The 57,671-nt window shown below is 51.6% G+C and carries 51 protein-coding genes and 1 other RNA gene (2 of these 52 only partly in view); 26 read left to right on the top strand and 26 right to left on the bottom strand.

The window, feature by feature from the left end; translation table 11 throughout:
- Positions 1–839, bottom strand: the beginning of a protein-coding gene (locus OQV04_RS03895) for a sigma-54 interaction domain-containing protein (RefSeq protein ID WP_028131823.1). The gene continues 940 nt to the left of window position 1, outside the view; the window shows 839 of its 1,779 coding nt (coding positions 1–839); the start codon lies at positions 837–839; the stop codon falls past the left edge of the window.
- 478 nt (positions 840–1,317) lie between these two features.
- On the opposite strand from OQV04_RS03895, the gene ygeW reads away from it, so the two are divergent.
- Genes ygeW through arcC form a run of 5 tightly spaced genes read left to right on the top strand, consistent with a single transcriptional unit; the run spans position 1,318 to position 7,446 of the window.
- Positions 1,318–2,505, top strand: a complete 1,188-nt coding sequence (ygeW, locus tag OQV04_RS03890; protein ID WP_000859787.1) for a knotted carbamoyltransferase YgeW — start codon at positions 1,318–1,320, stop codon at positions 2,503–2,505.
- 57 nt (positions 2,506–2,562) lie between these two features.
- Positions 2,563–3,759, top strand: coding sequence for a diaminopropionate ammonia-lyase (dpaL, locus tag OQV04_RS03885; protein ID WP_000110493.1), 1,197 nt, complete (start codon positions 2,563–2,565; stop codon positions 3,757–3,759).
- 57 nt (positions 3,760–3,816) lie between these two features.
- On the top strand, positions 3,817–5,028 hold the full coding sequence (locus OQV04_RS03880; RefSeq protein ID WP_032281538.1) for a YgeY family selenium metabolism-linked hydrolase: 1,212 nt from the start codon (positions 3,817–3,819) through the stop codon (positions 5,026–5,028).
- A 52-nt stretch (positions 5,029–5,080) separates the two neighbouring features.
- On the top strand, positions 5,081–6,466 hold the full coding sequence (gene hyuA / locus OQV04_RS03875; RefSeq protein WP_001264452.1) for a D-phenylhydantoinase: 1,386 nt from the start codon (positions 5,081–5,083) through the stop codon (positions 6,464–6,466).
- A 47-nt stretch (positions 6,467–6,513) separates the two neighbouring features.
- Entirely contained in the window at positions 6,514–7,446 is a 933-nt protein-coding gene (gene arcC / locus OQV04_RS03870; protein ID WP_000037995.1) for a carbamate kinase, read from the top strand.
- Between the two features lie 40 nt (positions 7,447–7,486).
- Here the strand turns inward: arcC and yqeB are convergent, their stop codons facing one another.
- Positions 7,487–9,112: a selenium-dependent molybdenum cofactor biosynthesis protein YqeB gene (yqeB, locus tag OQV04_RS03865; RefSeq protein ID WP_032281539.1), complete on the bottom strand. Its 1,626-nt coding sequence runs from the start codon at positions 9,110–9,112 to the stop codon at positions 7,487–7,489.
- A gap of 47 nt (positions 9,113–9,159) precedes the next feature.
- Positions 9,160–9,930, bottom strand: a complete 771-nt coding sequence (yqeC, locus tag OQV04_RS03860; RefSeq protein WP_001307989.1) for a selenium cofactor biosynthesis protein YqeC — start codon at positions 9,928–9,930, stop codon at positions 9,160–9,162.
- 102 nt (positions 9,931–10,032) lie between these two features.
- Between yqeC and mocA the strand changes: the two genes are divergently transcribed.
- From mocA to ghxQ, 8 genes are all read left to right on the top strand, one after another.
- The gene (gene mocA / locus OQV04_RS03855) at positions 10,033–10,611 is read left to right on the top strand and encodes a molybdenum cofactor cytidylyltransferase (protein WP_001272850.1); all 579 of its coding nucleotides are present in this window, start codon (positions 10,033–10,035) and stop codon (positions 10,609–10,611) included.
- Between the two features lie 321 nt (positions 10,612–10,932).
- Complete coding sequence (gene ygfK / locus OQV04_RS03850) at positions 10,933–14,031, top strand: putative selenate reductase subunit YgfK (RefSeq protein ID WP_247806622.1); 3,099 nt, start codon at positions 10,933–10,935, stop codon at positions 14,029–14,031.
- A 2-nt stretch (positions 14,032–14,033) separates the two neighbouring features.
- Positions 14,034–15,362: a putative aminohydrolase SsnA gene (gene ssnA / locus OQV04_RS03845; protein ID WP_032281545.1), complete on the top strand. Its 1,329-nt coding sequence runs from the start codon at positions 14,034–14,036 to the stop codon at positions 15,360–15,362.
- Between the two features lie 50 nt (positions 15,363–15,412).
- Entirely contained in the window at positions 15,413–16,192 is a 780-nt protein-coding gene (gene ygfM / locus OQV04_RS03840; RefSeq protein ID WP_032281546.1) for a molybdopterin-dependent oxidoreductase FAD-binding subunit, read from the top strand.
- On the top strand, positions 16,189–19,059 hold the full coding sequence (locus OQV04_RS03835; RefSeq protein WP_032281547.1) for a molybdopterin-dependent oxidoreductase Mo/Fe-S-binding subunit: 2,871 nt from the start codon (positions 16,189–16,191) through the stop codon (positions 19,057–19,059). Before ygfM ends, OQV04_RS03835 begins: the two co-directional genes overlap by 4 nt.
- Before the next feature lie 164 nt (positions 19,060–19,223).
- Positions 19,224–20,624, top strand: coding sequence for a xanthine/proton symporter XanQ (gene xanQ, locus OQV04_RS03830; RefSeq protein WP_001280192.1), 1,401 nt, complete (start codon positions 19,224–19,226; stop codon positions 20,622–20,624).
- 17 nt (positions 20,625–20,641) lie between these two features.
- Positions 20,642–21,958, top strand: coding sequence for a guanine deaminase (guaD, locus tag OQV04_RS03825; RefSeq protein WP_001299798.1), 1,317 nt, complete (start codon positions 20,642–20,644; stop codon positions 21,956–21,958).
- A 35-nt stretch (positions 21,959–21,993) separates the two neighbouring features.
- Positions 21,994–23,361 carry a guanine/hypoxanthine transporter GhxQ gene (ghxQ, locus tag OQV04_RS03820; RefSeq protein WP_000012163.1) on the top strand — a complete coding sequence of 456 codons (1,368 nt, stop codon included), beginning with the start codon at positions 21,994–21,996 and terminating at the stop codon, positions 23,359–23,361.
- A 35-nt stretch (positions 23,362–23,396) separates the two neighbouring features.
- Here ghxQ and OQV04_RS03815 read toward each other — a convergent pair whose 3' ends face one another.
- Both OQV04_RS03815 and ygfT read right to left on the bottom strand, forming a co-directional pair.
- Positions 23,397–23,885 (bottom strand): 4Fe-4S dicluster domain-containing protein, encoded by a 489-nt coding sequence (locus OQV04_RS03815; protein WP_000838411.1) that lies wholly within the window; start codon positions 23,883–23,885, stop codon positions 23,397–23,399.
- Positions 23,885–25,804 (bottom strand): formate-dependent uric acid utilization protein YgfT, encoded by a 1,920-nt coding sequence (ygfT, locus tag OQV04_RS03810; protein WP_032288286.1) that lies wholly within the window; start codon positions 25,802–25,804, stop codon positions 23,885–23,887. Before ygfT ends, OQV04_RS03815 begins: the two co-directional genes overlap by 1 nt.
- Before the next feature lie 435 nt (positions 25,805–26,239).
- Here ygfT and uacT point away from each other — a divergent pair, with 435 nt between their 5' ends.
- Both uacT and yqfG read left to right on the top strand, forming a co-directional pair.
- Positions 26,240–27,688, top strand: a complete 1,449-nt coding sequence (uacT, locus tag OQV04_RS03805; protein ID WP_032281549.1) for a urate/proton symporter UacT — start codon at positions 26,240–26,242, stop codon at positions 27,686–27,688.
- A 1-nt stretch (position 27,689) separates the two neighbouring features.
- The gene (yqfG, locus tag OQV04_RS03800; RefSeq protein WP_001488323.1) at positions 27,690–27,815 is read left to right on the top strand and encodes a protein YqfG; all 126 of its coding nucleotides are present in this window, start codon (positions 27,690–27,692) and stop codon (positions 27,813–27,815) included.
- Here yqfG and OQV04_RS03795 read toward each other — a convergent pair.
- Complete coding sequence (locus tag OQV04_RS03795) at positions 27,812–27,883, bottom strand: protein YqfH (protein ID WP_120795390.1); 72 nt, start codon at positions 27,881–27,883, stop codon at positions 27,812–27,814. The genes yqfG and OQV04_RS03795 overlap by 4 nt on opposite strands.
- A 54-nt stretch (positions 27,884–27,937) precedes the next feature.
- Here OQV04_RS03795 and idi point away from each other — a divergent pair, with 54 nt between their 5' ends.
- On the top strand, positions 27,938–28,486 hold the full coding sequence (gene idi, locus OQV04_RS03790) for an isopentenyl-diphosphate Delta-isomerase (RefSeq protein WP_001192818.1): 549 nt from the start codon (positions 27,938–27,940) through the stop codon (positions 28,484–28,486).
- A gap of 42 nt (positions 28,487–28,528) precedes the next feature.
- On the opposite strand, the gene lysS is transcribed toward idi, so the two are convergent.
- The 5 genes from lysS to xerD form a co-directional block, all read right to left on the bottom strand.
- Positions 28,529–30,046 (bottom strand): lysine--tRNA ligase, encoded by a 1,518-nt coding sequence (gene lysS, locus OQV04_RS03785; protein ID WP_000003071.1) that lies wholly within the window; start codon positions 30,044–30,046, stop codon positions 28,529–28,531.
- Between the two features lie 9 nt (positions 30,047–30,055).
- A protein-coding gene (gene prfB, locus OQV04_RS03780) for a peptide chain release factor 2 (RefSeq protein WP_099145329.1) occupies positions 30,056–31,154 on the bottom strand; the annotation gives its coding sequence in 2 pieces (ribosomal slippage) (positions 30,056–31,078 and positions 31,080–31,154; 1,098 coding nt in all).
- Positions 31,155–31,244: 90 nt separating this feature from the next.
- Positions 31,245–32,978, bottom strand: coding sequence for a single-stranded-DNA-specific exonuclease RecJ (recJ, locus tag OQV04_RS03775; protein WP_032288287.1), 1,734 nt, complete (start codon positions 32,976–32,978; stop codon positions 31,245–31,247).
- 5 nt (positions 32,979–32,983) lie between these two features.
- Positions 32,984–33,694, bottom strand: coding sequence for a bifunctional protein-disulfide isomerase/oxidoreductase DsbC (gene dsbC / locus OQV04_RS03770; protein ID WP_032281552.1), 711 nt, complete (start codon positions 33,692–33,694; stop codon positions 32,984–32,986).
- Positions 33,695–33,718: 24 nt separating this feature from the next.
- Positions 33,719–34,615: a site-specific tyrosine recombinase XerD gene (gene xerD, locus OQV04_RS03765; RefSeq protein WP_000806638.1), complete on the bottom strand. Its 897-nt coding sequence runs from the start codon at positions 34,613–34,615 to the stop codon at positions 33,719–33,721.
- A gap of 111 nt (positions 34,616–34,726) precedes the next feature.
- Here xerD and fldB point away from each other — a divergent pair, with 111 nt between their 5' ends.
- Positions 34,727–35,248 (top strand): flavodoxin FldB, encoded by a 522-nt coding sequence (gene fldB / locus OQV04_RS03760; protein ID WP_001055874.1) that lies wholly within the window; start codon positions 34,727–34,729, stop codon positions 35,246–35,248.
- A 39-nt stretch (positions 35,249–35,287) separates the two neighbouring features.
- Here the strand turns inward: fldB and OQV04_RS03755 are convergent, their stop codons facing one another.
- Entirely contained in the window at positions 35,288–35,695 is a 408-nt protein-coding gene (locus OQV04_RS03755; RefSeq protein WP_000244777.1) for a protein YgfX, read from the bottom strand.
- On the bottom strand, positions 35,676–35,942 hold the full coding sequence (gene sdhE, locus OQV04_RS03750) for an FAD assembly factor SdhE (RefSeq protein ID WP_000354046.1): 267 nt from the start codon (positions 35,940–35,942) through the stop codon (positions 35,676–35,678). Before sdhE ends, OQV04_RS03755 begins: the two co-directional genes overlap by 20 nt.
- Positions 35,943–36,184: 242 nt before the next feature.
- On the opposite strand from sdhE, the gene ygfZ reads away from it, so the two are divergent.
- Positions 36,185–37,165 carry a tRNA-modifying protein YgfZ gene (gene ygfZ, locus OQV04_RS03745; protein ID WP_032281554.1) on the top strand — a complete coding sequence of 327 codons (981 nt, stop codon included), beginning with the start codon at positions 36,185–36,187 and terminating at the stop codon, positions 37,163–37,165.
- 76 nt (positions 37,166–37,241) lie between these two features.
- Here ygfZ and trhA read toward each other — a convergent pair whose 3' ends face one another.
- Positions 37,242–37,901, bottom strand: coding sequence for a PAQR family membrane homeostasis protein TrhA (gene trhA / locus OQV04_RS03740; RefSeq protein ID WP_000250274.1), 660 nt, complete (start codon positions 37,899–37,901; stop codon positions 37,242–37,244).
- Positions 37,902–38,064: 163 nt separating this feature from the next.
- Positions 38,065–38,376: a N(4)-acetylcytidine aminohydrolase gene (yqfB, locus tag OQV04_RS03735; RefSeq protein WP_001182957.1), complete on the bottom strand. Its 312-nt coding sequence runs from the start codon at positions 38,374–38,376 to the stop codon at positions 38,065–38,067.
- A gap of 44 nt (positions 38,377–38,420) precedes the next feature.
- On the opposite strand from yqfB, the gene bglA reads away from it, so the two are divergent.
- Positions 38,421–39,854 carry a 6-phospho-beta-glucosidase BglA gene (gene bglA, locus OQV04_RS03730; protein ID WP_032281563.1) on the top strand — a complete coding sequence of 478 codons (1,434 nt, stop codon included), beginning with the start codon at positions 38,421–38,423 and terminating at the stop codon, positions 39,852–39,854.
- Between the two features lie 163 nt (positions 39,855–40,017).
- Here bglA and gcvP read toward each other — a convergent pair whose 3' ends face one another.
- From gcvP to gcvT, 3 genes are all read right to left on the bottom strand, one after another.
- On the bottom strand, positions 40,018–42,891 hold the full coding sequence (gcvP, locus tag OQV04_RS03725) for an aminomethyl-transferring glycine dehydrogenase (RefSeq protein ID WP_096959668.1): 2,874 nt from the start codon (positions 42,889–42,891) through the stop codon (positions 40,018–40,020).
- Positions 42,892–43,009: 118 nt separating this feature from the next.
- Positions 43,010–43,399: a glycine cleavage system protein GcvH gene (gene gcvH, locus OQV04_RS03720; RefSeq protein ID WP_001295377.1), complete on the bottom strand. Its 390-nt coding sequence runs from the start codon at positions 43,397–43,399 to the stop codon at positions 43,010–43,012.
- A gap of 23 nt (positions 43,400–43,422) precedes the next feature.
- The gene (gcvT, locus tag OQV04_RS03715) at positions 43,423–44,517 is read right to left on the bottom strand and encodes a glycine cleavage system aminomethyltransferase GcvT (protein WP_000068706.1); all 1,095 of its coding nucleotides are present in this window, start codon (positions 44,515–44,517) and stop codon (positions 43,423–43,425) included.
- 290 nt (positions 44,518–44,807) lie between these two features.
- On the opposite strand from gcvT, the gene OQV04_RS03710 reads away from it, so the two are divergent.
- Positions 44,808–44,891, top strand: coding sequence for a hypothetical protein (locus tag OQV04_RS03710; protein ID WP_122985416.1), 84 nt, complete (start codon positions 44,808–44,810; stop codon positions 44,889–44,891).
- Between the two features lie 73 nt (positions 44,892–44,964).
- On the opposite strand, the gene ubiI is transcribed toward OQV04_RS03710, so the two are convergent.
- The 4 genes from ubiI to ygfB are packed head-to-tail and all read right to left on the bottom strand — an operon-like array spanning position 44,965 to position 49,294.
- The gene (gene ubiI / locus OQV04_RS03705) at positions 44,965–46,167 is read right to left on the bottom strand and encodes an FAD-dependent 2-octaprenylphenol hydroxylase (RefSeq protein ID WP_032281556.1); all 1,203 of its coding nucleotides are present in this window, start codon (positions 46,165–46,167) and stop codon (positions 44,965–44,967) included.
- 22 nt (positions 46,168–46,189) lie between these two features.
- Positions 46,190–47,368, bottom strand: a complete 1,179-nt coding sequence (gene ubiH, locus OQV04_RS03700) for a 2-octaprenyl-6-methoxyphenyl hydroxylase (protein WP_032281557.1) — start codon at positions 47,366–47,368, stop codon at positions 46,190–46,192.
- On the bottom strand, positions 47,365–48,690 hold the full coding sequence (gene pepP, locus OQV04_RS03695; protein ID WP_001290104.1) for a Xaa-Pro aminopeptidase: 1,326 nt from the start codon (positions 48,688–48,690) through the stop codon (positions 47,365–47,367). The genes ubiH and pepP overlap by 4 nt, the downstream gene beginning before the upstream one ends.
- Positions 48,691–48,715: 25 nt before the next feature.
- A complete protein-coding gene (ygfB, locus tag OQV04_RS03690) occupies positions 48,716–49,294 on the bottom strand; it encodes a UPF0149 family protein YgfB (protein ID WP_001295378.1) in 579 nt (192 codons plus the stop codon).
- A 167-nt stretch (positions 49,295–49,461) separates the two neighbouring features.
- On the opposite strand from ygfB, the gene zapA reads away from it, so the two are divergent.
- From zapA to OQV04_RS03675, 3 genes are all read left to right on the top strand, one after another.
- Positions 49,462–49,791 (top strand): cell division protein ZapA, encoded by a 330-nt coding sequence (zapA, locus tag OQV04_RS03685; protein WP_001276008.1) that lies wholly within the window; start codon positions 49,462–49,464, stop codon positions 49,789–49,791.
- A gap of 41 nt (positions 49,792–49,832) precedes the next feature.
- A non-coding RNA gene (gene ssrS, locus OQV04_RS03680) (6S RNA) lies at positions 49,833–50,016 on the top strand.
- 20 nt (positions 50,017–50,036) lie between these two features.
- On the top strand, positions 50,037–50,639 hold the full coding sequence (locus OQV04_RS03675; protein ID WP_001547709.1) for a 5-formyltetrahydrofolate cyclo-ligase: 603 nt from the start codon (positions 50,037–50,039) through the stop codon (positions 50,637–50,639).
- A gap of 100 nt (positions 50,640–50,739) precedes the next feature.
- Here the strand turns inward: OQV04_RS03675 and ibsC are convergent, their stop codons facing one another.
- The 4 genes from ibsC to OQV04_RS03655 form a co-directional block, all read right to left on the bottom strand.
- Complete coding sequence (gene ibsC, locus OQV04_RS03670; RefSeq protein WP_071525914.1) at positions 50,740–50,799, bottom strand: type I toxin-antitoxin system toxin IbsC; 60 nt, start codon at positions 50,797–50,799, stop codon at positions 50,740–50,742.
- Positions 50,800–51,027: 228 nt separating this feature from the next.
- On the bottom strand, positions 51,028–52,260 hold the full coding sequence (serA, locus tag OQV04_RS03665; RefSeq protein ID WP_001151604.1) for a phosphoglycerate dehydrogenase: 1,233 nt from the start codon (positions 52,258–52,260) through the stop codon (positions 51,028–51,030).
- A 255-nt stretch (positions 52,261–52,515) separates the two neighbouring features.
- Positions 52,516–53,175 carry a ribose-5-phosphate isomerase RpiA gene (gene rpiA / locus OQV04_RS03660; RefSeq protein ID WP_032281564.1) on the bottom strand — a complete coding sequence of 220 codons (660 nt, stop codon included), beginning with the start codon at positions 53,173–53,175 and terminating at the stop codon, positions 52,516–52,518.
- 55 nt (positions 53,176–53,230) lie between these two features.
- Complete coding sequence (locus OQV04_RS03655) at positions 53,231–53,461, bottom strand: hypothetical protein (protein ID WP_001307386.1); 231 nt, start codon at positions 53,459–53,461, stop codon at positions 53,231–53,233.
- 141 nt (positions 53,462–53,602) lie between these two features.
- Between OQV04_RS03655 and argP the strand changes: the two genes are divergently transcribed.
- The 3 genes from argP to meaB form a co-directional block, all read left to right on the top strand.
- Positions 53,603–54,496 (top strand): DNA-binding transcriptional regulator ArgP, encoded by an 894-nt coding sequence (argP, locus tag OQV04_RS03650; RefSeq protein WP_000828351.1) that lies wholly within the window; start codon positions 53,603–53,605, stop codon positions 54,494–54,496.
- A gap of 203 nt (positions 54,497–54,699) precedes the next feature.
- Positions 54,700–56,844, top strand: coding sequence for a methylmalonyl-CoA mutase (gene scpA, locus OQV04_RS03645; RefSeq protein WP_032281558.1), 2,145 nt, complete (start codon positions 54,700–54,702; stop codon positions 56,842–56,844).
- Positions 56,837–57,671, top strand: the 5' portion of a protein-coding gene (meaB, locus tag OQV04_RS03640) for a methylmalonyl Co-A mutase-associated GTPase MeaB (protein WP_032281559.1). The gene runs 161 nt beyond the window's last position; the window shows 835 of its 996 coding nt (coding positions 1–835); the start codon lies at positions 56,837–56,839; its stop codon lies off the right edge, out of view. The genes scpA and meaB overlap by 8 nt, the downstream gene beginning before the upstream one ends.

Raw genomic sequence — 57,671 nt, 5'->3', positions numbered from 1 at the left:
CGCATAACACGGCACTCGCCAACCAATTGTTCAATATGCGGTTCATCAGGTGCATTTGCTACAGAAAAACTGGTATGCGATTGGTGAAACGCCATTAAAAATAATTGTCGGCCCTGAATGTTATGCAATTGGCCAATGATTAATTCACTTTTATCGTCCCACGAAACAATATGCTGCATATGTCCATGGGTAAAATTACTCTCAAATGTTAATGGTCTGAAACGGATAGGTTTCCCAATAATATTATTTTGTACAATACCAAGTGTTTTTAAGGCAGTCTGATTAACAAACTGAACCCGACTTTCATCATCAACAACTAATACGCCCTGATCCATATTATCGATCATGGTCGCGAATATTTTACTGATGTTATCTCCTGGCCCCTGATCCTCCAGAAGTTTCGAAACAAAAATGGTGGATATATGGCGAACATAATCAGAAAATTCGCGTAAATTATCACTGATATGCTCTTGTTGCTCGTGGGTAACGGCAATCAAACTTATCACCCCAACACAACGATCCTGTAAAATGACAGGCGTACCCAGAAATGCTTTTTCGCGGCAATTTTCTTTACTATCGCAACCTTCGCAAAGGGGATCGAAGCGAGACTGTGTCACAACTTTTTCAGTTTTCGTTTCCAGGACGTGGCGGAGCAGGCGTGAGTTGCCGCTCAACTGGCGACCAAGAAACTTCCCATACGCGCCAGTTCCGGCGACGCGACACAAGTTTTCATCAACGATCTCAACCTCAAGCTGCAAAACGCTGGCAAGCATTCTGGCAAAACGCTGAATTGTCGGTTGAATTTGCATCAATACTGACTGCGTAGTAGCAAGCTCCATAGCTTTACCTTCCAGACTTACTTAAAAGTCGATCATTGAAGACGTTGATGGTTCACAGATCATGATGATATTAACTCAGGCGAAATTGGCTTTGATAAAAACATAAGATTTTTATCACTTTCTAATGAAATTATGGAAGAGATATCACATTTCTATATCAATATGAGAATTACGGCGGTGAGTTTATCAAACTGACGAGGGATAGCCTGCCCCTTTATCTTATTTCTGATACTTAGCAGCAAATAAATAACGCAATAAAAAAAGCCAAACGTTTTCGTATTTTACAAACAACCGGAAGCTAGCATCAATTTGTGATCAACCCCACACATTATCCGTCAAATTAGTCTTTTGCAGCCCCGTGGATAATTCTGGCACACTTATTGTTAGTCCCAGGTATAGCTGTGAAAACACCAATCACTTTGGCAAGTCACAGTGAAATAAACCACTTTGCCTGTCATTCCACTACCGGGACTTTATGATGAAAACTGTTAATGAGCTGATTAAGGATATCAATTCGCTGACCTCTCACCTTCACGAGAAAGATTTTTTGTTAACGTGGGAACAGACGCCAGATGAACTGAAACAAGTACTGGACGTTGCCGCAGCATTAAAAGCACTGCGTGCTGAAAACATCTCAACCAAAGTCTTTAATAGTGGATTAGGTATTTCCGTATTCCGCGACAACTCCACTCGTACCCGCTTCTCTTATGCTTCCGCGCTTAACCTGCTCGGCCTTGCACAGCAAGATCTCGATGAAGGCAAATCACAAATCGCTCACGGCGAAACCGTGCGTGAAACCGCCAATATGATCTCCTTCTGCGCCGACGCTATTGGTATTCGCGACGATATGTATCTGGGCGCAGGCAACGCCTATATGCGTGAAGTTGGCGCTGCACTTGATGACGGTTACAAGCAGGGTGTACTGCCACAGCGTCCGGCTTTAGTGAACCTGCAATGCGATATTGACCACCCGACTCAGTCAATGGCTGACCTCGCGTGGTTACGTGAACACTTTGGTTCACTGGAAAACCTGAAAGGTAAAAAAATCGCCATGACCTGGGCCTACTCTCCAAGCTATGGCAAACCGCTCTCTGTACCACAAGGCATCATCGGTCTGATGACTCGCTTCGGTATGGATGTCACCCTGGCCCATCCGGAAGGCTACGACCTGATCCCGGATGTGGTTGAAGTGGCGAAAAACAATGCTAAAGCCTCCGGTGGTAGCTTCCGTCAGGTCACCAGCATGGAAGAAGCCTTCAAAGACGCAGACATCGTTTATCCGAAGTCATGGGCACCTTACAAAGTGATGGAAGAGCGTACTGAATTGCTGCGTGCGAACGATCACGAAGGCTTAAAAGCACTGGAAAAACAGTGTCTGGCACAGAACGCGCAACACAAAGACTGGCATTGTACTGAAGAGATGATGGAACTGACCCGTGATGGCGAAGCCCTGTACATGCACTGCCTGCCAGCTGATATCAGCGGCGTATCCTGCAAAGAAGGTGAAGTGACTGAAGGCGTATTCGAAAAATACCGTATCGCTACCTACAAAGAAGCCAGCTGGAAGCCTTATATCATCGCCGCGATGATCCTGTCCCGTAAATACGCCAAACCAGGTGCACTGCTCGAGCAACTGCTGAAAGAAGCGCAAGAACGCGTGAAATAACCCCTCGGGCCGATCAGCTGGTCGGCCCTCTATTTCCAGAGGCCAAAAGGATAGGATATGTCCGTTTTCTCATTGAAGATTGATATCGCCGATAACAAATTTTTCAACGGCGAAACATCACCGCTCTTTTCGCAAAGCCAGGCCAAACTGGCGCGCCAGTTCCACCAGAAAATAGCTGGTTATCGCCCAACACCGCTTTGTGCGCTGGACGATCTCGCAAACCTTTTTGGTGTGAAGAAAATTCTTGTCAAAGACGAATCAAAACGATTCGGTCTGAACGCCTTCAAAATGCTCGGCGGTGCGTACGCCATCGCTCAATTATTGTGTGAAAAATATCATCTTGATATCGAAACGCTGTCATTTGAGCACCTGAAAAATGCCATCGGCGAAAAAATGACTTTCGCGACCACCACCGACGGCAACCACGGGCGCGGTGTGGCGTGGGCAGCGCAGCAACTCGGACAGAATGCGGTGATTTACATGCCGAAAGGTTCTGCTCAGGAACGCGTTGACGCCATTCTGAACCTCGGTGCCGAGTGCATCGTCACGGATATGAACTATGACGATACCGTTCGCCTGACCATGCAACACGCGCAGCAGCACGGCTGGGAAGTGGTACAGGACACGGCATGGGAAGGTTACACCAAAATCCCAACCTGGATCATGCAAGGCTACGCAACCCTGGCAGATGAAGCCGTCGAGCAAATGCGTGAAATGGGCGTAACCCCGACGCACGTTCTGCTGCAAGCCGGTGTCGGAGCAATGGCCGGTGGTGTGCTGGGTTATCTGGTCGACGTCTATAGCCCGCAAAATCTGCACAGCATTATTGTTGAACCTGACAAAGCTGACTGTATTTATCGCTCCGGCGTCAAAGGCGACATCGTCAACGTTGGCGGTGATATGGCCACCATCATGGCGGGCCTGGCCTGTGGCGAACCTAACCCGCTGGGCTGGGAAATCCTACGTAACTGCGCCACCCAATTCATCTCCTGCCAGGACAGCGTTGCCGCATTAGGTATGCGCGTGCTGGGTAATCCGTACGGCAACGACCCGCGCATCATCTCCGGTGAATCCGGCGCTGTCGGTTTGGGCGTTCTCGCGGCGGTTCATTATCACCCGCAACGTCAAAGCCTGATGGAAAAACTGGCGCTGAACAAAGATGCCGTAGTGCTGGTTATCAGCACTGAAGGTGACACCGACGTGAAGCACTATCGCGAAGTTGTCTGGGAAGGCAAACACGCTGTAGCACCTTAATCACCCTATTGGAACTGCTCCCTGCAAAACGGGGAGTAAAAAATCTGGAGAAAAATAATGGCTAAGAATATTCCATTCAAACTGATTCTTGAAAAAGCAAAAGATTACCAGACGGATATGACTCGCTTCCTGCGCGACATGGTTGCTATTCCCAGTGAAAGCTGCGACGAGAAACGCGTAGTACATCGTATTAAAGAAGAGATGGAAAAAGTCGGCTTCGATAAAGTTGAAATCGACCCGATGGGTAACGTTCTCGGTTATATCGGCCACGGCCCGCGTCTGGTGGCAATGGACGCTCATATCGATACCGTCGGCATTGGCAACATCAAAAACTGGGACTTCGATCCGTACGAAGGCATGGAAACTGATGAGCTGATCGGTGGTCGCGGGACTTCCGACCAGGAAGGCGGCATGGCATCTATGGTTTATGCCGGTAAAATCATTAAAGACCTCGGTCTGGAAGATGAATATACCCTGCTGGTTACCGGTACTGTGCAGGAAGAAGACTGCGACGGTCTGTGCTGGCAGTACATTATTGAACAATCCGGCATTCGCCCGGAATTTGTGGTCAGTACCGAACCAACCGACTGCCAGGTATACCGTGGTCAGCGCGGTCGTATGGAAATTCGTATTGATGTTCAGGGTGTTAGCTGCCACGGTTCTGCGCCAGAACGCGGTGACAACGCCATTTTCAAAATGGGTCCGATTCTTGGCGAATTACAAGAACTCTCCCAACGTCTGGGTTATGACGAATTCCTCGGCAAAGGCACCCTCACCGTTTCTGAAATCTTCTTCACATCCCCAAGCCGTTGCGCTGTAGCAGATAGCTGCGCCGTCTCTATTGACCGCCGTCTGACCTGGGGCGAAACCTGGGAAGGCGCGCTGGACGAAATCCGCGCCCTGCCTGCAGTACAGAAAGCTAACGCGGTTGTTTCTATGTACAACTACGACCGTCCGTCCTGGACTGGCCTGGTTTACCCAACCGAATGCTACTTCCCGACCTGGAAAGTGGAAGAAGATCACTTCACCGTTAAAGCACTGGTGAATGCCTACGAAGGGCTGTTTGGCAAAGCGCCGGTTGTTGATAAGTGGACCTTCTCAACTAACGGCGTATCTATCATGGGCCGTCACGGCATTCCGGTGATCGGCTTTGGCCCGGGTAAAGAACCTGAAGCGCATGCACCTAACGAAAAAACCTGGAAATCTCACCTGGTGACCTGTGCCGCGATGTACGCTGCAATCCCGTTAAGCTGGCTGGCAACCGAATAATTACTCTTCACTTATTCCCCTCCGGTTCGCCGGAGGGTTTTTGGAGTTTGCTATGCGCGTATTGATCAAAAACGGCACTGTCGTTAACGCAGATGGACAAGCCAAACAGGATTTGCTGATTGAAAGCGGGATTGTTCGCCAGTTGGGCAACAATATTTCGCCGCAGCTCCCGTATGAAGAAATTGATGCCACTGGCTGTTACGTTTTCCCTGGCGGCGTGGATGTCCATACGCATTTCAATATTGATGTCGGCATCGCGCGCAGTTGTGATGATTTTTTTACCGGTACCCGCGCAGCTGCGTGTGGCGGTACAACAACCATTATTGACCATATGGGATTTGGCCCAAACGGCTGTCGGTTACGCCATCAACTGGAGGTTTATCGTGGTTATGCCGCCCATAAAGCGGTCATCGATTACAGCTTTCACGGTGTGATCCAGCACATTAATCACGCAATCCTCGACGAAATCCCGATGATGGTCGAGGAAGGACTGAGCAGTTTTAAACTCTATTTAACCTATCAATACAAACTCAACGATGACGAGGTTTTGCAGGCATTACGCCGTCTGCATGAATCCGGCGCGCTGACCACCGTGCACCCGGAAAATGATGCGGCTATCGCCAGCAAGCGGGCGGAGTTTATCGCCGCAGGGTTAACCGCGCCGCGCTATCACGCCTTGAGTCGCCCTCTGGAATGCGAAGCGGAAGCCATCGCCCGCATGATTAACCTGGCACAAATTGCCGGTAACGCCCCGCTCTATATCGTGCACCTGTCTAACGGCTTAGGTCTGGATTATCTGCGTCTTGCCCGTGCGAATCACCAGCCAGTCTGGGTTGAAACCTGCCCACAATATCTCCTGTTGGACGAACGCAGCTACGATACAGAAGATGGCATGAAGTTCATTCTTAGCCCACCGCTGCGTAACGTACGCGAGCAGGACAAACTGTGGTGTGGCATCAGCGATGGTGCGATTGACGTGGTGGCGACCGATCACTGCACGTTCTCAATGGCTCAACGCCTGCAAATTTCTAAAGGCGATTTCAGTCGCTGCCCAAATGGCTTACCCGGTGTGGAAAACCGCATGCAGTTACTGTTTTCCAGTGGCGTGATGACGGGACGTATAACACCGGAACGTTTTGTTGAATTAACCAGCGCGATGCCCGCCAGGCTGTTTGGCCTGTGGCCGCAAAAAGGATTATTAGCGCCCGGTTCCGATGGCGACGTGGTGATTATCGACCCACGTCAGAGCCAACAAATTCAGCATCGCCATCTCCACGACAACGCCGACTACTCGCCATGGGAGGGTTTTACCTGTCAGGGCGCGATTGTCAGAACCTTATCCCGTGGTGAAACGATTTTCTGTGACGGCACCTTTACAGGCAAAGCCGGGCGAGGTCGTTTCCTGCGACGCAAACCGTTTGTCCCTCCCGTGCTCTAACCACTGCCAGGGATCTATACACAATCAAGAATGATGAGTGAGGAAAAATGAGTAAGAAAATTGTTCTCGCCCTGGGCGGGAATGCGCTGGGCGATGACCTGGCCGGACAAATGAAAGCGGTAAAAATTACTTCTCAGGCAATTGTTGATTTAATTGCCCAGGGACATGAAGTTATCGTCACTCATGGTAACGGGCCGCAGGTGGGCATGATTAACCAGGCCTTTGAAGCTGCCGCAAAAACTGAAGCACACTCGCCAATGCTGCCGATGTCTGTCTGTGTTGCCTTAAGTCAGGGTTATATTGGTTACGATCTACAAAACGCTTTAAGAGAAGAACTGCTTTCTCGTGGCATTAATAAACCGGTAGCAACGCTGGTTACCCAGGTCGAAGTCGACGCTAACGATCCGGCATTCCTCAACCCGACCAAGCCGATCGGTTCGTTCTTTACCGAGCAAGAAGCAGAGCAACTGACAAAACAGGGTTACACTCTGAAAGAAGATGCTGGTCGCGGCTATCGCCGTGTTGTTGCCTCGCCAAAACCGGTTGATATCATTGAAAAAGAAACGGTTAAAGCGTTGGTAGAAGCAGGCCAGGTAGTGATTACCGTTGGCGGTGGTGGTATCCCTGTTATTCGTGAAGGTAACCATCTGCGTGGTGCCAGCGCGGTTATCGATAAAGACTGGGCCAGCGCCCGTTTAGCAGAAATGATTGATGCCGATATGCTGATCATTCTGACTGCGGTAGAAAAAGTGGCCATTAACTTCGGTAAAGAGAATGAACAGTGGCTCGATCGCCTGTCATTAAGTGATGCTGAACGCTTTATCGAAGAAGGTCATTTTGCGAAAGGTTCTATGCTGCCTAAAGTGGAAGCTGCCGCCTCGTTTGCTCGCTCTCGCGCAGGTCGTGAAGCACTGATTACCGTATTGAGCAAAGCGAAAGAAGGGATTGAAGGCAAAACCGGAACGGTGATTTGTCAGTAATTTTAAGGCCGGGTGGGTAATACCATCCGGCCATTTTCATTTAAGCCACTTCCAGCACTTCTTTTGTCGCTTTCACGCCCTGATGCATCAACATCATTAACGCCTCAAGTACGCCGCCGCCAATCGCCCGGGCTTTATCAGAAACGCTGGTGAAATCAGCGGTTTCACCACGAGGATCGATATCACCAATTTTAAAACCACCAACCACTGCCAGGCCGTCGTTCAACAAGCCACGCACCATCCCCGTCAACGGTGCTTTAATTTCATGCTCACCAATCCAGGCAATCACATCGCCCTCTTTCGCCAGATCGCCTAATTTCACGTTGGATCGCATAATGCCTGCAGCAGGAGCACGGATCACCCGTCGGGTGGTATGCCCCATAATATTGCCAGGAACACCGGTATTCTCCTGCGCACAACCAGAGTAAATCACCTGACCGAGCCAGTGCCCGCGATTTGTTTCAATTACCGCATGACAATCCTTCCCAGCAGTAAAGCCCGGCCCAAGCGCGATTGTTACTGGTGCCATATCTGCCCGCGTTCCCAAATTCTGTTTCGCCAGAATAGCGTCCACCACGCAAAGCGGTTTCAGTTCATCAAGCAATGAACAGGCGGGATCTACCATCACAGGGATGAATCCGCGTTCGGTAAGTTTCATCGCTTCCGCAGAGCTGGTTGTCAGGCGAGCAGTGACGCCTTCGACCGTCATTTCGCCATCGAACACGGCCTGGGCAAACGCCACGGTACAACGAATCACTGTCGGTTTTTCCACTTCCAGCATGATCACTTTAAAACCCGCATGATACAGACGTAGCGCCACACCACTGGCGATATCCCCCGCACCGCGAATCACCACCAGCTGGTGTCCGGAAGGATGAGAAGGTTTCATCATCAGCCCACCCGGCGCGTTATTTTTCACCTGTAATATTTCTGCCAGCACGCTGATGGCGATCTCCTGCGGCGTTTCCGCACCTATGTTGTAACCAACGGGCGCATGTAAACGGGCAATATGTTCTTCAGCCACGCCTTTCTCACGCAATTGACGCAGGAAAAGCTGAACCTTGCGACGACTTGCCAGCAACCCCAACCATGCAATGGGCTGTTCAATGAGTTTGTCGAGGGCTTCACGATCCTGATTATTCGTGGCAATCAGGACAAAATTATCAGGGCGAATATCCAGTGCTTCCACTGCCGCACCAAACGACTCAGCATGGAGAAGCGTGGTTGATGGTGGGAATAGTTCAGGATTGAGGCTTTCGCGATAAATATCAGCAACGGCAATATCAAATCCTAATAGCGCCGCACTCTGGGCTATCGCCCGGTTGACATGCCCCGCGCCAATCAACACCAGACGTGGACGCATACCATGGACGCTGATAAATACTGACATTGCACCTCCACAATCTGACCCGACAGCATCCGCACCGTTACGAGCCATACGTCCATGGAATAATCGCGGCTTACGTTCCTGCAATGCCTGAAGCGACTCTTCAATCACCTTCCGCTCAACCATTCCGCCACCAATTGTACCGACGATAGAACCATCGGCGCGCACTAACATTTGTGCAGAATGGCGGGGAGTCGAGCCTCGGCTATCAACAATTTGCGCCATCGCAAACGGACAATTTTGCTCTTCGAGTTTTGCAGCCTCTGTGAAAATATTCATACCAACCTCAATGGATATCCTTTCAGTAACCCGGAATACCCGGGCCGCTAATTCACAAATCTGCGCGCGATTGCAGGATGTTCTTGTATATCGCCCAGCCAGATTGCCTCTACGTCATGTTGTTGCAGCGGTTGAAGGAGCTCGCTTTGTGCAATCGCATTCTCACATTGAGAAAAACGGTTAATGAACCAGACTCGCCGACAACCTTGCGGTACGTTTTTAAACGCCCCCTGAGGGTGGCGAACCAGCGCAACGAGATCGCTCAGTTGCAAGGTTGCATCAGGTGTTAACCCGGTAATATCAGCAAACTGCGACCAGCGATGGACATTTTCTGTGCTCACTTTCGCGCCCAAAGTATGTCCTCCCATCACAGCAATCACGCAGCAACTGCTTTTGGGTATGCAAGGTTCGTGCTCATCAGGCGCTTTTAACGGCATTCCACGCGAGCCATCTGCTTCAATGAGAATTACGTCACACTCTGGTCGTTGCACCAGTGCATCAATCGCTTCTGGCGTAAATCCCTGCACTTTTCCCTGGTTCGCTTTCCAGCTGTGAAAACAAAATGAAATGGGGGATGTAAGAGACGCATGAGGAAGCATGGCGGGATCACGACAGAAAACCACGGGCCAGTGTGACTTTGGCATAAACATATGTGTCGTCGTAGTGATTAACACACGCCTGCCGCGAGTCTGGAGCAGTTCTGCCAGCCAAAAAAGCAAGCTGGTTTTCCCCCCAGCACCAACAACAGAAATCACAGTGGGACGTTTCTGCGCACCTAAATCAATGAATAATGCCGATGGGTCAACTATACTTTTCACGAGTCTTTATGACCTCTCTGGGATAAATTACCCCCAACTTAATCCATCAGGAAGTAACGCAATTATCAGGCGTTATTAGCCCCTATAAATAATGGAACCACTATGTCAGCCATCGACTGTATAATTACCGCTGCCGGATTATCATCAAGAATGGGGCAATGGAAAATGATGTTACCCTGGCAACAGGGAACAATTCTTGATACAAGTATCAAAAATGCGTTGCAGTTTTGTAGCCGAATTATTTTAGTCACCGGCTATCGTGGTAATGAACTGCACGAACGTTATGCGAACCAGAGTAATATCACTATTATTCACAACCCAGATTATGCCCAGGGTTTACTAACATCAGTCAAGGCCGCAGTACCCGCAGTGCAAACAGAACATTGTTTTCTCACCCACGGTGACATGCCAACCCTCACCATTGATATTTTTAGAAAAATCTGGTCGTTACGAAATGATGGCGCAATACTGCCACTCCATAATGGCATCCCCGGCCATCCGATTTTAGTGTCAAAACCATGCTTGATGCAGGCATTCCAGCGACCCAATGTCACCAATATGCGTCAGGCACTCCTTATGGGAGATCATTATTCCGTCGAAATAGAAAATGCAGAAATAATTTTAGATATTGATACTCCGGACGACTTTATTACAGCGAAGAAAAGGTATACTGAAATTTAGAAAACGTAGTTAAACGATTGCGTTCAAATATTTAACCCCTCCAGCACTCTTTATCATAATGATAAGGAATCACTGATTTTGAGAAAAGAGAAAAAGTGATAAATGGGCTGGCAATAATAATTTTCAGGAGTGATTTTAATTCTCATTTGGCACCTGTGAGTTCATTCACAAAAAGCCCTTAAGTTTCGAGCCGCCTCACATTTTTTTATATTTCCCGCCAAACCTGGCAAGAGTGGTGCGATTGTTGCTCTATCCCCCTAAACCACCGGATTTCTCAACACCGGTCACTCAATGATATCTGTATAAGCTAAGGAGAGGGTTATGGGGGATATTATGCGTCCCATTCCGTTTGAGGAACTTTTGACGCGCATATTTGATGAATACCAACAACAACGCTCAATCTTTGGTATTCCCGAGCAACAGTTTTACTCACCCGTAAAAGGTAAAACTGTTAGCGTCTTCGGTGAAACCTGTGCCACTCCCGTCGGCCCTGCCGCTGGCCCGCACACGCAGCTCGCGCAAAATATTGTCACTTCCTGGCTGACTGGCGGACGCTTCATCGAACTAAAAACCGTCCAAATTCTTGACTGCCTGGAGCTGGAAAAGCCTTGTATCGATGCCGAAGACGAGTGCTTTAACACCGAATGGTCTACCGAATTTACCCTGCTTAAAGCCTGGGATGAATACCTCAAAGCCTGGTTTGCCCTGCACCTTCTCGAAGCGATCTTCCAGCCTTCTGATTCCGGTAAATCGTTCATCTTTAATATGAGCGTTGGTTACAACCTCGAAGGTATTAAGCAACCGCCGATGCAACAGTTCATCGACAATATGATGGACGCATCTGACCATCCGAAATTCGCGCAATATCGCGATACGCTGAATAAATTACTCCAGGATGACGCATTTTTAGCCCGCCACGGATTGCAGGAAAAACGCGAAAGCTTGCAAGCCTTACCCGCTCGCATCCCCACCAGTATGGTGCAGGGCGTCACCCTCTCCACCATGCACGGCTGTCCTCCGCATGAAATCGAAGCCATTTGCCGCTACATGCTGGAAGAAAAAGGGCTCAACACCTTTGTCAAACTTAACCCGACCTTACTCGGGTACGCGCGTGTTCGTGAGATCCTCGATGTCTGCGGTTTCGGTTACATAGGCTTAAAAGAAGAGTCATTTGATCACGACCTCAAGCTGACGCAAGCACTGGAAATGCTGGAACGCCTGATGGCACTGGCAAAAGAAAAATCACTCGGCTTTGGCGTAAAACTGACTAACACTCTCGGCACCATCAACAATAAAGGCGCACTGCCCGGTGAAGAGATGTATATGTCAGGCCGTGCGCTGTTCCCGCTCTCCATCAATGTTGCAGCAGTTCTCTCTCGCGCCTTTGACGGCAAACTGCCCATTTCTTATTCCGGTGGTGCCAGTCAGCTGACTATCCGCGATATTTTTGATACAGGTATTCGCCCTATTACTATGGCAACCGACCTGCTGAAACCTGGCGGCTATCTGCGCTTAAGTGCCTGCATGCGCGAGCTGGAAGGCTCCGACGCCTGGGGACTTGACCATGTTGACGTCGAACGACTGAACAGACTGGCAGCAGACGCGTTAACCATGGAATACACCCAGAAACACTGGAAGCCAGAAGAGCGTATTGAAGTGGCAGAAGACCTGCCGCTGACCGACTGCTACGTTGCCCCCTGTGTTACTGCCTGCGCTATCAAGCAAGATATTCCGGAATACATCCGTCTGCTTGGCGAACACCGCTATGCCGACGCGCTGGAACTCATCTACCAACGCAACGCCCTACCTGCCATTACCGGTCATATTTGCGATCACCAGTGCCAATACAACTGTACCCGCCTGGATTACGACAGTGCGCTGAATATCCGCGAACTGAAAAAAGTCGCGCTGGAAAAAGGTTGGGATGAATATAAGCAACGTTGGCACAAACCAGCCGGTTCTGGTTCACGCCATCCGGTTGCCGTGATTGGTGCAGGTCCGGCGGGTCTGGCAGCAGGTTACTTTCTTGCCAGAGCGGGCCATCCGGTTACGCTGTTTGAACGCGAAGCCAATGCAGGCGGCGTGGTGAAAAATATCATCCCTCAGTTCCGTATTCCTGCAGAGTTAATTCAGCACGATATCGATTTTATTGCCGCTCACGGCGTGAAATTTGAGTATGGCTGCCCACCCGATTTAACCGTTGAACAGTTAAAAAATCAGGGCTTCCATTATGTTCTGATTGCCACAGGCACCGACAAAAATAGCGGTGTGAAACTGGCGGGCGACAACCAAAATGTCTGGAAATCACTCCCCTTCCTGCGTGAATACAACAAGGGTACAGCGCTCAAGCTGGGCAAACATGTGGTCGTTGTCGGGGCGGGTAACACCGCAATGGACTGCGCTCGTGCGGCGTTACGCGTTCCAGGCGTAGAAAAAGCAACGATCGTTTACCGTCGTTCACTGCAAGAGATGCCCGCATGGCGCGAAGAGTATGAAGAAGCGTTGCACGACGGCGTGGAGTTCCGTTTCCTGAACAATCCGGAACGTTTCGATGCTGATGGCACCTTAACCTTGCGCGTTATGTCGCTTGGCGAACCGGATGAGAAAGGTCGTCGTCGTCCGGTTGAAACCAACGAAACAGTAACACTGCTTGTAGACAGCCTGATCACCGCCATTGGTGAACAGCAGGATACTGAAGCCCTGAATGCGATGGGCGTGCCGCTGGACAAAAACGGCTGGCCAGACGTCGACCATAATGGCGAAACTCGTCTGACTGACGTCTTTATGATCGGCGACGTACAGCGCGGACCATCCTCCATTGTCGCTGCTGTCGGAACCGCGCGTCGGGCGACCGATGCCATCCTTAGTCGGGAAAATATCCGTTCCCACCAGAACGATAAATACTGGAACAACGTCAATCCGGCGGAAATCTATCAACGTAAAGGCGATATCTCTATCACGCTGGTGAACAGTGACGATCGTGACGCGTTTGTCGCCCAGGAAGCCGCTCGCTGCCTCGAATGTAACTACGTTTGCAGCAAGTGTGTGGATGTCTGCCCGAACCGCGCCAACGTCTCCATTGCGGTCCCAGGCTTCCAGAACCGTTTCCAGACGCTGCACCTCGACGCTTACTGTAACGAATGCGGCAACTGCGCTCAGTTCTGTCCGTGGAACGGTAAACCATACAAAGACAAAATCACCGTCTTCAGCCTGGCGCAAGACTTTGATAACAGCAGCAACCCAGGCTTCCTTGTGGAAGATTGCCGGGTACGAGTACGTCTGAATAACCAAAGCTGGGTGTTAAACATCGACAGCAAAGGTCAGTTTAACAACGTACCACCGGAGCTGAACGATATGTGCCGCATCATCAGCCATGTCCACCAGCATCATCATTATATGCTGGGCCGCGTGGAGGTGTAATCATGTTGATTCTGAAGAATGTCACCGCAGTGCAGTTACACCCGGCGAAAGTGCAGGAAGGCGTTGATATCGCTATCGAAAATGATGTGATTGTCGCTATCGGAGATGCCCTGACGCAACGCTATCCCGATGCCAGCTACAAAGAGATGCATGGTCGGATTGTGATGCCGGGAATTGTCTGCTCGCACAACCATTTTTACTCGGGGCTTTCCCGCGGAATTATGGCAAACATCGCCCCTTGCCCGGATTTCATCTCAACGCTGAAAAATCTCTGGTGGCGGCTCGATCGCGCCCTTGATGAAGAGTCGCTCTATTACAGCGGACTGATTTGTTCCCTGGAAGCGATTAAGAGCGGATGTACATCGGTTATCGATCACCATGCCTCTCCGGCGTATATCGGCGGGTCGCTCTCCACATTGCGCGACGCATTTTTAAAAGTTGGCCTGCGCGCGATGACCTGTTTTGAAACTACTGACCGTAACAACGGCATCAAAGAGTTGCAGGAAGGTGTAGAAGAAAACATCCGCTTCGCCCGTCAGATTGATGAGGCGAAGAAAGCAGCAACCGAGCCGTATCTGGTGGAAGCACATATCGGTGCTCACGCGCCGTTTACCGTGCCAGATGCCGGTCTGGAGATGCTGCGTGAAGCCGTGAAAGCCACAGGCCGTGGTTTGCATATTCACGCTGCGGAAGACCTTTACGACGTTTCCTACAGTCACCACTGGTACGGCAAAGACCTGCTGGCACGACTGGCGCAATTCGATCTCATCGACAGCAAAACGCTGGTCGCTCATGGGCTGTACTTGTCGAAAGATGACATCGCCCTACTCAATCAGCGCGATGCGTTCCTGGTGCATAACGCCCGTTCAAACATGAACAACCATGTCGGCTACAACCATCACCTTAGCGACATCCGCAATCTGGCATTGGGAACAGATGGCATTGGTTCGGACATGTTTGAAGAGATGAAATTTGCCTTCTTTAAACATCGCGACGCGGGTGGTCCGCTGTGGCCTGACAGTTTTGCCAAAGCCCTGACTAACGGTAACGAACTGATGAGCCGCAACTTTGGCGCGAAATTTGGGCTTCTGGAAGCCGGTTACAAAGCTGATTTAACCATTTGCGATTACAACTGGCCGACGCCGCTGCTGGCAGACAATATCGCCGGGCATATCGCTTTCGGTATGGGCTCAGGCAGCGTTCACAGCGTGATGGTCAATGGTGTGATGGTCTATGAAGACCGTCAGTTTAACTTCGATTGCGATTCCATTTATGCACAAGCCAGAAAAGCCGCTGCCAGTATGTGGCGTCGGATGGATGCGCTGGCATAAATGACAGATGCCCTCTTCCCGCAGGGAAGAGGGTTAAATAAGGAAAGAAGATGATTGAACAATTTTTCAGGCCCGACTCTGTCGAACAGGCGCTGGAACTGAAGCGCCGCTACCAGGATGAAGCCGTCTGGTTCGCCGGGGGCAGCAAACTCAATGCTACACCAACCCGTACCGATAAAAAGATTGCCATCTCCTTACAGGATCTGGAACTGGACTGGGTTGACTGGGATAACGGTGCACTGCGGATTGGCGCAATGTCTCGCTTGCAGCCACTGCGTGATGCGCGATTTATTCCTGCAGCGCTGCGTGAAGCCCTCGGTTTTGTTTACTCACGCCATGTTCGTAATCAGTCGACCATTGGTGGTGAAATCGCCGCCCGGCAGGAAGAGTCGGTGCTGCTTCCCGTCCTGCTGGCACTGGATGCTGAACTGGTTTTTGGCAACGGCGAAACGCTGTCAATCGAGGACTACCTGACCTGCCCATGCGATCGCCTGCTAACCGAAATTATCATTAAAGATCCGTATCGCACCTGTGCGACCCGCAAAATTAGCCGTTCTCAGGCAGGTTTAACCGTCGTGACGGCAGCCGTTGCAATAACAGACCACGACGGTATGCGAATTGCGCTGGATGGCGTCGCCAGTAAAGCACTGCGTCTGCACGATATCGAAAAACAAAATCTGGAAGGCAATGCACTTGAACAGGCTGTCGCCAACGCCATTTTCCCGCAGGAAGATTTGCGGGGCAGCGTGGCCTATAAACGCTATATCACGGGAGTTCTGGTAGCCGACCTGTATGCCGACTGCCAACAGGCTGGGGAGGAAGCCGTATGATCATCCACTTTACTTTAAATGGCGCGCCTCAGGAGCTAACCGTTAATCCAGGCGAAAACGTGCAAAAGCTATTGTTTAACATGGGAATGCACTCTGTACGCAACAGTGATGATGGCTTCGGGTTTGCCGGTTCTGACGCAATAATCTTTAACGGTAATATCGTTAACGCGTCCTTGCTTATTGCCGCACAGTTAGAGAAGGCAGATATTCGTACCGCAGAATCTCTGGGCAAATGGAACGAGTTAAGTCTGGTTCAACAGGCAATGGTTGATGTTGGCGTGGTGCAGTCTGGTTATAACGATCCAGCTGCAGCTCTGATTATCACAGATCTTCTCGATCGCATCGCCGCACCTACCCGCGTAGAGATCGACGACGCGCTCTCAGGTCTGTTTAGCCGCGATGCTGGCTGGCAGCAATACTATCAGGTCATTGAACTGGCGGTTGCACGTAAAAATAATCCGCAGGCCACCATTGATATCGCTCCGACTTTCCGTGACGACCTTGAAGTCATTGGCAAGCATTATCCTAAAACTGATGCCGCAAAAATGGTGCAGGCGAAGCCCTGCTATGTTGAAGACCGCGTAACGGCTGACGCCTGCGTCATTAAAATGTTACGTAGCCCACACGCTCACGCACTGATTACTCATCTGGATGTCAGCAAAGCTGAAGCCTTACCGGGCGTCGTTCACGTTATTACTTATCTGAATTGCCCGGATATCTACTATACCCCGGGGGGGCAGAGCGCGCCGGAACCGTCACCGCTTGACCGCCGTATGTTCGGCAAGAAAATGCGTCACGTCGGCGATCGTGTTGCTGCGGTGGTCGCAGAAAGTGAAGAAATTGCGCTCGAAGCACTGAAGCTTATCGACGTTGAATATGAAGTGCTTAAGCCGGTAATGTCGATCGACGAAGCAATGGCGGAAGATGCGCCTGTCGTGCACGATGAACCGGTGGTGTATGTTGCTGGTGCGCCAGATACTCTGGAAGACGATAACAGCCATGCAGCCCAGCGCGGCGAGCATATGATCATTAACTTCCCGATCGGTTCTCGCCCCCGCAAAAATATCGCCGCCAGTATTCATGGTCATATTGGCGATATGGACAAAGGCTTTGCCGATGCCGATGTGATCATTGAGCGAACCTATAACTCAACGCAGGCGCAGCAGTGCCCGACTGAAACACATATCTGCTTTACCCGCATGGATGGCGATCGTCTGGTTATCCACGCCTCCACCCAGGTACCATGGCACTTACGCCGCCAGGTCGCGCGCCTCGTGGGCATGAAACAGCATAAAGTTCATGTCATTAAAGAGCGAGTTGGCGGCGGTTTTGGTTCCAAACAGGACATCCTGCTGGAAGAAGTGTGCGCATGGGCAACCTGCGTGACCGGGCGTCCGGTACTGTTCCGCTACACCCGTGAAGAAGAGTTTATTGCTAACACCTCTCGTCACGTCGCGAAAGTCACCGTCAAACTGGGAGCGAAAAAAGATGGTCGCCTGACGGCAGTGAAGATGGATTTCCGCGCCAACACTGGCCCTTACGGCAACCACTCACTCACCGTACCGTGTAACGGACCGGCGCTGTCGCTGCCCTTATATCCGTGCGATAACGTCGATTTCCAGGTCACCACCTACTACAGCAACATTTGCCCAAATGGTGCTTATCAGGGTTATGGCGCACCGAAAGGTAACTTCGCTATCACCATGGCATTAGCGGAACTTGCTGAACAGTTACAGATCGACCAACTGGAAATTATCGAACGTAACCGGGTACACGAAGGGCAAGAGCTGAAAATTCTCGGTGCAATCGGTGAAGGTAAAGCGCCAACCTCAGTTCCTTCCGCCGCCAGCTGCGCACTGGAAGAGATCCTGCGTCAGGGTCGCGAGATGATCCAATGGTCGTCACCGAAACCGCAAAATGGTGACTGGCACATCGGTCGCGGCGTCGCCATTATCATGCAGAAATCGGGTATCCCGGATATCGATCAGGCTAACTGCATGATCAAACTGGAATCGGACGGCACCTTTATCGTTCATTCTGGCGGTGCGGATATTGGTACTGGTCTGGATACTGTAGTGACGAAACTGGCAGCAGAAGTGCTGCACTGCCCACCGCAGGACGTGCATGTTATCTCCGGTGATACCGATCATGCGTTGTTTGATAAAGGCGCATATGCCTCGTCCGGTACTTGCTTCTCGGGTAACGCGGCGCGTTTGGCAGCGGAAAATCTGCGGGAGAAAATTCTGTTCCACGGCGCGCAAATGTTGGGTGAGCCAGTGGCAGATGTTCAACTAGCAACGCCGGGCGTCGTGCGCGGCAAGAAAGGCGAAGTTAGTTTCGGGGATATTGCCCATAAAGGCGAAACCGGCACCGGCTTTGGTTCACTGGTGGGAACTGGCAGTTATATCACGCCTGATTTCGCTTTCCCGTATGGCGCAAACTTCGCTGAAGTTGCCGTCAACACGCGTACGGGTGAAATCCGCCTGGATAAATTCTACGCCTTGCTGGACTGCGGTACACCGGTCAATCCAGAGTTAGCGTTGGGACAAATCTACGGGGCCACCCTGCGTGCTATCGGCCACAGTATGAGCGAAGAGATCATTTATGACGCCGAAGGTCACCCGTTAACGCGTGATTTACGCAGTTACGGCGCACCGAAAATTGGTGACATTCCGCGTGATTTCCGCGCTGTGTTGGTGCCGAGCGACGATAAAGTCGGCCCGTTCGGGGCGAAATCGATCTCGGAAATTGGTGTAAATGGCGCAGCTCCGGCGATTGCTACCGCAATTCACGATGCCTGCGGCATCTGGTTACGCGAATGGCATTTCACACCGGAGAAAATACTCACCGCGCTGGAAAAAATATAAGTAATAAATGGCCGCTTCGGCGGCCTGTTTCTCTGTTTGAACGATGACTAAATAGTGACTGCGAAAATGAGATAAGCCGTTCTCAAGGCGTCCTGCGCCCCAAATTCGTGGGAATTTATTTTACTAATTCAGATGATCAAATTTACTTTAAAAGGAGTGAAGGGATGTCTGATATAAACCATGCAGGTTCTGACCTTATATTTGAACTGGAGGATCGCCCTCCCTTTCATCAGGCTCTCGTTGGTGCCATTACCCATCTGTTGGCAATTTTCGTTCCGATGGTAACCCCCGCGTTAATCGTGGGTGCGGCCTTACAGCTTTCCGCTGAAACAACCGCCTATCTTGTTTCTATGGCGATGATCGCCTCTGGTATTGGTACCTGGTTACAAGTAAACCGCTACGGCATCGTCGGTTCTGGCCTACTCTCAATTCAGTCAGTCAATTTTTCATTTGTTACGGTCATGATTGCGCTGGGCAGCAGCATGAAAAGCGACGGTTTTCACGAAGAGTTAATCATGTCGTCGCTTCTCGGCGTCTCCTTCGTTGGCGCATTTCTGGTTGTCGGATCTTCATTTATCTTGCCCTATTTACGTCGGGTTATTACGCCTACCGTCAGCGGTATTGTGGTACTGATGATCGGCTTAAGCCTGATTAAAGTCGGCATTATCGATTTTGGTGGAGGATTTGCAGCCAAAAGCAGCGGTACGTTCGGCAATTACGAACATCTCGGCGTTGGTTTATTGGTTTTAATTGTGGTGATCGGCTTTAACTGCTGTCGCAGTCCGTTGCTACGCATGGGAGGGATCGCCATTGGGCTATGTGTCGGCTATATCGCATCGTTATGCCTGGGCATGGTGGATTTCAGCAGTATGCGCAATTTGCCGTTAATCACCATCCCGCATCCGTTCAAATACGGCTTTAGTTTTAGCTTCCATCAGTTCCTGGTGGTTGGCACGATTTATCTGCTTAGCGTGCTGGAAGCAGTCGGCGATATCACCGCCACGGCAATGGTTTCCCGCCGCCCCATTCAGGGGGAAGAGTATCAGTCCCGACTGAAAGGCGGCGTGCTGGCAGATGGTCTGGTTTCTGTTATCGCCTCCGCTGTTGGTTCATTACCATTAACCACGTTTGCGCAAAATAATGGGGTTATTCAGATGACTGGCGTCGCTTCACGTTATGTCGGGCGAACCATCGCGGTAATGCTGGTTATCCTCGGCTTATTTCCGATGATTGGCGGCTTCTTCACGACCATTCCCTCGGCAGTTCTGGGAGGCGCAATGACGTTGATGTTTTCCATGATTGCCATCGCTGGGATTCGCATCATCATCACCAACGGATTAAAGCGGCGTGAAACACTTATTGTCGCCACTTCTTTAGGTTTAGGGCTTGGCGTCTCCTACGATCCCGAAATTTTTAAAATATTGCCAGCCTCTATTTATGTATTAGTTGAAAACCCTATTTGTGCTGGCGGGTTAACTGCGATTTTATTAAATATTATCCTCCCTGGTGGCTACCGACAGGAAAACGTTCTGCCTGGTATTACCTCAGCGGAAGAGATGGATTAACAGTAAAGGAGTCAATGATGTCAGGAGAACACACGTTAAAAGCGGTACGAGGCAGTTTTATTGATGTCACCCGTACGGTCGATAACCCGGAAGAGATTGCCTCTGCGCTGCGGTTTATTGAGGATGGTTTATTACTCATTAAACAGGGAAAAGTGGAATGGTTTGGCGAATGGGAAAACGGAAAGCATCAAATTCCTGACACCATTCGCGTGCGCGACTATCGCGGCAAACTGATAGTACCGGGCTTTGTCGATACACATATCCATTATCCGCAAAGTGAAATGGTGGGGGCCTATGGTGAGCAATTGCTGGAGTGGTTGAATAAACACACCTTCCCTACTGAACGTCGTTATGAGGATTTAGAGTACGCCCGCGAAATGTCGGCGTTCTTCATCAAGCAGCTTTTACGTAACGGAACCACCACGGCGCTGGTGTTTGGCACTGTTCATCCGCAATCCGTTGATGCGCTGTTTGAAGCCGCCAGTCATATCAATATGCGTATGATTGCCGGTAAGGTGATGATGGACCGTAACGCACCGGATTATCTGCTCGACACTGCCGAAAGCAGCTATCACCAAAGCAAAGAACTGATTGAACGCTGGCACAAAAATGGTCGTCTGCTATATGCGATTACACCACGCTTCGCCCCTACTTCTTCTCCTGAACAGATGGCGATGGCGCAACGCCTGAAAGAGGAATATCCGGATACGTGGGTACATACCCATCTCTGTGAAAACAAAGATGAAATTGCCTGGGTGAAATCGCTTTATCCTGACCATGATGGTTATCTGGATGTTTACCATCAGTACGGCCTGACCGGTAAAAACTGTGTCTTTGCTCACTGCGTCCATCTCGAAGAAAAAGAGTGGGATCGTCTCAGCGAAACCAAATCCAGCATTGCTTTCTGTCCGACCTCCAACCTTTACCTCGGCAGCGGCTTATTCAACTTGAAAAAAGCATGGCAGAAGAAAGTCAAAGTGGGCATGGGAACGGATATCGGTGCCGGAACCACTTTCAACATGCTGCAAACGCTGAACGAAGCCTACAAAGTGTTGCAATTACAAGGCTATCGCCTCTCGGCATATGAAGCGTTTTACCTGGCCACGCTCGGCGGAGCGAAATCTCTGGGCCTTGACGATTTGATTGGCAACTTTTTACCTGGCAAAGAGGCTGATTTCGTGGTGATGGAACCCACCGCCACTCCGCTACAGCAGCTGCGCTATGACAACTCTGTTTCTTTAGTCGACAAATTGTTCGTGATGATGACGTTGGGCGATGACCGTTCGATCTACCGCACCTACGTTGATGGTCGTCTGGTGTACGAACGCAACTAATAATAAAACTTTAACATCCTCGTGAGGACATCATTATGTCTGGAGACATCCTACAAACACCGGACGCACCAAAGCCACAGGGCGCGCTGGATAATTATTTTAAAATTACCGCTCGTGGCAGTACCGTTCGTCAGGAAGTACTGGCTGGCTTAACGACCTTTCTGGCTATGGTTTATTCCGTTATCGTCGTTCCGGGAATGCTGGGCAAAGCAGGTTTTCCTCCCGCAGCTGTGTTTGTTGCCACCTGTCTGGTCGCGGGCTTCGGCTCGTTGCTGATGGGATTATGGGCCAATTTGCCAATGGCGATTGGTTGCGCGATTTCCTTGACGGCGTTTACCGCATTCAGTCTGGTACTCGGGCAACAAATTAGCGTTCCTGTCGCACTGGGCGCGGTATTTCTGATGGGCGTCATCTTCACCGCCATTTCCGTAACCGGTGTGCGTACCTGGATCTTACGTAATTTGCCGATGGGTATCGCTCACGGTACAGGTATCGGTATCGGGCTGTTTCTGCTGCTGATTGCTGCTAACGGTGTGGGTATGGTTATCAAAAACCCGATTGAAGGCTTGCCAGTGGCGCTCGGTGCGTTTACCTCCTTCCCGGTGATGATGAGCTTGCTGGGGCTGGCGGTCATCTTCGGTCTGGAGAAGTGTCGCGTACCCGGCGGGATCTTGTTGGTGATTATTGCAATTTCGATCATCGGCTTAATCTTTGACCCAGCGGTGAAATACCACGGTCTGGTGGCGATGCCAAGCCTGACTGGCGAAGATGGTAAGTCTCTGATTTTCAGCCTCGATATTATGGGCGCACTCCAGCCAACTGTACTTCCGAGTGTACTGGCATTGGTGATGACCGCAGTGTTCGACGCTACTGGCACCATCCGTGCCGTCGCCGGTCAGGCGAATTTGTTGGATAAAGACAACCAGATCATCAACGGCGGCAAAGCCCTGACCAGTGACTCTGTAAGTTCAATATTCTCCGGCCTGGTGGGCGCAGCGCCCGCAGCGGTTTATATCGAATCAGCGGCAGGAACCGCCGCCGGGGGTAAAACAGGGTTAACCGCAACCGTAGTGGGGGCGTTATTCCTGCTGATTCTGTTCTTATCACCGCTGTCATTTTTGATCCCTGGTTACGCCACTGCACCCGCTCTGATGTACGTAGGTTTGCTGATGTTAAGTAACGTCTCGAAGCTGGATTTCAATGATTTTATTGACGCTATGGCTGGCCTGGTGTGTGCCGTGTTCATCGTTCTGACTTGTAATATCGTTACCGGTATCATGCTGGGCTTTGTGACACTGGTCGTAGGCCGCGTCTTTGCACGCGAATGGCAAAAGCTGAATATTGGTACGGTGATCATTACTGCCGCACTGGTCGCATTTTACGCGGGTGGTTGGGCAATCTAATAGATTCTCCGCGCCTTTCAGCGCGGAGATTTCTTTCACAGAGGATTCTCACCGCTGGCAACAATACGCTGCTGGCGGACTCGCCTGAGTTCTCTTTCAGTAAGCAACTGCAGCGCCTGTGTTGGGCAAGATTCAACGCAGGCTGGCCCCTCTTCCCGCTGTTCACAGAGATCGCATTTCACGATTTGTTGCCGGGTATCCCCCGGCAGCGACTGAATGGTGATCATTCCAAACGGGCACGCACTGACGCAACTCTGACAGCCAATACAACGGGCAGAATTGGTCTGCACCACCTGCTCGCCCATCGTCAGCGCCCCCACGGGGCAAGCGCCAACACAAGGGGCGTTTTCACATTGGTGGCACATCACCGGCGCACTGATGCAGTCCAGTCGCTGTACCTTCAGCCGGGGTAAAAAGATATCGGCATTCAACTCCTGTTCTGAAGGGTGAGCGACCACACAGGCCACTTCACAAGTACGGCAGCCAATACAGTCAGCCGGATTAACGATAATTAACGATTTCATCACGATGCCTTCGTATCAAACAGAGTTAACATATCGCGCGCCGCCTGCCTTCCTGCGGCCATGGCAGTGACAACCAGATCCGCGCCATGAACTGCATCCCCACCAGCAAAGACTTTTTTCAGATGCGTCTGGGTAGGTAAATACCCAACGTCGCCGGTTTGAATCAGGCCCCATTTATCGAGTTTAATTCCGCTGCCCTGCAACCACGGCATGGCATGCGCCTGGAAACCAAAGGCCATAATGAGAACATCGGCGGGCAATTCAAACTCTGAACCCGCAACCGGACGAGGACGACGGCGACCATCCGGCCCCGGCTCACCCATGGCGGTACGAATCAGGCCCACCGCAGTTAAACGCCCATCTTCGTCACAAGCGATATATTGCGGCTGAACATTGAATTGAAACTCGACACCTTCCTCGCGCGCATTGACCACCTCTTTGCGCGAGCCCGGCATACTGACTTCATCACGACGATACGCGCAGGTCACGCTGGCGGCATTGAGGCGGATGGAAGTCCGCAAACAATCCATTGTCGTATCGCCACCGCCCAATACCACGACTCGCTTACCTTCCACGTCCGTCAGCGGATACTCTTCAGACTCCGGCAATCCCATGAGCTGGCGGGTATGGGCAGTCAGGAACGGTAGAGCCTGAATGACACCGGGCGCATCTTCATGCGGCAGATCTGCTCGCATCATCCCGTAAGTCCCCACGCCGATGAAAACTGCATCATATTCAGAAGTTAAATCGCTAAAGGTAATATCGCGGCCAATTTCACAGTTAAGATGAAAGTCGATTCCCATTGCGGTGAATATCTCTCGCCGCTGGCTTAATACCGTTTTATCGAGTTTGAAAGGAGGTATGCCAAAAGTCAGCATACCGCCAATTTCTGGATGGCGATCAAAGACATCAACCTGAACTCCTGCGCGCGCCAGAATATCAGCACACCCTAACCCTGCTGGTCCAGCGCCAATCACCGCCACTTTTTCGCTACGGGGAACAACTTTGCTGACATCGGGACGCCAGCCCATCGCCAGCGCGGTATCGGTGATGTAGCGTTCCAGATTACCGATAGAGACTGCGCCAGAGTGATCTTTCAAAGTACATGCGCCTTCACAAAGACGGTCCTGTGGACATACCCTGCCGCAGATTTCTGGTAAGGAACTGGTCTGGTGGCAAAGTTCTGCCGCTTCAATAATCTTTCCTTCCTGTACCAGACGGATGTAATCCGGAATAGCGTTATGCAGCGGGCAATGCCAGTTGCAGTTAGCTTTTTCGGCACAATAAACACAGCGGTCACTCTCATAAGTCGCTTGTTGTGGATCCAGCCCGCAATAGATTTCGCCAAAGTGGTTTTTCCGTTCACTTGCTGAAATTTTATCTGCGCCTTTACGCGAGTTAACGGGGAGCAACGCTGCACTGCGAGATGGCTGAGCGTCTGATGACGCTTTTCCTGCTGCCGTTTTGCGCTGGCGGGCCACCTTTATCTGCTGTAACCCTTTATCGTCCATCAGTCGTAACGCCTGTGTTGGGCAAACTTCAATACAGGCTTGCGTGCCGGAACTGCGCTGTTTACAAAGGTCGCATTTCTGCGCAATCGTATCGACCATCTCAACGACGCCAAAGGGGCAAGCGATTGCGCATCTTTTACAACCAATACATTTTTGCTCGTCCAGTTGTACGCTATCGGACTGGAAAGTCAGAGCATTAACCGGACAAGCCGTAACGCAAGGGGCATTGTTGCAGTGATGGCAGGCCACCGGATTCGCAGCCAGGCCTTTCCCTACAACGTGGATACGTGGTCGAAAGTCACTGTGACTCAGCGGCCAGTTTTCTTGATTGTGTGCCACCGCACAGGCAATTTCACAAGCATGACAGCCTATACATTCCGCAGCTTCAGCAGCGATAAACTTATTCATTTGCATCCCTTTCATTTAATGAGTTATGTCTTCTCAAATTTCGCGATGCAATAAACGGGCATATATTAGGTAGCATGACCGTTTTAATTATAATTTTGCGACTGAGTTCAAATTATTGCCCCTCAATCTATGCCGCTTTCATTATTTCAACATTGCCGATCAAAAGAGCGCTATCCAGATAAAAACGATTAAATGCGAGAGTGCGACATGCCAGAATGATTAATGAAATATCAATATGAGAAAATTACAGATAATTCCATTGTCAGGTTCTCTTGTCATTTTCGTGGTTTAAGCACGATTATGTGATTGCCTCCGCAATTCCTGTCTCTAACTCCCCTTCCTCGCAAAAACTGGCACTCCACGAGCATGTGTTTAGACAGTTTCATTAACGTAAACGGTTGCTTTTTACTCTGGCGGGCGAAAGGAGAAACACTGATGAGCGCCATAGATTCCCAACTTCCCTCATCTTCTGGGCAAGACCGCCCAACTGATGAGGTTGACCGCATATTATCACCAGGAAAGCTGATCATACTCGGTCTGCAACACGTCCTTGTCATGTACGCAGGTGCAGTCGCTGTTCCTCTTATGATTGGTGACCGACTGGGCCTCTCAAAAGAAGCTATTGCGATGCTCATTAGCTCGGATCTCTTTTGCTGCGGGATCGTCACATTATTGCAATGTATCGGTATCGGCCGCTTTATGGGGATCCGCCTGCCGGTGATTATGTCGGTGACCTTTGCTGCTGTAACACCAATGATAGCCATTGGGATGAACCCGGATATCGGCCTGCTGGGGATATTTGGTGCCACTATCGCCGCGGGTTTTATCACCACATTATTAGCGCCACTTATCGGTCGCTTGATGCCTTTATTCCCGCCACTGGTTACCGGTGTGGTTATTACTTCTATCGGACTTAGCATCATTCAGGTGGGTATTGACTGGGCCGCCGGAGGTAAAGGGAATCCGCAATATGGTAATCCCGTTTATTTAGGTATCTCCTTTGCCGTCTTAATTTTTATCTTGCTCATTACTCGCTATGCGAAAGGATTTATGTCCAACGTCGCCGTATTACTGGGGATTGTATTTGGCTTTTTACTTTCGTGGATGATGAATGAAGTCAATTTATCCGGGCTACATGATGCCTCGTGGTTTGCGATTGTTACGCCGATGTCGTTTGGTATGCCGATTTTCGATCCCGTTTCCATTCTGACCATGACTGCCGTGTTAATCATCGTGTTTATCGAGTCGATGGGGATGTTCCTGGCACTGGGTGAAATAGTCGGTCGTAAACTCTCTTCGCACGATATTATTCGCGGGCTGCGTGTCGATGGCGTAGGGACAATGATAGGCGGAACGTTTAACAGCTTCCCCCATACGTCATTTTCTCAAAACGTTGGCCTGGTTAGCGTGACGCGCGTTCATAGCCGCTGGGTGTGTATTTCTTCGGGAATTATATTAATCCTGTTTGGCATGGTGCCAAAAATGGCGGTGCTGGTAGCCTCCATTCCGCAATTTGTGCTGGGCGGCGCTGGTCTGGTGATGTTCGGCATGGTACTGGCGACAGGGATTCGAATTCTGTCGAGCTGTAACTACACCACCAACCGTTACAACCTCTATATTGTGGCGATCAGTCTCGGCGTTGGCATGACTCCGACGCTCTCTCACGATTTCTTTTCTAAGTTACCGGCCGTACTGCAACCGCTGCTACATAGCGGCATTATGCTCGCAACCCTTAGCGCCGTTGTGCTGAATGTCTTCTTTAATGGCTATCAGCATCATGCTGACCTGGTGAAGGAATCCGTCTCTGATAAAGATTTAAAAGTCAGGACAGTACGTATGTGGCTTCTGATGCGCAAGCTGAAGAAAAATGAGCATGGAGAATAATATGAGTTTTTTAATGCGCGCTATATTCAGTCTGCTGTTGCTTTTTACTCTCTCTATTCCTGTCATTTCTGACTGTGTTGCAATGGCCATTGAAAGTCGCTTCAAATATATGATGCTACTTTTTTAAATGGTTTTTACCTGTCGACATCCGCTCAAAACGGGCGGTTGTCGATAAACGCTCACTTGGTTAATCATTTCACTCTTCAATTATCTATAATGATGAGTGATCAGAATTACATGTGAGAAATTATGCAAACGGAACACGTCATTTTATTGAATGCACAGGGAGTTCCCACGGGTACGCTGGAAAAGTATGCCGCACACACGGCAGACACCCGCTTACATCTCGCGTTCTCCAGTTGGCTGTTTAATGCCAAAGGACAATTATTAGTTACCCGTCGCGCTCTGAGCAAAAAAGCATGGCCTGGCGTGTGGACTAACTCGGTTTGTGGGCACCCACAACTGGGAGAAAGCAACGAAGACGCGGTGATCCGCCGTTGCCGTTATGAGCTTGGCGTGGAAATTACGCCTCCTGAATCTATCTATCCTGACTTTCGCTATCGCGCCACCGATCCGAATGGCATTGTGGAAAATGAAGTGTGTCCGGTATTTGCCGCACGCACCACCAGTGCGTTACAGATCAACGATGATGAAGTGATGGATTATCAATGGTGTGATTTAGCTGATGTATTACGCGGTATTGATGCCACGCCATGGGCGTTCAGTCCGTGGATGGTGATGCAGGCGACAAATCGCGAAGCCAGAATACGATTATCTGCATTTACCCAGCTTAAATAAAAAACCCCGACATTTGCCGGGGTTGTGAGCATAACGTAATGCTTATTTCACCGGACGCATCGCCGGGAACAGAATAACGTCGCGGATGGTATGGCTGTTGGTGAACAGCATTACCATACGGTCGATGCCAATCCCCAGACCTGCTGTCGGCGGTAAGCCATGTTCCAGTGCGGTAACGTAATCTTCATCGTAGAACATCGCTTCGTCGTCACCTGCGTCTTTCGCGGCAACCTGATCCAGGAAGCGTTGCGCCTGATCTTCCGCGTCATTCAGCTCGCTAAAGCCGTTACCGATTTCACGACCACCAATGAAGAACTCAAAGCGGTCTGTGATTTCCGGGTTAACGTCGTTACGACGCGCCAGCGGAGAAACTTCTGCCGGATATTCAGTAATGAAGGTCGGCTGAATCAGATGTGCTTCTGCCACTTCTTCGAAGATCTCGGTAACGATACGGCCCAGACCCCAGCTCTTCTCAACGTGGATACCGATAGATTCAGCAATCGCTTTTGCAGAGTCGAAGTTGTCCAGATCCGCCATGTCGGTTTCCGGGCGATATTTCTTGATCGCTTCACGCATGGTCAGTTTTTCGAACGGTTTACCGAAGTCCAGCGTCACGTCGCCGTAGGTCACTTCCGTCTTACCGAGAATATCCTGTGCCAGAGTACGGAACAGCGATTCGGTCAGCTCAATCAGATCTTTGTAATCTGCGTAAGCCATATAGAGTTCCATCATGGTGAACTCTGGGTTATGACGTACGGAAATACCTTCGTTACGGAAGTTACGGTTGATTTCGAATACACGCTCGAATCCACCAACCACCAGACGCTTGAGGTACAGTTCCGGCGCGATACGCAGGTACATGTCGAGATCCAGCGCGTTATGGTGGGTGATAAACGGACGCGCAGCGGCACCGCCTGGGATCACCTGCATCATCGGCGTTTCAACTTCCATAAAGCCGCGGTTCACCATGAACTGGCGAATACCAGAGAGGATCTGCGAGCGCACTTTAAAGGTGTTACGGGATTCATCGTTAGAGATGAGATCCAGATAACGCTGACGATAGCGCGCTTCCTGATCCTGCAAGCCGTGGAATTTATCCGGCAGCGGACGCAGTGCTTTGGTCAGTAGACGCAGCTCGGTACAGTGGATAGACAGTTCGCCGGTTTTGGTTTTGAACAGTTTACCTTTCGCGCCGAGGATGTCGCCGAGGTCCCATTTTTTGAACTGCTCGTTGTAAACGCCTTCCGGCAGATCGTCACGGGCAACGTACAGCTGAATGCGACCGCCAACGTCCTGCAGGGTAACGAAAGACGCTTTACCCATAATACGACGGGTCATCATGCGGCCAGCAACGGCGACTTCGATGTTCAGCGCTTCCAGTTCTTCGTTCTCTTTGCCGTCGAATTCTGCGTGCAATTGGTCAGAGGTATGATCGCGACGGAAATCGTTCGGGAAGGCAATCCCCTGCTCGCGCAGGTTCGCCAGCTTCTCACGACGCGTTTTCAGTTCATTGTTAAGATCGACTACCGCGTCAGCGCCCTGTGCGTGTTGTTCAGACATGTTGGTTCCTCATAACCCTGCTTTCAAACTTGCTTCGATAAATTGATCCAGGCTGCCGTCCAGCACGGCCTGCGTGTTGCGGGTTTCTACCCCGGTGCGCAGATCTTTAATGCGGGAGTCATCAAGGACATAAGAACGAATCTGGCTGCCCCAGCCGATGTCGGATTTGTTATCTTCCATCGCCTGTTTCTCGGCATTTTTCTTCTGCATCTCCAGTTCATAAAGCTTCGCTTTCATCTGCTTCATGGCCTGGTCTTTGTTCTTGTGCTGGGAACGGTCGTTCTGGCACTGGGTCACGATCCCGGTTGGGATGTGAGTAATACGCACCGCAGATTCGGTACGGTTAACGTGCTGACCGCCCGCGCCGGACGCGCGATAAACGTCAATGCGCAGATCCGCCGGGTTGATTTCGATATCAATATCGTCATCGACTTCCGGGTAAACAAACGCGGAGCTGAACGACGTATGGCGACGACCGCCGGAGTCAAACGGGCTTTTACGCACCAGGCGGTGAACGCCGGTTTCTGTACGCAGCCAGCCGTAAGCGTAATCGCCGGAGATTTTGATAGTCACGGATTTAATACCCGCCACTTCACCTTCCGACTCTTCGATGATTTCAGTTTTGAAACCACGCGATTCTGCCCAGCGCAGATACATACGCTCAAGCATGCTCGCCCAGTCCTGTGCTTCCGTACCGCCAGACCCCGCCTGAATATCGAGGTAGCAGTCGGCGCTGTCATATTCGCCAGAGAACATACGGCGGAACTCAAGCTGCGCTAGTTTTTCTTCCAGGGCGTCGAGTTCAGCAACGGCTTCGTTAAAGGTTTCTTCGTCGTTAGCTTCTACAGCCAGTTCCAGCAGACCAGAAACATCTTCCAGTCCCTGTTTCATTTGGTCGAGGGTGTCGACAACGGCTTCGAGGGAGGAACGCTCTTTACCCAGCGCCTGTGCGCGTTCGGGTTCGTTCCAGACATCCGGCTGTTCCAGCTCGGCGTTTACTTCTTCCAGACGCTCTTTCTTGGCGTCGTAGTCAAAGATACCCCCTAAGAACGTCGGAGCGTTCCGTGAGGTCCTGAATGCGATTATTTACCGGATTAATTTCAAACATGGTCTGATTTCTTTTATTGAGCTAGTCAAAATGCGGTGATAAGAGCGGGATTGTACCCAATCCACGCTCTTTTTTATAGAGAAGATGACGCTAAATTGGCCAGATATTGTCGATGATAATTTGCAGGCTGCGGTTGCCGCGAAACTCGTTGATATCGAGCTTGTAAGCCAGTTGCACTTCGCGCACGCCGTTATCCGGCCAGAGGGCGGTATCGACATTAAAAGCAATACCATCCAGCAGCGGACCGCCGCCGACCGGTTCGACCATGACTTTCAAATGACGTTCGCCCACCAGCCGCTGTTGCAGCAGACGGAAATGACCGTCAAACAGCGGCTCCGGGAACATCTGCCCCCACGGGCCAGCATCGCGCAGCAGCTGCGCCACTTCCATGGTCATTTCGGCCGGGCTTAACGGACCGTCTGACACCACTTCGCCTTGCAATAGCGAAGGGTCCAGCCACTCAGTAACCAGTTCGCCAAACCGTTGTTGAAAGAGTTCGAATTTATCCTCTTCCAGCGACAAACCCGCCGCCATCGCATGACCGCCAAACTTCAGCATCATGCCAGGGTAGAGTGTGTCTAATCGCTCCAGCGCATCACGCATATGCAGCCCCTGAATGGAGCGACCAGAACCTTTCAGCGTACCATCACCCGCGGGCGCAAAGGCGATAACCGGACGGTGAAAACGCTCTTTAATACGGGAAGCCAGAATACCGACAACCCCCTGATGCCATTCGGGGTGATACATTGCCAGCCCGCCGGGTAGCGTGTCACGGCTGCGCTCCAGTTTCTCGCACAGGGTCAGGGCTTCAACCTGCATTCCTTGTTCGATCTCTTTTCGCGTCTGGTTTAGCGCATCGAGTTCATTTGCCAGCACGCGCGCTTCGCCGATGTTGTCGCACAGCAAGAGCGCCACACCGACGGACATATCGTCCAGTCGTCCGGCAGCATTGAGACGTGGCCCCAGCGCAAAACCTAAATCGCTGGCGGCGAGTTTTTGTGCATCACGGTTTGCCACTTCAAGCAGCGCTTTAATCCCTGGACGGCACTTTCCGGCTCGGATGCGACTCATCCCCTGCCAGGTCAGAATGCGATTATTAGCGTCCAGCGGCACGACGTCCGCCACTGTCCCCAGCGCGACCAGATCCAGCAGTTCTGCCAGGTTAGGAATTGCGATGTTACGCTCATCAAACCAGCCCTGATCGCGCAAAAAGGTGCGCAGCGCCAGCATCAGATAAAACGCCACACCCACGCCTGCCAGTGATTTCGACGGGAAATTACAGTCGCGCAAGTTAGGGTTAATGATCGCTTCCGCCGCGGGTAATGTGTCGCCTGGCAAATGGTGATCGGTAACAATAACCGGGATGCCCAACGAGCGAGCGTGCTCAACCCCCGCATGGGAGGAAATACCGTTATCCACCGTGACAATTAACTGCGCGCCACGGGCATGGGCCTGATCGACCACTTCCGGGCTTAAGCCGTAACCGTCTTCGAAACGGTTTGGTACCAGGTAGTCGATATCGCTGCAACCAAGCGAGCGCATCGCCAGCACGCTTAGAGCCGTGCTGGTGGCACCGTCGGCGTCGAAATCACCGACCACAATAATCCGCGTTCCTTCGCGAAAGGCGTTGTAAAGGATCTCAACGGCCTTTTCGACACCGCTCAGTTGCTGCCAGGGCAGCATACCTTTAACACTGCGTTCCAGTTCTTGCGCACTGCGTACTCCCCGGCTGGCGTATAAACGGCGCAGCAAGGGAGGCAATTCAGCGGGCAAGTCTGCCGTTTCATCGACTTCACGGCGACGAAGTTGTATCTGTTGTTTCACGCGAATTATTTACCGCTGGTCATTTTTTGGTGTTCGTCGAGGAATTCTTTCATCTCTTTCGGCGGCTGGTAACCCGGAACAAGTGTGCCATTGCTCAGCACAATTGCCGGAGTACCGCTAACGCCAAGCTGGACGCCAAGTGCGTAATGGTCGGCAATATCCACGTCGCAACTGGCTGGTGCGACGCTTTTACCTGCCATCACATCATCAAACGCTTTGTTTTTGTCTTTCGCACACCAGATAGCTTTCATTTCTTTCTCAGCATCGCTATCCAGCCCCTGGCGCGGGAAAGCAAGATAACGCACGGTGATCCCCAGCGCGTTGTAGTCTGCCATTTGCTCATGCAGTTTGTGGCAGTAACCACAGGTAATATCAGTAAACACGGTGATGATGTGTTTTTCCTGCGGCGCTTTATAAACGATCATCTCTTTTTCAAGCGCATTCAACTGCTTTAACAGCATCTTATTGGTGACATTGACCGGAGCCGTGCCGCTAACGTCATACATTGGCCCCTGAATGATATGTTTACCATCATCGGTGATGTACAACACACCGCTGTTAGTCAGAACTGTCTTCATGCCAGCTACGGGCGCGGGCTGAATATCGCTGCTTTTGATGCCCATTTTGGCTAACGTTTGTTGAATTGCCGCGTCATCAGCCTGAGCAAAGCCTGAAAACGCCGCTAACAAAGTAAACAACATAAAACCTTTCTTCATAAATCTTCCCGTTCTTTTCAGACATCACGCCCGCGGGTGATGCTGTTGATGAAGTTGCCGCAGACGCTCGGTAGCGACATGCGTATAAATTTGCGTGGTGGAAAGATCGCTGTGGCCCAGTAGCATCTGCACCACGCGTAAATCCGCACCATGATTTAATAAATGAGTGGCAAAAGCGTGGCGCAACACATGCGGTGACAGCTTTTCGCTGTCGATACCCGCCAGCACGGCATAATGTTTAATACGGTGCCAGAAGGTCTGTCGCGTCATCTGCTGCGCACGCTGGCTGGGAAACAACACGTCAATTGACACACCATTCAGCAGCCACGGACGCCCATGTTCCAGATAGGTTTCCAGCCAGTAAACCGCCTCTTCACCTAACGGTACCAGGCGCTCTTTGTTGCCTTTACCAATGACCCGCACTACGCCCTGACGCAGGCTGATATCACTCATTGTCAGTCCGACCAGTTCAGAGACACGCAGCCCGGTAGCATACAACACTTCAAGCATGGCTTTATCGCGTAGCTCCAGTGGCTGATCAATTAATGGTGCCTGTAATAAACGTTCAACCTGCGCTTCGCTTAAATCTTTTGGCAAACGCTGGGGCAATTTCGGTGAAGCGAGATGCGCACTGGGATCGTCTTCACGAAACTTTTCGCGATAAAGATACTGGAACAATCGGCGCACTGCACTCAGCAAACGCGCTGAGCTGGTGGCTTTATACCCGCCCTCCAGCCGTTCTGCCAGTAATGCCTGCAAATCGTCACTTTGCGCCGTCGCCAGCGTCAACCCGCGGTGATGCAACCACTCCACCATCATTGACAGATCGCGACGGTAAGCGTTCAACGTATTTTCAGCCAGATTTTTTTCCAGCCACAGAGCATCAAGAAACTGCTCGATGCGTGCCAGATCCTGTTTCACTAGCGCCCCTTATGGTCACTCATTTGATCCATTATGCCTTATTGTGCCGTGACTAAAGCGATTCTGATACACTAGCCGCAAAAGCCACAGCAGAATCGAGAAGCTTACGTTATGAATATGGGTCTTTTTTACGGTTCCAGCACCTGTTACACCGAAATGGCGGCAGAAAAAATCCGCGATATTATCGGCCCAGAACTGGTGACCTTACATAACCTCAAGGACGACTCCCCGAAATTAATGGAGCAGTACGATGTGCTCATTCTGGGTATCCCGACCTGGGATTTTGGTGAAATCCAGGAAGACTGGGAAGCCGTCTGGGATCAGCTCGACGACCTGAACCTCGAAGGTAAAATTGTTGCGCTGTATGGGCTTGGCGATCAACTGGGATACGGCGAGTGGTTCCTCGATGCGCTCGGTATGCTGCATGACAAACTCTCGACCAAAGGCGTGAAGTTCGTCGGCTACTGGCCAACGGAAGGATATGAATTTACCAGCCCGAAACCGGTGATTGCTGATGGGCAACTGTTCGTGGGGCTGGCGCTGGACGAAACTAACCAGTATGACCTTAGTGACGAGCGTATTCAGAGCTGGTGCGAACAAATCCTCAACGAAATGGCAGAGCATTACGCCTGATGTCACTGACGGCTTAGCGCATATGCTTTGCCGTCATCTTTATCTTTGCGTCTCTTGTTGCAACAAAATCCGCCGTAAATCCCGCCATTCGGCTTCGTCCATGCTGTCGGCTGCCAGCCATAAATGTTGCCGTTTACCGCCATCAGAACGTAAACGCAGCATCATGCCGCTCTTAATCATCCACGGTGCTTTGACGATGCTCCACTCCTGCCCTTGCCAACGCAAACGCCCGTCCATCAACAAGCGAATTTCCCCCTGGCGAGCATTAATACGCCGCTGGCTGCGAACGCAATCAAACACCACCAGCGAAAGTAACACCATCCATAACGGGGTGTAACTGAGCGGCCAGGGCATGAGTAAAATAACAGCGGCAACCAGCCCATGAATCAGCAAGGAAAGCCACTGTGCGCGCCAGGAGACGCGCAAATCAGATTGCCACAGGACCACGTTCCCGGTTCCGTGTCTGGATGAGTCGGACCATCATTTCCAGTTCTGCATCGGCCGGTTTACCGTGATTCATCAGCCAGTTAAACAGGTCTGGATCGTCACATTCCAGCAGACGAATAAAGATGCGTTTTTCGTCATCGCTTAAGCTGTCGTACTCATGTTCGAAAAACGGCATGATTGAAATATCGAGTTCGCGCATACCACGGCGGCATGCCCAATGAATGCGGGCTTTGTTGTTAATGTCCATCTTCTTCCTGTCTCACGAAAATCCAGTACCCCGCTATTGTAACGTGTTTTTCGACTTCTTTTACGGGAATATCAGTAAACACAATCGCGATCGCGAAATTAATTCACAACAATTCAAGGGCTTCATTTTTTTGGAAGTCGCCTCGCAGAAGGCACAGATCGCGTAGTGAAAGCACTTGCATTGCCTCATAGCTCTTTTACCATTAGTTATTAATACGCCGTTAAGCAACTCAGGACTCTATTATGGCTTTTACACCTTTTCCTCCACGTCAGCCTACGGCTTCTGCCCGTTTACCGCTGACGCTGATGACGCTTGATGACTGGGCGCTTGCCACCATTACTGGCGCGGACAGCGAAAAATATATGCAGGGCCAGGTGACAGCAGATGTCAGCCAGATGACAGAAAATCAGCACCTGCTCGCCGCCCATTGCGACGCCAAAGGTAAAATGTGGAGCAATTTACGTCTGTTCCGCGACGGCGATGGCTTTGCGTGGATTGAACGGCGCAGCGTGCGTGAACCGCAGCTGACTGAACTGAAAAAATATGCGGTATTCTCTAAAGTGACCATCGCGCCAGACGACGAGCGTGTGCTGCTTGGTGTTGCCGGTTTTCAGGCGCGCGCCGCACTGGCCAATCTCTTTAGTGAACTACCTTCGAGAGAAAAACAGGTAGTTAAAGAAGGCGCGACCACTTTGCTATGGTTTGAACACCCGGCAGAACGTTTCCTGATCGTAACCGATGAAGCTACTGCCAATATGCTGACCGATAAACTGCGCGGTGAAGCGGAACTGAACAATAGCCAACAGTGGCTGGCATTAAACATTCAAGCGGGTTTCCCGGTGATTGATGCCGCGAACAGCGGGCAGTTTATCCCACAGGCGACCAATCTCCAGGCGCTGGGCGGTATCAGCTTTAAGAAAGGCTGTTATACCGGACAAGAGATGGTGGCGCGAGCAAAATTCCGTGGTGCCAATAAACGTGCGCTCTGGTTGCTGGCAGGTAGCGCCAGCCGACTGCCGGAAGCTGGTGAAGATTTAGAGCTGAAAATGGGCGAGAACTGGCGTCGCACCGGTACGGTGCTGGCTGCGGTAAAACTGGAAGATGGTCAGGTCGTGGTACAGGTCGTCATGAATAACGATATGGAACCGGACAGCATCTTCCGCGTGCGTGACGATGCGAATACATTGCATATCGAGCCGCTGCCGTATTCGCTCGAAGAGTAAATCTCTGTGTCGCATCAGGCATTTATCGCCTGATGCGACGCTGGCGCGTCTTATCAGGCCTACAAAGGCATACCCATTACGCCTGCCCAATATACAAATAGATCGCCAGAAAGTGGCACACACTACCGCCGAGCACGAAGCCGTGCCAGATGGCATGGTTGTATGGAATGCGTTTGCAGACGTAGAAAATCACCCCGAGCGAATAAACCACGCCGCCTACCGCCAGTAAGGTAACGCTGCCCGCCGCGAGCTTAACTGCCATTTCATAAATTACCACCAGCGACAGCCAGCCCATCGCCAGATAAGTCACCAGAGATAAAATTTTGAATCGGTGCGCGATGGTCAGTTTGAACAGAATCCCCAGCAATGCCAGGCTCCAGATAACAATCATCAACCCGCGCGCTAACGGAGAATCCAGCCCCACCAGCAAAAACGGCGTGTAGGTTCCAGCAATCAACAGGTAAATAGCGCAATGGTCAAATTTCTTCAGCCACATTTTTGCCCGTTGATGAGGAATGGCGTGATAGAGCGTCGAAGCGAGGAACAGCAGGATCATACTGCCGCCATAGAGGCTGTAGCTGGTTATCGCTGTGGCGCTGGCATTGAGATCCACCGCCTGAACCAGTAGCAACACCAGCCCAACGATACCAAACACCAACCCAATGCCGTGACTGACGCTGTTGGCAATTTCCTCTGCCAGCGAATATCCCTGCTTAATGAGGGGCTTCTGAACCATAACTTACTCCGGAGAAACGTACACGCACATGTATACCTCTCCAGCGTAACTGAGAATAGTTCCAGTGAACACCTGTTAGCTAAAATAAATTCTGATTTGAGACTAATCTCCTAAAAATCATGAAATTAAATGCGAAATTTCAACTAACAGGCGTGAGTTCAATTTAAAGACATTTAAATTCAATCACATAAAACTGTGTCTGACCGGGATAGATGTCGGCAATGACCTTTTTCAGTTCAGTCAGGGTCATATTTTCCTGCTCTGCATGTTTTTCCGTCAGCGTATCCAGCGTTACGGTTGAGGTTGCGGTGACTTCAATCGTGCAAAAATAACCGTCATCTTCAAAACGCCCGACACGAAGCACATCACCCGTTTTGAAGTGCGATTCAGACTCGTCGCGGATGGTGATGGTTTTACGCCCAGCCAGAATGTCATCCTGGAAACGTTGAAAAAAAGTGATGTCGTTTGGCTGCATGGTACTATTTCCTGTAAGAATTGACTCATCTGGAGCCTATGATAGTGAAAAAACTCACCTTACCGAAAGATTTCTTATGGGGCGGCGCAGTTGCCGCTCATCAGGTCGAAGGCGGCTGGAACAAAGGCGGCAAAGGGCCGAGTATTTGTGACGTACTGACCGGTGGCGCACACGGCGTGCCGCGCGAAATAACCAAAGAAGTCTTGCCCGGCAAATACTATCCAAACCATGAAGCCGTTGATTTTTATGGTCACTACAAGGAAGACATCAAGCTATTTGCCGAAATGGGCTTCAAATGTTTTCGGACTTCCATCGCCTGGACGCGCATTTTTCCAAAAGGCGATGAAGCTCAGCCAAACGAAGAAGGGCTGAAGTTCTACGATGATATGTTCGATGAACTGCTGAAATACAACATCGAACCGGTGATCACCCTCTCCCACTTTGAAATGCCGCTGCATCTGGTGCAGCAATACGGTAGCTGGACCAACCGTAAAGTGGTTGATTTCTTTGTCCGTTTCGCGGAAGTGGTGTTTGAACGCTATAAGCATAAAGTCAAATACTGGATGACCTTCAACGAAATTAACAACCAGCGTAACTGGCGTGCACCGCTGTTCGGTTACTGCTGCTCCGGCGTGGTGTATACCGAGCATGAAAACCCGGAAGAGACGATGTACCAGGTGCTGCATCACCAGTTTGTCGCCAGCGCCCTGGCGGTGAAAGCAGCGCGTCGCATTAACCCGGAGATGAAAGTCGGCTGTATGCTGGCGATGGTGCCGCTGTATCCCTACTCCTGTAACCCGGACGATGTGATGTTCGCTCAGGAGTCGATGCGCGAACGTTACGTCTTTACCGATGTGCAGCTACGCGGCTATTACCCGTCCTATGTGTTGAACGAGTGGGAGCGTCGCGGATTTAACATCAAAATGGAAGACGGCGATCTGGATGTACTGCGCGAAGGCACCTGCGATTATCTTGGTTTCAGCTATTACATGACCAACGCAGTGAAGGCCGAAGGCGGCACCGGCGATGCGATATCTGGTTTTGAAGGCAGCGTACCGAACCCGTATGTTAAAGCGTCTGACTGGGGCTGGCAGATTGACCCTGTGGGTCTGCGTTACGCGCTTTGCGAACTGTATGAGCGTTACCAGAAGCCGCTGTTTATTGTCGAAAACGGTTTTGGCGCTTATGACAAAGTGGAAGAAGATGGCAGCATCAACGACGACTACCGCATTGACTACCTGCGCGCCCATATTGAAGAGATGAAAAAAGCGGTGACTTACGATGGCGTAGATCTGATGGGCTACACGCCGTGGGGCTGCATCGACTGCGTGTCGTTCACCACCGGGCAGTACAGCAAACGCTACGGCTTTATCTATGTGAATAAACATGACGACGGTACTGGCGATATGTCGCGTTCACGTAAGAAGAGCTTTAACTGGTACAAAGAGGTGATTGCCAGCAACGGCGAGAAGCTTTAATTACCCGATGTGCCTGATGCGCCCCGCTCATCAGGCCTGGCGCTCCTGTCATATATTGAACTCCAGGATTTTATATTTACGCTTCATCCGAGACACAAAGCGCACTTTATTAACAAGCTAAAAAGGCGCCGAAGCGCCTTTAGAAGATAGTCGAACCAGTAAATTACTGGTATTCGCTAATCGGTACGCAGGAACAGAACAGGTTACGGTCACCGTAAACATCATCCAGACGTTTCACCGTCGGCCAGTATTTGTCTGCCACACCTGCCGGGAATACCGCAACTTCACGGCTGTACGGATGCGCCCACTCGGCGACCAGTTCGCTCTGAATGTGCGGCGCGTTCACCAGCGGGTTATCTTCCAGCGGCCAGACACCGGCTTTCACCTGGTCAATTTCTGCGCGGATAGCCAGCATCGCGTCGATAAAGCGATCCAGTTCCACTTTGCTTTCAGATTCAGTCGGTTCAACCATCAGCGTACCCGCCACCGGGAACGACATCGTCGGCGCGTGGAAACCGTAGTCGATCAGGCGCTTGGCAATATCCAGCTCGCTGATGCCGGTTTCTTCTTTCAGCGGGCGAATATCGAGAATACATTCGTGCGCCACGCGACCGTCGCGACCGGTATACAGCACTGGGAAGGCATCCTGCATGCGGCTGGCAATATAGTTGGCGTTGAGGATTGCCACCTGGCTTGCTTTTTTCAGCCCTTCTGCGCCCATCATGCGGATGTACATCCAGCTGATTGGCAGGATAGAGGCGCTACCGAACGGTGCCGCAGAAACCGCGCCCTGACGGGTTAACATGCCTTCGATTTGCACCACGCTATGACCCGGTACAAACGGAGCCAGATGCGCTTTCACACCGATCGGTCCCATACCCGGCCCACCACCGCCGTGCGGAATGCAGAAAGTTTTATGTAGGTTAAGGTGTGAAACGTCCGCACCAATAAAGCCCGGCGAGGTGATGCCAACCTGGGCGTTCATGTTCGCGCCATCAAGGTAAACCTGACCGCCGAACTGATGCACGACTTCACATACTTCACGGATCGTTTCTTCATACACGCCGTGGGTGGAAGGATAGGTCACCATGATACAGGAGAGGTTATCGCCCGCCTGTTCCGCTTTCGCGCGCAGATCAGCCAGATCGATGTTGCCGTTTTTATCACATGCCACAACCACCACCTGCATTCCTGCCATATGTGCAGAAGCAGGGTTAGTGCCGTGCGCAGAAGCCGGGATCAGGCAGATATCGCGATGCCCTTCGTTGCGGCTTTCATGATAATGACGAATCGCCAGCAGGCCCGCGTATTCGCCCTGTGCACCAGAGTTCGGCTGCACACAAACGGCGTCGTAACCGGTCAGTTTCACCAGCCAGTCAGCCAGCTGCGCAATCATCTGCTGATAACCTTCGGCCTGCTCCGGCGGGCAGAACGGATGCAGTTCGGCAAATTCCGGCCAGGTGATTGGGATCATCTCGGCGGCGGCGTTCAGTTTCATGGTGCAGGAACCCAGCGGGATCATCGCCTGATTCAGCGCCAGATCTTTACGCTCCAGCGAGTGCATATAGCGCATCATTTCGGTTTCGCTGTGGTAGCGATTAAACACCGGATGGGTGAGGATTTCGTCGTCGCGCAGCATCGCAGGCTGGATAGAGCGGCTGTCGTGAGCCACGTCTTTGTCCAGCGTGTCGATGTCCAGCCCGTGATTATCCCCCAGTAGTACGCTGAAAAGCTGCATCACGTTTTCGCGCGTGGTGGTTTCATCAAGGGTGATCCCAACCGCGTTCAGGATATCGCTACGCAGGTTGATTTCAGCCGCTTCGGCACGCGCCAGTACGCCCGCCTTGTCGGCCACTTCCACACACAGAGTGTCGAAATAGTGCGCATGGCGCAGCTTCAGACCTTTTTGTTGCAGGCCTGCCGCCAGGATATCGGTCAGACGGTGAATGCGGTTAGCGATACGTTTCAGGCCAACCGGACCGTGATAAACGGCATACAGGCTGGCGATGTTTGCCAGCAGCACCTGGGAAGTACAAATGTTGGAGTTCGCTTTCTCACGACGAATATGTTGCTCGCGAGTCTGCATCGCCATGCGCAGCGCGGTATTGCCAGCTGCATCTTTCGATACACCGATAATACGGCCTGGCATTGAGCGTTTGTATTCGTCTTTCGCCGCAAAGAATGCCGCGTGTGGGCCACCGTAACCCATCGGTACGCCAAAGCGTTGCGCCGAACCAAAAACAATATCTGCGCCCTGTTTACCCGGCGCAGTTAACAGCACCAGCGCCATAATATCGGCGGCGACGCTGACCACAATTTTGCGTGATTTCAGTTCGCTGATAAGCGCAGTGTAGTCGTGAATTTCACCAGTAGTACCGACCTGCTGTAACAGCACGCCGAAGACGTCCTGATGGTCGAGCACTTTTTGCGCATCATCGACAATCACTTCAAAACCAAAGGTTTCAGCACGAGTACGTACCACATCCAGCGTTTGCGGATGAACGTCAGAAGCAACAAAGAAGCGGTTGGCATTTTTCAGTTTGCTGACGCGTTTCGCCATCGCCATTGCTTCGGCGGCAGCGGTGGCTTCGTCAAGAAGAGAAGCAGAGGCCATATCCAGCCCGGTTAAATCCAGCGTTACCTGCTGGAAGTTGAGCAGTGCTTCAAGGCGGCCCTGCGAGACTTCAGGTTGATACGGAGTATACGCGGTATACCAGCCCGGATTTTCCAGCATGTTACGCAGGATAACCGGCGGTAGCTGCACGGCGGTGTAACCCATGCCGATGTAAGACGTGAAGCGTTTATTGCGACTGGCAATAGCCTTGAGTTCTGCCAGTGCAGCGTATTCGGTCGCCGGTGCGCCAACCTGCGGCGGGGTCGCAAGCTGAATATCTTTCGGTACAATCTGGCCGGTCAGCGCGTTTAACGATTGTGCGCCAACGGCATTCAGCATTTCTTGCTGTTGCGCGGCGTCCGGTCCGATATGGCGTTCAATAAAAGCGCCGCTGTTTTCAAGCTGGCTTAACGTCTGTGTCATGAGCGATGGTTCCTGAAACGTGCAGTGAATTGTGAACCTCTCTCCTTGCGAAGAGAGTGAGGGTGAGGCATAAATTTTCCTCACCCTGATCCTCTCCCGCAGAAGAGGAATAAAGCCGTTACTCGTCTTCTAACAATGCTTCGTATGCGGTCGCATCCAGCAGTGATTCCAGTTCGCTTTCATCGCTGGCTTTGATTTTAAAGATCCAGCCACCTGCATACGGTTCGCTGTTCACCAGTTCCGGGGAATCGCTCAGTGCGTCGTTTACCGCCACGATTTCACCGCTTACTGGCGCATAAATGTCTGACGCCGCTTTTACTGATTCGGCAACCGCGCAGTCATCGCCCGCGCTAACCGTTGCGCCTACTTCCGGCAGGTCAACAAACACCATATCGCCTAACAGCTCCTGAGCGTGTTCGGTGATGCCAACGGTATAAGTGCCGTCGGCTTCTTTACGCAGCCATTCGTGTTCTTTGCTGTATTTCAGTTCTGCTGGTACGTTGCTCATCAATCAATCTCCAAAAAAGTAAATCACGCGACGGCTTTGCCGTTACGCACAAAAACAGGTTTCGTCACTTTAACCGGCATTTCACGGTTGCGAATTTGCACAATCGCTGTTTCACCAATACCTTCCGGCACGCGCGCCAGCGCAATGCTGTAACCCAGCGTCGGGGAGAAAGTCCCGCTGGTGATAATGCCTTCATGCTGGTTGCCCTGCGCATCGGTAAAACGTACCGGCAGTTCATTACGCAGCACGCCTTTTTCGGTCATCACCAGACCAACCAGTTTTTCTGTGCCATGTTCACGCTGCGCTTCCAGAGCTTCACGACCGATAAAGTCACGATCTGCCGGTTCCCAGGCGATGGTCCAGCCCATGTTGGCGGCTAAAGGAGAGATGGTTTCGTCCATCTCCTGACTATACAAATTCATGCCTGCTTCCAGACGCAGCGTGTCACGCGCGCCCAGGCCGCATGGCTTAACGCCCGCTTCCACCAGCGCGCGCCAGAAATCCGCCGCTTTTTCATTGGGCAGCGCAATTTCATAGCCCGCTTCACCGGTATAACCAGTGGTGGCAATAAACAGATCCCCCGCCTGCACGCCAAAGAACGGTTTCATCCCTTCCACCGCCTGACGCTGGGCGTCATTAAACAGTGTGGCAGCTTTTGCCTGCGCATTCGGCCCTTGTACGGCGATCATGGAAAGGTCATCACGAACGGTAATTTCGATGCCGAAAGGTTCAGCGTGTTGGGTAATCCAGGAGAGGTCTTTTTCGCGGGTGGCGGAGTTAACAACGAGGCGGAAGAAATCTTCAGTAAAGTAGTAGACGATGAGATCATCTATCACACCGCCAGAGGCATTCAACATCCCCGAGTAAAGGGCTTTGCCGCTTTTGGTGAGCTTCGCCACATCGTTCGCCAGCAGATAACGCAGAAACTCCCGGGTGCGGCTGCCGCGGAGATCGACGATGGTCATATGCGACACATCAAACATTCCGGCATCGGTACGTACCGCATGATGTTCGTCGATTTGCGAACCGTAATGCAGCGGCATCATCCAGCCGTGGAAATCCACCATGCGAGCGCCGCAAAGCGTGTGTTGTTCGTACAAAGGAGTCTGTTGTGCCATCTTGTCCTCATTGAATAAGCGGGGCTGACAACTTTTTCATGGTGAAATTATCACCACAAAACCCAGCATCGGAGCCACTCCCGGTCCCCAACGCAATCGTTCTCTTTTGCCTGAACTTACCACCGAAACAGACTGTTAACCATAAGGTAAAATTGATCATCACATTAGCTTATGGTTAAAAAATGCAAAAATCGCGACAGAATAAAAAACCAAAAAACACACCAGTTTCTATACAAAGATGATGTGATGAGAAAGTCAATTTGAATAAGACAATATTAAGAGCTAAAAAAATGTCAAAAAACACTAAATCAAAAAATCATGGCATTAGAAAATATAATGCGAAAACGGAGGTGAAATTAGTTTATTTCAAATGAGGAAAATCTCCCGGCGAAAAAACCGGGAGATGAAAGTGTGATGCGTATCAAATAAACAGCAGAAGAGAAATTTTTAACGCAGCCATTCAGGCAAATCGTTTAATCCCATTGCCTGACGGATAAGTTGTGGCTTAACGCCAGGAAGCGTGTCGGCCAGTTTCAAACCAATATCACGCAGCAGTTTTTTCGCCGGATTGGTACCGGAAAACAGATCGCGGAATCCCTGCATACCAGCCAGCATCAGCGCCGCGCTGTGCTTGCGGCTACGTTCATAGCGGCGCAGGTAAATGTACTGCCCGATGTCTTTACCCTGACGATGCAACCGTTTCAGTTCAGCAATCAGCTCTGCGGCGTCCATAAAGCCGAGATTAACGCCCTGCCCCGCCAGTGGGTGAATGGTATGCGCGGCGTCGCCCACCAGCGCCAGACGATGTGCGGCAAACTGGCGCGCATAACGCCCCGTCAGCGGGAACACCTGACGCTCGCTCTCAACCTTGCATAAGCCCAGGCGATTATCAAAAGCGATATTTAACGCGCGATTAAATTCGTCTTCCCCTGCCTGCTGCATCCGCTGCGCTTCCTCTGGCGACAGCGACCAGACAATCGAGCAAAGATGCGGATCGCTAAGCGGCAAAAAGGCCAGAATGCCTTCGCCGTGGAAAACCTGCCGCGCCACCGCATCATGCGGTTCTTCCGTGCGTATGGTCGCTACCAGCGCGTGATGCTGATAATCCCAGAAAGTCAGTGGAATATCGGCTTTGTTGCGCAACCAGGAATTAGCGCCGTCCGCGCCAATCACCAGACGCGCCGTTAACATACTGCCATCTTTCAGCGTCAGGAAGGTTTCGTTTTCTCCCCAGGCGACCTGCTGTAATTCTGCGGGGGCCAACAGAGTGATATCTGACGCCTGCTGCGCTTTGTTCCACAGCGCGTAGTGAATCACTGAGTTTTCAACGATATGCCCAAGATGGCTATAGCCCATGCTTTGATCGTCAAACGAAATGTGACCAAAACTGTCTTTGTCCCACACTTCCATGCCGTGATAGCAACTGGCCCTACGAGAGAGAATGTCCTGCCAGACGCCAAGACGGGTGAGTAATTTTTCGCTGGCGGCATTGATAGCCGAAACGCGCAGTTGTGGTGGTGCATCCGCCGCCAGAGGTTCCGGTACGCGCTGCTCCAGTACGGCAACGCGTAAGCCGCTCCCCTGTAAGCCGCAGGCAACCGCCAGCCCCACCATGCCGCCGCCAACAATGGCTACATCAACACTTTGCATTGTTTATTCCTTAAAACCGCCTTCAACGCGCCACCCAACCGAGGGTGCGCTGCGCCAGCACATCGCGTGCCGGGGTGAATAATTCCATCGTCATCAGCCCGATGTTGCGCCCGACAACCAGTGGCGTCCAACGGTTGGCAAAAAGATGTACAAGGCTGTCCGTGACGCCAATGGTTGCTTCGCGATCGCTCTGTCGACGCTGCTGATAACGACACAATACGCCGTAATCACCCATGTCTTCTCCGCGCTCCTGCGCCTGAGTCAGGGTTTCCGCAAGGCTCATCACATCACGCATACCGAGATTAAATCCTTGCCCAGCGATGGGGTGCAGAGTTTGCGCCGCATTGCCCACCAGCACGGTACGATGGGTAATAGGTTTAGCGGCGCGGGTTAACGCCAGCGGATAAGCACTGCGTTTACCGGCGTGGGTAATTTGCCCCAGTCGCCAGCCAAAGGCAGACTGGAGTTCACGGCAAAACTTCTCGTCGCTCCACGACAGCACCTCTTCGCGCCGTTCCAGTGGATGACACCAGACCAGCGAACAGCGTCCGTCAGACATCGGCAACATCGCCAGCGGGCCATGTTGCGTAAAGCGTTCAAACGCGCGGCCTTCGTGCGCAACAGAAGTCGCAACGTTGGCAATCACTGCCAGTTGTTCGTAAGGCTCCTGCTGCCAGTCAACGCCGCACACAGTGGCTAACGCTGAATGGGTGCCATCAGCGGCTACCAGCACGCGGCCCGTCAGCGTCTCGCCACACTCCAGCGTCACTTCAACATGACTCTGAGTACGGGCAACGTTAGCCACGCGATCCGGGCAATGCAGCGTTACGCCAGGTGCTTTGCGCAGCAATGCAAACAGTCGTTGCCCGACATTGTGCAATTCGACAACCTGCCCCAGCGCCGCCAGTTGGTAATCTTCTGCGGCGAGGGTGACGAATCCGGCATGACCACGATCGCTGACTTGCACGGTAGTGATGGCGGTTGCGCAATCAGCCAGAGATTGCCAGACGCCGATGCGCGCCAGTTGCTGACAGGTCCCCGCCGCTAGAGCAATAGCTCGTCCATCAAAGCCCGGATGAGCATGTGACTCTGGCGCGGTCGCTTCAATCAAATGTACCGGCAGCGCTCCGTGACTTAACCGGGAAATAGCCAGCGCCAGCGTCGCGCCCGCCATGCCGCCACCGACGATGATTACGCTCATTGCTTTCTCGCAGCTGCCATCAACGCTTCGATTTCTTCCGGCTTTTTCACCACGCTGGCGGTGAGGTTTTCGTTACCGGTTTCGGTAATCACAATGTCGTCTTCAATACGAATGCCGATACCGCGATATTGTTCTGGCACTTCTGCATCCGGCGCAATATACAGCCCTGGCTCTACGGTCAGTACCATGCCCGGTTCCAGAATGCGCGAGCGATCCTGACCATAAACACCCACGTCATGGACATCCAGTCCTAACCAGTGGCTAAGGCCATGCATAAAGAAAGGACGATGGGCGTTCTGAGCGATCAGTTCATCAACATCACCTTTCAGGATGCCGAGTTTTACCAGGCCGCTAACCATGATGCGCACCACTTCACCGGTGACTTCCTGAATGGAAGTTCCCGGACGATACAGGCGCAGGCTGGTTTCGAGAGACTCCAGCACAATGTCGTAGATTTCACGCTGAGCCTGAGTGAATTTGCCGTTGACCGGGAAGGTGCGGGTAATATCGCCAGCGTAACCTTTGTATTCGCAACCCGCGTCAATCAACACCAGATCGCCGTCGTGCAGTTCACACTCGTTTTCGGTGTAATGCAGAATGCAGCCGTTTTCACCGCTGCCGACAATGGTGTTATAGGAAGGATAGCGCGCGCCGTGGCGGTTAAATTCGTGGTGAATTTCGCCTTCCAGGTGGTACTCGAACATTCCCGGACGGCATTTTTCCATCGCCCGGGTATGCGCCAGGGCGGTGATTTCACCCGCGCGGCGAAGTACGGCAATCTCTTCCGGCGATTTGAACAGGCGCATTTCATGAACAATGGGACGCCAGTCGATCATCGTTGCCGGCGCGGTGAGATTTTGCCGCGAACCTTTACGCAGTTTCTCAAGCGCGCTGTTCACGATTTCATCAGCATATGCATATTCGCCCTGGGCGTGGTAAACCACATCCAGACCATTAAGTAGTTGATAAAGTTGCTGATTAATTTCGCTGAATGCCAGTGCGCGGTCAACGCCCAGTTTCTCTGGCGCGGCATCCTGACCTAAACGACGGCCAAACCAGATCTCCGCCGTCAGGTCGCGAACGCGGTTAAACAGAACGCTGTGGTTATGAGTGTCATCGCTTTTAATCAGCACCAGCACCGCTTCCGGTTCGTTAAAGCCGGTGAAGTACCAGAAGTCACTGTTCTGACGATAGGGGTATTCGCTGTCGGCGCTACGTGTTACTTCTGGTGCAGCAAAAATCAGCGCGGCGCTGCCGGGTTGCATTTGCTCCACCAGGGCCTGACGGCGACGCTGAAACTCTTGCCGGGATATCTCACTCATAACACTCTCCTTACGTTTTTTGTTTTTAGTGTAGAGTCGGTTTTTGTACTTCTGGCGCGGTCGGTTGCGGATGAGTAAAGGTGTCGTGGCATAACAGCGCGGCAACACGGACGTATTCGATGATCTCTTCAAGCGACATTTCAAGCTCTTCCTGATCTTCGTCTTCGTCGTAGCCCAACTGCGCGATGTTACGCAGATCGTCGATGGCTTCACCGGTTTCGCCGGTCACTTTGTCCAGCTTCGGTTGCGTAACGCCAAGACCAAGCAGGAAGTGATTGACCCAACCTGCCAGCGCATCAGCCCGATCGAAAACGCTGACATCATCGCCATCAGGCAGATAAAGCTGAAAAAGGAAGCCGTCATCCTGCAGGGCATCGCTGGTGGCAGAGTGCATTTTACGCAGTGCCTGTGCCAGCTCATGACCGAAAGCCATGCCTTCGTTCGTCAGGTCGTGAAGTAGCGGTAGCCATGAGCTGTCATCGTTACCGCCACATATCATCCCACTGATTAAACCATGCATCTCAGCAGGGGTCAGACCCGTCCCTTGTTGGTTCAGATACTGGTTCATTTCGTTGTAACCAGGCATTTCGTTCTGTATAGACATAAGCATTCGTCGTCAAAGGGAGGAATATTCATGATATGCTACCACTTTGGGCCCTGGTGGACCAGAAAAGGGCTTGTCTCTTCTCATCAGGGTAGCTATAGTGTCGCCCCTTCGCAGACCATGGGTCTAAAGACGAAGGCAGCGCAGTCAATCAGCAGGAAGGTGGCATGTCTGCACAACCCGTCGATATCCAAATTTTTGGCCGTTCACTGCGTGTGAACTGCCCGCCTGACCAAAGGGATGCGTTGAATCAGGCAGCGGACGATCTGAACCAACGGTTGCAAGATCTGAAAGAACGCACTAGAGTCACAAATACTGAACAGTTGGTCTTCATTGCCGCATTGAATATCAGCTATGAGTTAGCGCAAGAAAAAGCAAAGACTCGTGACTACGCGGCAAGTATGGAACAGCGTATTCGGATGCTGCAGCAGACCATAGAACAAGCGTTACTTGAACAAGGTCGCATCACCGAAAAAACTAACCAAAACTTTGAATGACACTTTTCGGTTTACTGTGGTAGAGTAACCGTGAAGACAAAATTTCTCTGAGATGTTCGCAAGCGGGCCAGTCCCCTGAGCCGATATTTCATACCACAAGAATGTGGCGCTCCGCGGTTGGTGAGCATGCTCGGTCCGTCCGAGAAGCCTTAAAACTGCGACGACACATTCACCTTGAACCAAGGGTTCAAGGGTTACAGCCTGCGGCGGCATCTCGGAGATTCCCTTCTTATCTGGCACCAGCCATGACGCAACTACCAGAACTCCCACTGACATTATCCCGACAAGAAATCCGCAAAATGATTCGGCAACGTCGTCGTACGTTAACGCCGGAACAACAGCAGGAAATGGGTCAACAAGCCGCTACCCGGATGATGACTTATCCCCCGGTGGTGATGGCACATACGGTCGCTGTATTCCTCTCTTTTGATGGCGAACTCGACACCCAGCCACTCATAGAACAACTCTGGCGCGCCGGTAAGCGCGTATATCTTCCAGTTTTGCATCCCTTTAGTGCCGGTAATTTGCTGTTCCTGAATTACCATCCGCAAAGCGAACTGGTGATGAACAGGTTGAAGATCCATGAGCCAAAATTGGATGTGCGTGACGTGCTACCCCTTTCCCGATTAGACGTGTTGATCACACCGCTGGTCGCCTTTGATGAGTACGGTCAGCGCCTGGGAATGGGCGGTGGTTTTTATGATCGGACCTTACAAAACTGGCAGCACTATAAAATGCAACCGGTGGGTTATGCGCATGATTGTCAGTTGGTGGAAAAACTCCCCGTTGAAGAGTGGGATATCCCACTGCCTGCGGTGGTTACACCGTCGAAAATCTGGGAGTGGTGAGGGCGACACACCTGCATCGCCCTGATTGACATCGTTGATTCTTTGACCTAATTTAGTGAGTAAGGGTAAGGGAGGATGACTCCTCCCCTGAGACTGACTGTTAATAAGCTGGGAAACTTATGAGTAACAGTACAATCAGTATGATGACAAGTCGCATCATAACCCTTCTCCTTCAAGCCCTCGCTTCGGTGAGGGCTTTACCGTTACAGCCCTGTGCTGTCCCGCCATCGTAAATCCCCATTAAATAAACACAACGCATTGATCTGACTTTGATTTATTTTCTGGAGCAGACTCGCAAAGTAGAATGCGCAACGCGGCAACGGTGTGGAGAAGGGATAAAAAAACGGGCAAGTCAGTGACCTGCCCGTTGATTTTCAGAGAAGGGGAATTAGTACAGCAGACGGGCGCGAATGGTACCCGGAATAGCTTTCATTGCCTGCAGCGCTTTTTCGGCAACGTCTTCGTCGGCTTCAATATCAATAACCACATAACCCATCTGGGCGGAAGTTTGTAGATATTGCGCGGCGATGTTGACGCCCTGCTCGGCGAAGATTTTGTTCAGCGCAGTTAGCACGCCCGGACGGTTTTCGTGGATGTGCATCAGACGACGCCCACCGTGCAGTGGCAGCGAGACTTCCGGGAAGTTCACCGCAGAGAGCGTTGAGCCATTGTCAGAATACTTGATCAATTTACCCGCAACTTCCAGGCCAATATTCTCCTGCGCTTCCTGAGTCGAACCGCCAATGTGTGGCGTCAGAAGGACGTTGTCGAATTCACACAGCGGAGAGGTAAATGGATCGCTATTGGTCGCCGGTTCCGTCGGGAATACGTCGATTGCCGCCCCCGCCAGATGTTTGCTCGCCAGCGCATCACACAGCGCCGGAATATCCACCACAGTACCGCGCGAAGCATTAATCAGCAGCGAGCCGGGCTTCATTAGTGAAATTTCTTTCGCGCCCATCATATTTTTGGTGGACGGATTCTCTGGTACATGCAGACTCACCACATCGCTCATATTCAGCAGGTCAGAAAGATGCTGTACCTGAGTGGCGTTGCCCAGCGGCAGTTTATTTTCAATATCATAAAAGTAAACATACATTCCCAGCGATTCAGCCAGAATGCCCAATTGCGTACCAATATGACCGTAGCCGATGATACCCAGCTTTTTGCCGCGCGCTTCAAAAGACCCCGCCGCCAGTTTGTTCCACACGCCACGGTGCGCTTTAGCATTGGCTTCCGGCACGCCGCGCAATAGCAGCAGCAGTTCGCCAATCACCAGCTCCGCAACAGAGCGCGTATTTGAGAACGGTGCGTTAAATACCGGGATCCCGCGCTTTGCCGCCGCATCCAGATCAACCTGGTTTGTTCCGATACAGAAACAGCCAATAGCGACCAGCTTTTCTGCGGCGTTGATCACGTCTTCAGTCAGATGGGTACGGGATCGCAGGCCGATGAAGTGGGCATCGCGGATGGATTCTTTTAATTGTTCATCATCCAGCGCGCCTTTGTGAAATTCGATGTTGGTGTAACCAGCTGCACGAAGGCTTTCCAGCGCCTTTTGGTGCACTCCTTCTACCAGCAGAAACTTAATCTTGTCTTTCTCCAGCGATACCTTTGCCATTTACCCAATCCTGTCTTTTGAAATGTTGTGTGCGGATTTGCGTCCGCCTTTCAACATATCAAAAAATAATATTGCGGCAATATGAACGTTTGCGTCGCGATGTTGAGGAAATATCACGCAAAGGTAATTCTTGGATGAATATGCTGGTTTAGAGGATTTATTTAGAGCAATCGACAATAGCCAGGTAAAAACGTGACACATGTCACCAAATTTAATGAAGAGAATTTTTTTAACGGGGGAGGTTCCCCCGTCAGATCATTTCACAATGGTTTTGACACCGTCAGGTGTGCCAATCAGCGCAACGTCCGCGCCACGGTTAGCAAACAAGCCAACAGTCACCACGCCAGGAATCGCATTTATGGCGTTTTCCATCGCTATCGGGTCAAGGATTTCCATGCCGTGGACGTCGAGGATCACGTTGCCATTATCGGTCACCACGCTCTGACGGTATTCCGGACGACCGCCCAGTTTCACCAGCTGGCGCGCCACTGCACTACGTGCCATCGGGATAACTTCTACTGGCAGCGGGAATTTACCCAGAATATCAACCTGCTTGGAAGCGTCTGCAATACAGATAAATTTTTCTGCAACCGAAGCAATGATTTTTTCACGGGTCAGCGCCGCGCCGCCGCCTTTGATCATTTGCATGTGGCCGTTGATTTCATCTGCGCCATCAACGTAGATGCCAAGGCTGTCGACTTCGTTGAGATCAAAAACGTGAATGCCGAGGCTTTTCAGTTTTTCAGTGGAAGCATCTGAACTGGAAACGGCCCCTTCAATCTGGCCTTTCATTGTACCGAGCGCGTCAATAAAGTGTGCGGCGGTGGAACCTGTACCTACACCAACAATGGTGCCGGGCTGAACATACTGAAGTGCCGCCCATCCTACTGCTTTTTTCAATTCATCCTGCGTCATGATCGTTTCGCCTGTGGTATGAAATTTCACACGCATTATATACAAAAAAAGCGATTCAGACCCCGTTGGCAAGCCGCGTGGTTAACTCATCCATAAAATATCGCGCAATGGCAGGCATCCCCTTTCGCCCCGCAAATAAGGCATGCAACAATCTGGGTATGCCGCTCCACGGTGCAAACAGGCGCACCAGTTCACCGTTCGCAAGCCCCTGTTTACAGGCAAATTGAGGCAATAACGCCACGCCATTCAACACAACCAAGGCGCGAACTCGCTGAGCGAAATGCATTAGCGCAAATCCCTGATCTTTTAAGCTGCGTGTTTAACCACGAATACAAATGTTACCCGCCGACGGCTTCGGTATATGCAACCTGACACAAAATTGTGTCATAGTGCAGGAAAAAGCATTTACCAGGAGCAGACAACAGCAATGAAACGCCCGGACTACAGAACATTACAGGCACTGGATGCGGTGATACGTGAACGAGGATTTGAGCGCGCGGCACAAAAGCTGTGCATTACACAATCAGCCGTCTCACAGCGCATTAAGCAACTGGAAAATATGTTCGGGCAGCCGCTGTTGGTGCGTACCGTACCGCCGCGCCCGACGGAACAAGGGCAAAAACTGCTGGCACTGCTGCGCCAGGTGGAGTTGCTGGAAGAAGAGTGGCTGGGCGATGAACAAACCGGTTCGACTCCGCTGCTGCTTTCACTGGCGGTCAACGCCGACAGTCTGGCGACGTGGTTGCTTCCTGCACTGGCTCCTGTGTTGGCTGATTCGCCTATCCGCCTCAACTTGCAGGTAGAAGATGAAACCCGCACTCAGGAACGTCTGCGCCGCGGCGAAGTGGTCGGCGCGGTGAGTATTCAACATCAGGCGCTGCCGAGTTGTCTTGTCGATAAACTTGGTGCGCTCGACTATCTGTTCGTCAGCTCAAAACCCTTTGCCGAAAAATATTTCCCTAACGGCGTAACGCGTTCGGCATTACTGAAAGCGCCAGTGGTCGCGTTTGACCATCTTGACGATATGCACCAGGCCTTTTTGCAGCAAAACTTCGATCTGCCTCCAGGCAGCGTGCCCTGCCATATCGTTAATTCTTCAGAAGCGTTCGTACAACTTGCTCGCCAGGGCACCACCTGCTGTATGATCCCGCATCTGCAAATCGAGAAAGAGCTGGCCAGCGGTGAACTGATTGACTTAACGCCTGGGCTATTTCAACGACGGATGCTCTACTGGCACCGCTTTGCTCCTGAAAGCCGCATGATGCGTAAAGTCACTGATGCGTTACTCGATTATGGTCACAAAGTCCTTCGTCAGGATTAATCCATCAAATAATGCCTGATAGCACATATCAGGCGTTGTCCTCACTTCTTTTTGTATTCCTTGAATCACATCACAAAATAGACAAATCTCAGGCGGCAAAAAACGACGTCTGAATGCATTTTTTTTGCTGGCGACAAACCCACGTAAAAAGCTCACCGTAGGCGCAAATACCCTCATTTTGATTGCGTTTTACGGAGCAAATAATGTCTAACGTGCAGGAGTGGCAACAGCTTGCCAACAAGGAATTGAGCCGTCGGGAGAAAACTGTCGACTCGCTGGTTCAGCAAACCGCGGAAGGGATCGCCATCAAGCCGCTGTATACCGAAGCCGATCTCGATAATCTGGAGGTGACAGGTACCCTTCCTGGTTTGCCGCCCTACGTTCGTGGCCCGCGTGCCACTATGTATACCGCCCAACCGTGGACCATCCGTCAGTATGCTGGTTTTTCAACAGCAAAAGAGTCCAACGCTTTTTATCGCCGTAACCTGGCCGCCGGGCAAAAAGGTCTTTCCGTTGCGTTTGACCTTGCCACCCACCGAGGCTACGACTCCGATAACCCGCGCGTGGCGGGCGACGTCGGCAAAGCGGGCGTCGCTATCGACACCGTGGAAGATATGAAAGTCCTGTTCGACCAGATCCCGCTGGATAAAATGTCGGTTTCGATGACCATGAATGGCGCAGTGCTACCAGTACTGGCGTTTTATATCGTCGCCGCGGAAGAGCAAGGTGTTACACCTGATAAACTGACCGGCACCATTCAGAACGATATCCTCAAAGAGTACCTCTGCCGCAACACCTATATTTACCCGCCAAAACCGTCAATGCGCATTATCGCCGACATCATCGCCTGGTGTTCCGGCAACATGCCGCGATTTAATACCATCAGTATCAGCGGTTACCACATGGGTGAAGCGGGTGCCAACTGCGTGCAGCAGGTAGCATTTACGCTCGCTGATGGGATTGAGTACATCAAAGCAGCAATCTCTGCCGGACTGAAAATTGATGACTTCGCTCCTCGCCTGTCGTTCTTCTTCGGCATCGGCATGGATCTGTTTATGAACGTCGCCATGTTGCGTGCGGCACGTTATTTATGGAGCGAAGCGGTCAGTGGATTTGGCGCACAGGACCCGAAATCACTGGCGCTGCGTACCCACTGCCAGACCTCAGGCTGGAGCCTGACTGAACAGGATCCGTATAACAACGTTATCCGCACCACCATTGAAGCACTGGCTGCGACGCTGGGCGGTACTCAGTCACTGCATACCAACGCCTTTGACGAAGCGCTTGGTTTGCCTACCGATTTCTCAGCACGCATTGCCCGCAACACCCAGATCATCATCCAGGAAGAATCAGAACTCTGCCGCACCGTCGATCCACTGGCCGGATCCTATTACATTGAGTCGCTGACCGATCAAATCGTCAAACAAGCCAGAGCTATTATCCAACAGATCGACGAAGCCGGTGGCATGGCGAAAGCGATCGAAGCAGGTCTGCCAAAACGAATGATCGAAGAGGCCTCAGCGCGCGAACAGTCGCTGATCGACCAGGGCAAGCGTGTCATCGTTGGTGTCAACAAGTACAAACTGGATCACGAAGACGAAACCGATGTACTTGAGATCGACAACGTGATGGTGCGTAACGAGCAAATTGCTTCGCTGGAACGCATTCGCGCTACCCGTGATGATGCCGCCGTAACCGCCGCGTTGAACGTCCTGACTCACGCCGCACAGCATAACGAAAACCTGCTGGCTGCCGCTGTTAATGCCGCTCGCGTTCGCGCCACCCTGGGTGAAATTTCCGATGCGCTGGAAGCCGCTTTCGACCGTTATCTGGTGCCAAGCCAGTGTGTTACCGGCGTGATTGCGCAAAGCTACCATCAATCTGAGAAATCGGCCTCCGAGTTCGATGCCATTGTTGCGCAAACGGAGCTGTTCCTTGCCGACAATGGTCGTCGCCCGCGCATTCTGATCGCTAAAATGGGCCAGGATGGGCACGATCGCGGCGCGAAAGTGATCGCCAGCGCCTATTCCGATCTCGGTTTCGACGTAGATTTAAGCCCGATGTTCTCTACACCAGAAGAGATCGCCCGCCTGGCAGTAGAAAACGACGTTCACGTAGTGGGCGCATCCTCACTGGCTGCCGGTCATAAAACGCTGATCCCGGAACTGGTCGAAGCGCTGAAAAAATGGGGACGCGAAGATATCTGCGTAGTCGCCGGTGGCGTCATTCCACCGCAGGATTACGCCTTCCTGCAAGAGCGCGGCGTGGCGGCGATTTATGGTCCAGGTACACCTATGCTCGACAGTGTACGCGACGTACTGAATCTGATAAGCCAGCATCATGATTAATGAAGCCACGCTGGCAGAAAGTATTCGCCGCTTACGTCAGGGTGAGCGTGCCACACTCGCCCAGGCCATGACGCTGGTGGAAAGCCGTCACCCGCGTCATCAGGCGCTAAGTACGCAACTGCTTGATGCCATTATGCCGTACTGCGGTAACGCCCTGCGACTGGGCGTTACCGGCACACCCGGCGCGGGGAAAAGTACCTTTCTTGAAGCCTTTGGCATGTTGTTGATTCGTGATGGATTAAAGGTTGCGGTTATTGCGGTCGATCCCAGCAGTCCGGTCACTGGCGGTAGCATTCTCGGGGATAAAACCCGCATGAATGACCTGGCGCGTGCCGAGACGGCGTTTATTCGCCCGGTACCATCCTCCGGTCATCTGGGCGGTGCCAGTCAGCGAGCGCGGGAATTAATGCTGTTATGCGAAGCGGCGGGTTATGACGTAGTGATTGTCGAAACGGTTGGCGTCGGGCAGTCGGAAACGGAAGTCGCCCGCATGGTGGACTGTTTTATCTCGTTGCAAATTGCCGGTGGCGGCGATGATCTGCAGGGCATTAAAAAAGGGCTGATGGAAGTGGCTGATCTGATCGTTATCAACAAAGACGATGGCGATAACCATACCAATATCGCCATTGCCCGGCATATGTACGAGAGTGCCCTGCATATTCTGCGACGTAAATACGACGAATGGCAGCCACGGGTTCTGACTTGTAGCGCACTGGAAAAACGTGGAATCGATGAGATCTGGCACGCCATCATCGACTTCAAAACCGCGCTAACTGCCAGTGGTCGTTTACAACAAGTGCGGCAACAACAATCGGTGGAATGGCTGC

Origin of the sequence: Escherichia sp. Lx600-2 (assembly GCF_036662595.1) — a bacterium.
Classification (GTDB): Bacteria; Pseudomonadota; Gammaproteobacteria; order Enterobacterales; family Enterobacteriaceae; genus Escherichia; species Escherichia coli.
The sequence above is the reverse complement of the archived record's forward strand: the minus strand, read 5'-3'. Positions and strand labels throughout refer to the sequence as shown.

Coding starts and splice junctions, on each gene's coding strand:
- ygeW (WP_000859787.1), top strand. CDS start 1,318: ATGAAAACTGTTAATGAGCTGATTAAGGATATCAATTCGCTGACCTCT.
- dpaL (WP_000110493.1), top strand. CDS start 2,563: ATGTCCGTTTTCTCATTGAAGATTGATATCGCCGATAACAAATTTTTC.
- OQV04_RS03880 (WP_032281538.1), top strand. CDS start 3,817: ATGGCTAAGAATATTCCATTCAAACTGATTCTTGAAAAAGCAAAAGAT.
- hyuA (WP_001264452.1), top strand. CDS start 5,081: ATGCGCGTATTGATCAAAAACGGCACTGTCGTTAACGCAGATGGACAA.
- arcC (WP_000037995.1), top strand. CDS start 6,514: ATGAGTAAGAAAATTGTTCTCGCCCTGGGCGGGAATGCGCTGGGCGAT.
- yqeB (WP_032281539.1), bottom strand. CDS start 9,112: ATGAATATTTTCACAGAGGCTGCAAAACTCGAAGAGCAAAATTGTCCG.
- mocA (WP_001272850.1), top strand. CDS start 10,033: ATGTCAGCCATCGACTGTATAATTACCGCTGCCGGATTATCATCAAGA.
- ygfK (WP_247806622.1), top strand. CDS start 10,933: ATGGGGGATATTATGCGTCCCATTCCGTTTGAGGAACTTTTGACGCGC.
- ssnA (WP_032281545.1), top strand. CDS start 14,034: ATGTTGATTCTGAAGAATGTCACCGCAGTGCAGTTACACCCGGCGAAA.
- ygfM (WP_032281546.1), top strand. CDS start 15,413: ATGATTGAACAATTTTTCAGGCCCGACTCTGTCGAACAGGCGCTGGAA.
- OQV04_RS03835 (WP_032281547.1), top strand. CDS start 16,189: ATGATCATCCACTTTACTTTAAATGGCGCGCCTCAGGAGCTAACCGTT.
- xanQ (WP_001280192.1), top strand. CDS start 19,224: ATGTCTGATATAAACCATGCAGGTTCTGACCTTATATTTGAACTGGAG.
- guaD (WP_001299798.1), top strand. CDS start 20,642: ATGTCAGGAGAACACACGTTAAAAGCGGTACGAGGCAGTTTTATTGAT.
- ghxQ (WP_000012163.1), top strand. CDS start 21,994: ATGTCTGGAGACATCCTACAAACACCGGACGCACCAAAGCCACAGGGC.
- OQV04_RS03815 (WP_000838411.1), bottom strand. CDS start 23,885: ATGAAATCGTTAATTATCGTTAATCCGGCTGACTGTATTGGCTGCCGT.
- ygfT (WP_032288286.1), bottom strand. CDS start 25,804: ATGAATAAGTTTATCGCTGCTGAAGCTGCGGAATGTATAGGCTGTCAT.
- uacT (WP_032281549.1), top strand. CDS start 26,240: ATGAGCGCCATAGATTCCCAACTTCCCTCATCTTCTGGGCAAGACCGC.
- yqfG (WP_001488323.1), top strand. CDS start 27,690: ATGAGTTTTTTAATGCGCGCTATATTCAGTCTGCTGTTGCTTTTTACT.
- idi (WP_001192818.1), top strand. CDS start 27,938: ATGCAAACGGAACACGTCATTTTATTGAATGCACAGGGAGTTCCCACG.
- lysS (WP_000003071.1), bottom strand. CDS start 30,046: ATGTCTGAACAACACGCACAGGGCGCTGACGCGGTAGTCGATCTTAAC.
- dsbC (WP_032281552.1), bottom strand. CDS start 33,694: ATGAAGAAAGGTTTTATGTTGTTTACTTTGTTAGCGGCGTTTTCAGGC.
- fldB (WP_001055874.1), top strand. CDS start 34,727: ATGAATATGGGTCTTTTTTACGGTTCCAGCACCTGTTACACCGAAATG.
- sdhE (WP_000354046.1), bottom strand. CDS start 35,942: ATGGACATTAACAACAAAGCCCGCATTCATTGGGCATGCCGCCGTGGT.
- ygfZ (WP_032281554.1), top strand. CDS start 36,185: ATGGCTTTTACACCTTTTCCTCCACGTCAGCCTACGGCTTCTGCCCGT.
- trhA (WP_000250274.1), bottom strand. CDS start 37,901: ATGGTTCAGAAGCCCCTCATTAAGCAGGGATATTCGCTGGCAGAGGAA.
- yqfB (WP_001182957.1), bottom strand. CDS start 38,376: ATGCAGCCAAACGACATCACTTTTTTTCAACGTTTCCAGGATGACATT.
- gcvP (WP_096959668.1), bottom strand. CDS start 42,891: ATGACACAGACGTTAAGCCAGCTTGAAAACAGCGGCGCTTTTATTGAA.
- gcvH (WP_001295377.1), bottom strand. CDS start 43,399: ATGAGCAACGTACCAGCAGAACTGAAATACAGCAAAGAACACGAATGG.
- gcvT (WP_000068706.1), bottom strand. CDS start 44,517: ATGGCACAACAGACTCCTTTGTACGAACAACACACGCTTTGCGGCGCT.
- OQV04_RS03710 (WP_122985416.1), top strand. CDS start 44,808: ATGTCAAAAAACACTAAATCAAAAAATCATGGCATTAGAAAATATAAT.
- ubiI (WP_032281556.1), bottom strand. CDS start 46,167: ATGCAAAGTGTTGATGTAGCCATTGTTGGCGGCGGCATGGTGGGGCTG.
- ubiH (WP_032281557.1), bottom strand. CDS start 47,368: ATGAGCGTAATCATCGTCGGTGGCGGCATGGCGGGCGCGACGCTGGCG.
- pepP (WP_001290104.1), bottom strand. CDS start 48,690: ATGAGTGAGATATCCCGGCAAGAGTTTCAGCGTCGCCGTCAGGCCCTG.
- ygfB (WP_001295378.1), bottom strand. CDS start 49,294: ATGTCTATACAGAACGAAATGCCTGGTTACAACGAAATGAACCAGTAT.
- zapA (WP_001276008.1), top strand. CDS start 49,462: ATGTCTGCACAACCCGTCGATATCCAAATTTTTGGCCGTTCACTGCGT.
- OQV04_RS03675 (WP_001547709.1), top strand. CDS start 50,037: ATGACGCAACTACCAGAACTCCCACTGACATTATCCCGACAAGAAATC.
- serA (WP_001151604.1), bottom strand. CDS start 52,260: ATGGCAAAGGTATCGCTGGAGAAAGACAAGATTAAGTTTCTGCTGGTA.
- rpiA (WP_032281564.1), bottom strand. CDS start 53,175: ATGACGCAGGATGAATTGAAAAAAGCAGTAGGATGGGCGGCACTTCAG.
- OQV04_RS03655 (WP_001307386.1), bottom strand. CDS start 53,461: ATGCATTTCGCTCAGCGAGTTCGCGCCTTGGTTGTGTTGAATGGCGTG.
- argP (WP_000828351.1), top strand. CDS start 53,603: ATGAAACGCCCGGACTACAGAACATTACAGGCACTGGATGCGGTGATA.
- scpA (WP_032281558.1), top strand. CDS start 54,700: ATGTCTAACGTGCAGGAGTGGCAACAGCTTGCCAACAAGGAATTGAGC.